47 protein-coding genes (2 of these 47 cut by a window edge) are annotated in these 57,671 nt (G+C 40.2%); 16 read left to right on the plus strand and 31 right to left on the minus strand.

The window, feature by feature from the left end:
• Positions 1-1,448, plus strand: partial view of a PAS-domain containing protein gene (locus H5154_RS01660; RefSeq protein ID WP_182717180.1) — the 3' portion only. Its footprint begins 1,993 nt before the window's first position; the window shows 1,448 of its 3,441 coding nt (coding positions 1,994-3,441); its start codon lies beyond the left edge, outside the window; it ends in the stop codon at positions 1,446-1,448.
• 97 nt (positions 1,449-1,545) lie between these two features.
• On the opposite strand, the gene H5154_RS01665 is transcribed toward H5154_RS01660, so the two are convergent.
• The 4 genes from H5154_RS01665 to H5154_RS01680 form a co-directional block, all read right to left on the minus strand.
• Entirely contained in the window at positions 1,546-4,197 is a 2,652-nt protein-coding gene (locus tag H5154_RS01665) for a DUF2339 domain-containing protein (RefSeq protein ID WP_182717181.1), read from the minus strand.
• Between the two features lie 106 nt (positions 4,198-4,303).
• Positions 4,304-5,668: a hypothetical protein gene (locus H5154_RS01670; RefSeq protein WP_182717182.1), complete on the minus strand. Its 1,365-nt coding sequence runs from the start codon at positions 5,666-5,668 to the stop codon at positions 4,304-4,306.
• Positions 5,669-5,871: 203 nt separating this feature from the next.
• Positions 5,872-7,194, minus strand: coding sequence for a metallophosphoesterase (locus tag H5154_RS01675; RefSeq protein ID WP_182717232.1), 1,323 nt, complete (start codon positions 7,192-7,194; stop codon positions 5,872-5,874).
• A gap of 48 nt (positions 7,195-7,242) precedes the next feature.
• Complete coding sequence (locus H5154_RS01680) at positions 7,243-10,014, minus strand: TonB-dependent receptor (RefSeq protein ID WP_182717183.1); 2,772 nt, start codon at positions 10,012-10,014, stop codon at positions 7,243-7,245.
• 335 nt (positions 10,015-10,349) lie between these two features.
• Between H5154_RS01680 and H5154_RS01685 the strand changes: the two genes are divergently transcribed.
• From H5154_RS01685 to H5154_RS01700, 4 genes are all read left to right on the plus strand, one after another.
• On the plus strand, positions 10,350-11,270 hold the full coding sequence (locus H5154_RS01685) for a GGDEF domain-containing protein (protein WP_145235311.1): 921 nt from the start codon (positions 10,350-10,352) through the stop codon (positions 11,268-11,270).
• Positions 11,267-12,292 (plus strand): AraC family transcriptional regulator, encoded by a 1,026-nt coding sequence (locus tag H5154_RS24015; RefSeq protein ID WP_182717184.1) that lies wholly within the window; start codon positions 11,267-11,269, stop codon positions 12,290-12,292. Before H5154_RS01685 ends, H5154_RS24015 begins: the two co-directional genes overlap by 4 nt.
• A gap of 68 nt (positions 12,293-12,360) precedes the next feature.
• Positions 12,361-12,930, plus strand: coding sequence for a sigma-70 family RNA polymerase sigma factor (locus tag H5154_RS01695; protein ID WP_145235307.1), 570 nt, complete (start codon positions 12,361-12,363; stop codon positions 12,928-12,930).
• An 8-nt stretch (positions 12,931-12,938) separates the two neighbouring features.
• Positions 12,939-16,163, plus strand: a complete 3,225-nt coding sequence (locus tag H5154_RS01700; RefSeq protein WP_145235305.1) for a serine/threonine-protein kinase — start codon at positions 12,939-12,941, stop codon at positions 16,161-16,163.
• Between the two features lie 47 nt (positions 16,164-16,210).
• On the opposite strand, the gene H5154_RS23540 is transcribed toward H5154_RS01700, so the two are convergent.
• The 3 genes from H5154_RS23540 to H5154_RS01715 form a co-directional block, all read right to left on the minus strand.
• Positions 16,211-17,563, minus strand: coding sequence for a PQQ-binding-like beta-propeller repeat protein (locus H5154_RS23540; RefSeq protein ID WP_145235303.1), 1,353 nt, complete (start codon positions 17,561-17,563; stop codon positions 16,211-16,213).
• Between the two features lie 148 nt (positions 17,564-17,711).
• Positions 17,712-17,981, minus strand: coding sequence for a hypothetical protein (locus H5154_RS01710; protein ID WP_145235301.1), 270 nt, complete (start codon positions 17,979-17,981; stop codon positions 17,712-17,714).
• Between the two features lie 207 nt (positions 17,982-18,188).
• On the minus strand, positions 18,189-21,086 hold the full coding sequence (locus H5154_RS01715; RefSeq protein ID WP_182717185.1) for a PKD domain-containing protein: 2,898 nt from the start codon (positions 21,084-21,086) through the stop codon (positions 18,189-18,191).
• A 229-nt stretch (positions 21,087-21,315) separates the two neighbouring features.
• Between H5154_RS01715 and purU the strand changes: the two genes are divergently transcribed.
• Positions 21,316-22,146 carry a formyltetrahydrofolate deformylase gene (gene purU, locus H5154_RS01720; protein WP_182717186.1) on the plus strand — a complete coding sequence of 277 codons (831 nt, stop codon included), beginning with the start codon at positions 21,316-21,318 and terminating at the stop codon, positions 22,144-22,146.
• 76 nt (positions 22,147-22,222) lie between these two features.
• Here purU and H5154_RS01725 read toward each other — a convergent pair whose 3' ends face one another.
• Together H5154_RS01725 and acs are read right to left on the minus strand one after the other, a co-directional pair.
• Positions 22,223-22,876, minus strand: coding sequence for a response regulator transcription factor (locus H5154_RS01725; RefSeq protein WP_145235295.1), 654 nt, complete (start codon positions 22,874-22,876; stop codon positions 22,223-22,225).
• A gap of 97 nt (positions 22,877-22,973) precedes the next feature.
• Entirely contained in the window at positions 22,974-24,914 is a 1,941-nt protein-coding gene (gene acs / locus H5154_RS01730) for an acetate--CoA ligase (protein WP_182717187.1), read from the minus strand.
• Positions 24,915-25,221: 307 nt separating this feature from the next.
• Between acs and H5154_RS01735 the strand changes: the two genes are divergently transcribed.
• Complete coding sequence (locus H5154_RS01735; protein WP_145235291.1) at positions 25,222-26,385, plus strand: DcaP family trimeric outer membrane transporter; 1,164 nt, start codon at positions 25,222-25,224, stop codon at positions 26,383-26,385.
• Positions 26,386-26,583: 198 nt separating this feature from the next.
• Here H5154_RS01735 and recA read toward each other — a convergent pair whose 3' ends face one another.
• Complete coding sequence (gene recA / locus H5154_RS01740; protein ID WP_145235287.1) at positions 26,584-27,630, minus strand: recombinase RecA; 1,047 nt, start codon at positions 27,628-27,630, stop codon at positions 26,584-26,586.
• Positions 27,631-27,698: 68 nt separating this feature from the next.
• Complete coding sequence (locus tag H5154_RS01745; protein WP_145235284.1) at positions 27,699-28,187, minus strand: CinA family protein; 489 nt, start codon at positions 28,185-28,187, stop codon at positions 27,699-27,701.
• Positions 28,188-28,208: 21 nt separating this feature from the next.
• Here H5154_RS01745 and mutS point away from each other — a divergent pair, with 21 nt between their 5' ends.
• On the plus strand, positions 28,209-30,779 hold the full coding sequence (gene mutS, locus H5154_RS01750; RefSeq protein WP_182717188.1) for a DNA mismatch repair protein MutS: 2,571 nt from the start codon (positions 28,209-28,211) through the stop codon (positions 30,777-30,779).
• Positions 30,780-30,883: 104 nt separating this feature from the next.
• On the opposite strand, the gene rpoS is transcribed toward mutS, so the two are convergent.
• From rpoS to H5154_RS01805, 11 genes are all read right to left on the minus strand, one after another.
• Positions 30,884-31,879 carry an RNA polymerase sigma factor RpoS gene (gene rpoS, locus H5154_RS01755; protein ID WP_145235280.1) on the minus strand — a complete coding sequence of 332 codons (996 nt, stop codon included), beginning with the start codon at positions 31,877-31,879 and terminating at the stop codon, positions 30,884-30,886.
• 60 nt (positions 31,880-31,939) lie between these two features.
• Complete coding sequence (locus H5154_RS01760) at positions 31,940-32,764, minus strand: peptidoglycan DD-metalloendopeptidase family protein (RefSeq protein ID WP_145235278.1); 825 nt, start codon at positions 32,762-32,764, stop codon at positions 31,940-31,942.
• Positions 32,765-32,804: 40 nt separating this feature from the next.
• Entirely contained in the window at positions 32,805-33,383 is a 579-nt protein-coding gene (locus H5154_RS01765; RefSeq protein ID WP_145235276.1) for a YqaA family protein, read from the minus strand.
• A gap of 9 nt (positions 33,384-33,392) precedes the next feature.
• Positions 33,393-34,031, minus strand: a complete 639-nt coding sequence (locus H5154_RS01770) for a protein-L-isoaspartate(D-aspartate) O-methyltransferase (RefSeq protein ID WP_145235274.1) — start codon at positions 34,029-34,031, stop codon at positions 33,393-33,395.
• A complete protein-coding gene (surE, locus tag H5154_RS01775) occupies positions 34,021-34,785 on the minus strand; it encodes a 5'/3'-nucleotidase SurE (RefSeq protein ID WP_145235272.1) in 765 nt (254 codons plus the stop codon). The genes H5154_RS01770 and surE overlap by 11 nt, the downstream gene beginning before the upstream one ends.
• Positions 34,766-35,815, minus strand: a complete 1,050-nt coding sequence (gene truD / locus H5154_RS01780) for a tRNA pseudouridine(13) synthase TruD (RefSeq protein WP_145235270.1) — start codon at positions 35,813-35,815, stop codon at positions 34,766-34,768. The genes surE and truD overlap by 20 nt, the downstream gene beginning before the upstream one ends.
• Positions 35,812-36,294, minus strand: coding sequence for a 2-C-methyl-D-erythritol 2,4-cyclodiphosphate synthase (gene ispF / locus H5154_RS01785; RefSeq protein WP_145235268.1), 483 nt, complete (start codon positions 36,292-36,294; stop codon positions 35,812-35,814). Before ispF ends, truD begins: the two co-directional genes overlap by 4 nt.
• On the minus strand, positions 36,291-36,992 hold the full coding sequence (gene ispD / locus H5154_RS01790; protein ID WP_145235266.1) for a 2-C-methyl-D-erythritol 4-phosphate cytidylyltransferase: 702 nt from the start codon (positions 36,990-36,992) through the stop codon (positions 36,291-36,293). Before ispD ends, ispF begins: the two co-directional genes overlap by 4 nt.
• Positions 36,982-37,272 carry a cell division protein FtsB gene (gene ftsB, locus H5154_RS01795; RefSeq protein WP_145235264.1) on the minus strand — a complete coding sequence of 97 codons (291 nt, stop codon included), beginning with the start codon at positions 37,270-37,272 and terminating at the stop codon, positions 36,982-36,984. The genes ispD and ftsB overlap by 11 nt, the downstream gene beginning before the upstream one ends.
• A gap of 61 nt (positions 37,273-37,333) precedes the next feature.
• Entirely contained in the window at positions 37,334-37,963 is a 630-nt protein-coding gene (locus H5154_RS01800) for a hypothetical protein (protein WP_145235262.1), read from the minus strand.
• Between the two features lie 90 nt (positions 37,964-38,053).
• A complete protein-coding gene (locus H5154_RS01805; RefSeq protein ID WP_145235259.1) occupies positions 38,054-38,536 on the minus strand; it encodes a DUF2947 domain-containing protein in 483 nt (160 codons plus the stop codon).
• Positions 38,537-38,596: 60 nt separating this feature from the next.
• Here H5154_RS01805 and H5154_RS01810 point away from each other — a divergent pair, with 60 nt between their 5' ends.
• Genes H5154_RS01810 through H5154_RS01820 form a run of 3 tightly spaced genes read left to right on the plus strand, consistent with a single transcriptional unit; the run spans position 38,597 to position 40,925 of the window.
• Positions 38,597-38,836 (plus strand): DUF1653 domain-containing protein, encoded by a 240-nt coding sequence (locus H5154_RS01810; protein WP_145235257.1) that lies wholly within the window; start codon positions 38,597-38,599, stop codon positions 38,834-38,836.
• 51 nt (positions 38,837-38,887) lie between these two features.
• The gene (locus H5154_RS01815) at positions 38,888-39,736 is read left to right on the plus strand and encodes a MoxR family ATPase (protein WP_145235255.1); all 849 of its coding nucleotides are present in this window, start codon (positions 38,888-38,890) and stop codon (positions 39,734-39,736) included.
• Position 39,737: 1 nt separating this feature from the next.
• Positions 39,738-40,925, plus strand: a complete 1,188-nt coding sequence (locus H5154_RS01820; protein ID WP_182717189.1) for a VWA domain-containing protein — start codon at positions 39,738-39,740, stop codon at positions 40,923-40,925.
• A 91-nt stretch (positions 40,926-41,016) separates the two neighbouring features.
• Here the strand turns inward: H5154_RS01820 and H5154_RS01825 are convergent, their stop codons facing one another.
• The 4 genes from H5154_RS01825 to H5154_RS01845 form a co-directional block, all read right to left on the minus strand.
• Positions 41,017-43,806: an NACHT domain-containing protein gene (locus H5154_RS01825; RefSeq protein WP_182717190.1), complete on the minus strand. Its 2,790-nt coding sequence runs from the start codon at positions 43,804-43,806 to the stop codon at positions 41,017-41,019.
• Positions 43,806-45,254, minus strand: a complete 1,449-nt coding sequence (locus tag H5154_RS01830) for a P-loop NTPase fold protein (RefSeq protein ID WP_182717191.1) — start codon at positions 45,252-45,254, stop codon at positions 43,806-43,808. The genes H5154_RS01825 and H5154_RS01830 overlap by 1 nt, the downstream gene beginning before the upstream one ends.
• Before the next feature lie 192 nt (positions 45,255-45,446).
• Positions 45,447-45,761: a DNA-binding transcriptional regulator gene (locus H5154_RS01835; RefSeq protein WP_182717192.1), complete on the minus strand. Its 315-nt coding sequence runs from the start codon at positions 45,759-45,761 to the stop codon at positions 45,447-45,449.
• Between the two features lie 506 nt (positions 45,762-46,267).
• Complete coding sequence (locus H5154_RS01845; protein WP_182717194.1) at positions 46,268-46,792, minus strand: Spy/CpxP family protein refolding chaperone; 525 nt, start codon at positions 46,790-46,792, stop codon at positions 46,268-46,270.
• A gap of 172 nt (positions 46,793-46,964) precedes the next feature.
• Between H5154_RS01845 and H5154_RS01850 the strand changes: the two genes are divergently transcribed.
• Genes H5154_RS01850 through H5154_RS01860 form a run of 3 tightly spaced genes read left to right on the plus strand, consistent with a single transcriptional unit; the run spans position 46,965 to position 50,003 of the window.
• Entirely contained in the window at positions 46,965-47,654 is a 690-nt protein-coding gene (locus tag H5154_RS01850) for a response regulator (protein ID WP_149982148.1), read from the plus strand.
• Complete coding sequence (locus H5154_RS01855) at positions 47,632-49,047, plus strand: ATP-binding protein (RefSeq protein WP_182717195.1); 1,416 nt, start codon at positions 47,632-47,634, stop codon at positions 49,045-49,047. The genes H5154_RS01850 and H5154_RS01855 overlap by 23 nt, the downstream gene beginning before the upstream one ends.
• Positions 49,048-49,058: 11 nt before the next feature.
• Positions 49,059-50,003, plus strand: coding sequence for an alpha/beta fold hydrolase (locus H5154_RS01860; protein ID WP_182717233.1), 945 nt, complete (start codon positions 49,059-49,061; stop codon positions 50,001-50,003).
• Here the strand turns inward: H5154_RS01860 and H5154_RS01865 are convergent.
• A complete protein-coding gene (locus H5154_RS01865; protein WP_145235244.1) occupies positions 49,979-50,890 on the minus strand; it encodes a cation diffusion facilitator family transporter in 912 nt (303 codons plus the stop codon). The two genes, H5154_RS01860 and H5154_RS01865, sit on opposite strands and share 25 nt — an antisense overlap.
• A gap of 108 nt (positions 50,891-50,998) precedes the next feature.
• On the opposite strand from H5154_RS01865, the gene trmL reads away from it, so the two are divergent.
• The gene (gene trmL / locus H5154_RS01870; protein WP_149982151.1) at positions 50,999-51,463 is read left to right on the plus strand and encodes a tRNA (uridine(34)/cytosine(34)/5-carboxymethylaminomethyluridine(34)-2'-O)-methyltransferase TrmL; all 465 of its coding nucleotides are present in this window, start codon (positions 50,999-51,001) and stop codon (positions 51,461-51,463) included.
• A 162-nt stretch (positions 51,464-51,625) separates the two neighbouring features.
• Positions 51,626-55,471 carry an EAL domain-containing protein gene (locus tag H5154_RS01875; RefSeq protein ID WP_220493353.1) on the plus strand — a complete coding sequence of 1,282 codons (3,846 nt, stop codon included), beginning with the start codon at positions 51,626-51,628 and terminating at the stop codon, positions 55,469-55,471.
• 73 nt (positions 55,472-55,544) lie between these two features.
• On the opposite strand, the gene gpsA is transcribed toward H5154_RS01875, so the two are convergent.
• The 4 genes in view from gpsA to H5154_RS01895 are tightly spaced (at most 38 nt apart) and all read right to left on the minus strand, a layout consistent with a single transcriptional unit that may run on beyond the window.
• Complete coding sequence (gene gpsA, locus H5154_RS01880) at positions 55,545-56,552, minus strand: NAD(P)H-dependent glycerol-3-phosphate dehydrogenase (RefSeq protein ID WP_145235238.1); 1,008 nt, start codon at positions 56,550-56,552, stop codon at positions 55,545-55,547.
• Between the two features lie 3 nt (positions 56,553-56,555).
• Positions 56,556-57,044 carry a protein-export chaperone SecB gene (gene secB / locus H5154_RS01885; RefSeq protein ID WP_145235236.1) on the minus strand — a complete coding sequence of 163 codons (489 nt, stop codon included), beginning with the start codon at positions 57,042-57,044 and terminating at the stop codon, positions 56,556-56,558.
• 38 nt (positions 57,045-57,082) lie between these two features.
• Entirely contained in the window at positions 57,083-57,340 is a 258-nt protein-coding gene (grxC, locus tag H5154_RS01890) for a glutaredoxin 3 (RefSeq protein WP_145235234.1), read from the minus strand.
• 31 nt (positions 57,341-57,371) lie between these two features.
• On the minus strand, positions 57,372-57,671 hold the 3' portion of the coding sequence (locus H5154_RS01895) for a rhodanese-like domain-containing protein (protein ID WP_149982153.1). It continues 132 nt past the right edge of the window; only the last 300 of its 432 coding nucleotides appear in the window; the start codon falls outside the window, past its right edge — the gene reads right to left on this strand; the stop codon is at positions 57,372-57,374.

Genomic DNA, 57,671 nt, shown 5'->3' on the forward strand with positions numbered 1-57,671 from the left:
AGCAAATTATTCGTTACAATGCCGAGCGCGGTGAATGTGGCCCTGGTGAAATAGAGCGCCAAGTAGAAAAGCGCGTGCAACATTTAAAAAATGGTAGTTCGCATCACTTTATCCGTCACCGTCGTAACGGCCTAGTGTACGAAATGATCGGTAACCCACTGCCTGATGGCGGCTTTGTTACTAGCTTTTCAGATATTACCACTCACATTGCCACACAAAATGCACTTGAAGAAGTGAATATGGATTTGGAAAATCGTATTGAAGCGCGTACCCAAGAAATTCGAACTATCAATAAAGATCTCGAAGCACAAATAGAAAGCCGCGTACAAACAGAGCAAGCACTCACTTTAGCAAAACGAGAAGCAGAGCAAGCCAATGACAGTAAAACCCGCTTTTTAGCTTTAGCAAGTCACGATATTTTGCAACCGCTCAACGCCGCCCGTTTATACCTTGCTGCGATAGATGAAAAATCCCTCGCTGATAATAATATCAATAACTTCGAAAAGCTCGGTGCCAGCCTCGATTCAACAGTGCATTTAATGTCAGCCCTATTAGAAATTGCCAAACTTGAACAAGGTGCGATGACCCCGACCCCACGCCACTTTAGTATTGATGATATTCTCGCGCCACTGCGCAACGAGTACGCCATTTTATCAAGTGAAAAAGGCCTCAAGCTCACAGTGCGCAGCGGGCAACATATTGTCCACAGCGATATCACCTATCTGCGACGAATTGTGCAGAACTTAGTATCAAATGCGGTTAAATACACCAATACGGGCAAAGTATTAGTAGCGTGTCGTAAACGCAAGCATCACCTGCGCATAGAAGTATGGGACACCGGCCCTGGCATTAGCGAGGTAGAGCAAGCAAAAATATTTAACGACTTCTACCGCGTAGAGGCCTCTGACAATAAAGGCGTTGGCCTTGGTCTTAGCGTAGTAAAGCGTATGGTAGATTTACTGTCGATTCGCTTAGATGTGCGCTCAACCCCGCAAAGAGGTAGCTGCTTTAGTATTGAAGTCCCTTATGGCGAAAGCCAATTTGTTCAGCAAAAACACGTTACCAATAGCTTGTTTAAAGAGCGCTCTGCAATGAATATCGTTGCCGTTGATGATGACCCTGAAAACCTAAACGCCATGGCCAGTTTATTACAAAAGTGGCAAGCTAATTATCAGTTGTTTGATCAAGTTGAAGGCGTACTCGCATACGCAAATGAACACAGCGCACCGGATGTGATATTAATGGATTATCAGTTAGGCCATGAACACGATGGTATTACATTAATTAAAGCCCTGCGGGAAATTTGGCAAACCAATGTGCCGGCAATTTTAATCACCGCAGTACGCGACGTAGAGCTAAAACAAGCGACTAAAGCCGCTGATATTCATTATTTGTCTAAACCAATCAAGCCAGGGAAATTAAAAGCACTGCTGAATCATAGTGCGTGAAGTTAAAGGGGCTAGGCAAAAGGTTAGAACAGATTGGCGTTAAACAACATAACTAAGTACACCCAACAATCTTATTGGGTGTACTGCTTGAGTTAAATTACCCCGCTGGTGCTTTACTCCTGAGCTTTTGAAACAGCCAGCTTAGGCCAACGAGCGACAGGCCTAAACCAATAAATGATACAGCTTTGAGCAAGCCGGTCAGGCTTGCCATATCAATTAAGAATACCTTCACGATAACCGCGCCGAGAATGCCTAAGCCGACTTTTTGTAGTAGCAACTGTTGTTTTAAATGCCCGGTAATGACCACCAACGCGCCAAGTAATAACCAAATGATCGAATAGCTGTATAGCTCGGCGTCACTGGTCGCTTTATCAAGATAAATGAACCCGCCTTGCCAATATTGGCGGATCAATGTGTTGATAGCTAACACTGCTAATAAGCCTGATGCACCTAGTACTATTTGACTAAACTTAGCATTAAGTGGTTTAACTAATTTAGCCAACCACAGTGTAAGAATACTTGGTACGAGCCAGGTTAATAACAGCCAATTAAATAATGGCATTTCACCAACGTAAAGGCGTATAAATAGTGGATTTTCATATAATGCTGTACTTATCAACAACAAGCCAGCGAGTCCCGCAAGTGCAAGCCCTGCAATGCGATAAAGTTTACCCAGTTGCCCTGCGCTGTGTGACCGATGCAAATAAACGCAGCCAAGTACTAACCAATTACAACTGAGTAATACCTGCTCATAAAAGCTTAAAGAAGTAAGCTGTGGATAATGCCCGACTAATTGATAGCTGGTCTCGGTAGTGATAAATAATGCTAAGCAATGTAATGCAGCCCCTTCGAGCCAAATTTTCATATCTGTTTGTTGCCACTGTTTTGCGGCAAACCAAAATAACCCAACCGCTGATGGATACACAATTGCGCTCCAATGTATTGAAAATATGGTTAGATCAAAATAATGTGCCGTCCACGGTGCAAAGGTTAGCCTTGCCAGCACCACAGCCACCAGCACTTTAATAGGCCAATACGGCATAGGCACATCATGGCGTTTCACCAGATAGCTAATAACCAACACTTGAGCAGCCAGTGCGAGGGTTAACCCGCTATCGGCTAATAACATAGTTAAACAAAGAGTTATATTAGCATTAGCGCCAACCCAATAACTAAACTGCTGCCATTGAGTGTGAGCTGTTTGTGCGCGTTTAATTAATACACCACTCGTAACTAGCAAAAATACAGTCCATAGCGGATACGCAACGCCTAAGCCTTGCTCGGGTATTATGGTATAGAGCGTTGCAATCAAGGTAAACACACTAAACGCAGCCACTAAATGAAACGTTAAACGTTTATAGTAACGCGCGCCAAAATAAAGCCCGTATAGACAAAGCCCAACCGCAAGTAATAACCCTACGCCATACATTTCCCTAAATACAAACAAATGATCATTGCTATCGACACTATAACGTTGTTGGCTAAAGACTAATAACATCGCAACCACTAACGCCACACCTTGCCAAAGATCCCAACGACTATTTTGCAGCACTAAAAATAACAGCATGACGATTAAACACACCATCACTATTTGCCATTGTAAGCTCACCGCCTCTGCCATTATCGTCAGCAATAAAGGAATTACTATCGCTAACAATAACGGATGATCCGGCTGTAATTTTAATAATCGCTGTAAACTATGTGGGCGATATTCTAATAAACGCAAAGTTAAACCTAATCGAGCTATGGCAATTAAACCAATAATAGAGAGCAGTGCAAAACCACCAACAATCCAATATTGCTGCGTATTGATTACACTCAGTGCCACCCAATACCAGCCAATATGCCCAGCCCATAGTAAATACCACAGCCAATTACGTTTTACCTTTTGCGCCACTAATACCGCAGCAAAAGTGATAAAGCCAATGTACATCAGTAAAGCAGCTAAATTACCACTGCCAGTATTAACCCAAATCGGCACGCTGTAAGCGCCAACTATGCCAAGCACGGCCAATAAAGGCCCTAAACGCAGCGCCATAGAGCTTGCGGCCAGTGCAATTAATGCCAGCATCACAAACGCCACGGTTGGGCTTAACATGGCATAGCTTGAATAAGCTAATAACGTTAATGCAAAGCAGCTAATAAACCCGCCACCTGCAAGTGCTGCAGGCACGTAATTATTAAAGCCTTCGAAGACAATACCTTTTCTATGTAAATACTCGGCACCGGCAATTAATGCGACACCAAATAAGCCCCCTAAGGTGAGTCGTAAGCTTGGTGATAATAAGCCGGCATCAAGACTGTATTTTGCTAAAAATATACCACCAAAGGCCAGCGCGACGCCGCCAATCCAGGTCATCCAATTTTCTTGGAACTGTGTTTTTAATTTACTAAAGAAAATATCAATAACTGAGGGAGAAGCTTGTTTCGGGCGAGAAGTTGTTATTATAGTCGGTGCGGTGTTTACGTATTTTTTTACCGATGGTTGCTGATGTAAAGTTGCCTCAGCTTGGGATGATTGTTCTAGCGTAAACGGATGATCTACTTGCGGCTCAGTTATATTAGCAGCAATGTCTAGCGACACTTGATGCTGCCCGGTATTGTCTACCATGACTCCACGCAGTTGTTTTTTTAACATCGCAATATCTTGCTTTAACGTACTTATTTGCGTTAAAGCAATAAAACCGGCAATAGAGCCTGCGACTACAACTAACGATAAAATGACTATGAGCCCTAAAACATCGTCCATTTTTCAATCCTTGACTGCTTTTAATATTCCCTTATAACGTAAAGTGTATTGAAAATATACCCAAAAATCTCAGCCTCGCTATTACGAGGCTGAAATTAAAGTAAGATTACTCTACCGAATCAGTAACCGTTCGCTCTAGCGTCATTTTATAGCCAGTGCTGGTTGTTTCATCATGCTCAAGAATTAATATGTAGTTACCTTCTTGGCTAAAGTCCATATCGCCTTGTTGCATGAGTACAATTTGCTGGCCATTATCTTCATAAAGCACATAAGTGGTGTAAATTTCATTATCGACAACCTGATCTTCTTGGTCATACTGATCGATGCCATCAATAATATTTTTAGCATCATCTACGGTTTCACCATTGAGGGTAAATACCACATCAACGTCAGTAATATTTTGCCCCGCGTAACTATCAATTAAGTTAACGACTGTCACCTTATGACTGTAGCTACTTGGCGTTAAGGTTTCTTTTACTGTCATCATTCGCGGGCCGTAATCTTTATCTTTATAAAAAACACCAACATTACTTTGCTCGCGCTCAAGGGTTAGTAAAAAGTTATCAACAATTGCATTTCCTTGCTCATCTAACATAGCAATACTGTAACTGTTTGGAGCAAGCTCAATGTAGTTTGAGTAGCTGTCATTAGCGGTTACTTGCGAAGTGCTGCTTGCGCTCCCCCGCGTTGCACTAAAGCTAGTTTGCGGGTAATCATCAATAGTATTGATAAAACGCAATTGCCCTTGGGCATTTTGATGTTTGAGCGTGGTTACGGTATTGCTTGAAGTAACGAGATCTAGCGTAATACCATGTTCTTCAGTGGCGTAACTTGATCTGATCATCGCAACATAACTGGCATCATCATTTAGGTAAATCGAAGCAGACTCAAATAGCACATCAGTACTGCCGCTTTGAGTTAAATACAGTGTGTAATATCCTTCATCAAAGCTTTGCAGTGCCAGTTCGTTTAAATACCGTGGTGATGCAATTAACTCAGCGGTTTCAAATAAGCCATCATCATTTGCTAAATACACATCAAAACTAATGTCTTCTCCGGCAATATTAAAGAAGCCTAAATTAATAGCCCCTTCATCACTGCCGGTTGGTACACTTAACTCACTGAATGTTGGCTCTGAAAAATCGCCATTCATCACCCATAATTGGGTCATGTCGTCTTTTACCGAAACTGCTTTTTCACTGATCGTTATATAACTGTCGTTTGCATCAAGGTACTTAAAGCTCACATCATAGTTATTAGCACTGTAATTATGACGAGTGGTAACGCCACCAAAATCAGTGCCTGAGCGTTCAGCATCTTCGATAAATAAACGGGTGTACGGGCTATTATAAGAGCCATTGTATAATTGGATATAACCACTTTTACTCGAGCTTGAGTCATCGCCAGAGCACGCAGTTAGGGTTGCAAGTAAAGAGGTTGTTAGTGCAGTTTTAAATAACGGGCCACGCATGTAATCAATTCCTTATTGTTAATAGTTTGAATTTGACCATTAACAAAAGCAATAATTCCATGATTTACAAAGCATTACCTCCACTTACAAATATTTACGCAACCGTAAATAAATGTACAAACATGCAAAAAAATGCACAATTTAACACATTAAAACAACAAAAAACCAGCGTAGTTACACTGGCTTTTATGCAAAATATAAGTTTATCGAGTGCGTTTAGAAAAACTAAAACTACCTTCATCAATAATACTGCCCGTTAAATCTCGTGGCGTGGTATAAAAGCTCACATCAAGCTTATTGGCTTGATTATCCAGACTGATGTGGCTAAACCCCCATACAAAGCTTTTTGACCAAAGCAAATCATATTCAGGATATTGGCGTTCTTGAAACTGTGCAAACGGGGTATGTTTACCACGCATTTTAGACGCAGCGCCAGAAATGATCAGCGGCAATTTGCCAACGCTATTACCGGTATCAAACTTTGAGCAATCATCGGTTAGTAACTCTAAGTCATGCTCGTGGCCGGCAATATAACCATCTGCATATTTGCAAAGAGTTGGCATTAGTAATTTACGCAGTACGTGGCCTTCACTATATTTAGTGCCCCCAATTGACCATAAAATATGATGCCCATAAACCAGTTTCCATTTAGCAGTCGAGTTTGCAATGCCTTGTTCAAGCCATATAAGCTGAGCTAGGTCTTCATCATTTTGTGGCCCTTCATGGGGGTCGTGTACTTCAAGATCTGCGCGGCCATCACGTATTGCTTGTTGCTCATCTGCTTCGCTGCCATCTGGGTTTAGCGGCACATCATAATAACTTTGCCCTGCCAGTAACATATTGGTATCGAGTACAAAAAACTCTACATCGTTACCCGGCTCACCCATTTTGTAGCTATAGTAGCCTTTTTCGTCTAGGTGAAAGTTCGCTTGCTCTGCCATCCATTGCGTTTGTACCGCTACGCCTTTGCGCGAGCTTTTCCAATCATGATTACCTAATGCGGAATACACCACTAAATTAGGCTCAGCTTTAAATAATGGCTCAAGCGGCGCATACACTAAGTCTTGTAAACGTTTTTGGTCGTCTTTACCATCATTAGCATCGGCACCATCAGGGTATACGTTATCACCGAGCTGAATAGCAAATTGGCACGCTTTTGTTTCACACAATTTTGCCATTGCGATCCCCACAGCCTGAGCGCCCCCTTGCTCTGTAGCAATCTCAGTGCCTGGATAAATATATATTGGTGCATGGTCAAATTCATCGCGAGGGCGATAATCTTCTAACCAATCAGCAAGCTCTGCGGCTATAAACTGTTGCTTGTTTTTAGGGTTGGTTATGTGTTTAGTTTTTGGATAGTCAACATGATAACCACCATCACCAAAAGCTAAAAACTCAATCTTGTCGGAGGCTTTTTTACTGGTACTTGCGACGTCAGTACTGCTTTGTTTGTTACTTTGAGCTGTGCAACCAACCGTTGCTAAACATGCGGTTAGTGCAATATACAAAATAGTTTTATTAATCATAATACCCTCAACAATGAGCCTACTGTTAAGCAGGCTCATATGTTCACCTTACAAAGAAGAAAACGTAAAACCTAGCTCAAATGTACGACCGTAAGATTCGTACTGGTAGTTGTAACGTTTTTCGCCGTGGTACAAGTACATTGGCTCATCTGTTAGGTTGGTGGCATTGAAATACACGTTCATATTATCGTTTAAGTAATATTTACTGCTGAAATCCAATTGCATGTGGCTATCTTCATAAACCGCCATATCAGCATCATCAAACTGGAAACTCTCACTCTTATATGATGCGCTTAAACGAGTGCTAATAGCATGATTTTCAAAGCCCACAATGATATTTGCCACTGTGTCTGCTTGATTTGGTAATTTTTCATCCGCATCAATAAAGGTTCCGTTTGCACCAAGCACAAATCCTGATTTAAAGGTTTTGTTCCAGTTTAGCTCGATCCCCGTTAATGACGCTTTACCGCCATTAACCATTTGCACTACTTCGTCAAAACCATCCCAATCACCGTTATCTTGTACTTCTTGTTGAATAATAAAGTTGTCGATGTCTTTATAGAAAACACCAGCAGATAACACCCCAATGGAACCTGGGTAATATTCGATTGATGCGTCTAAGTTCATTGATTCATAAGGGTCAAGAGCTGGATTACCGACTTCAGCTTTACGCTCTGTAACCATTACGCCTTCATCTTCAACTGTTTCAGTTTCAATTAATTGGTAAGCGGCCGAATCGCTAAAGGTTGGCCGCGCGATAGTATTGGTATAAGCAAAACGGGTCACTAGTTTATCGCTGATGTTATAGCGTAAATTTAAGCTTGGTAAAAAGTAGTCATAATCTTTACTTACTTGCCAAGGCGTTGTGGTAACCGTTTCTGTATCACTGACTTTATCGACTACTAAGTCAACTTGGTTACCTTGCGTTTCAAACTTAGTACCTTCATAACGCACGCCCGCGACAACATGTAACTTATCAATATCCATACTAACCATCGCATAAGCGGCGGTAATATCTTCATTACTTACATAACTTTGACCATCAGATTCAACTTGTGACTCATTAATATTGAAAGCAAACGCCTCTTTATTTTTTCTCACAAAGGCTTGAATCGCGCCGCGATCAAGGCCCGGTCCAAAACTTCCCAAATCAAAGTCAGGTGCAGGCGCGACAAAGTCGCTACCAAGAGCATCTAAAAAGTCGCCATCATAAATAGCAACCTTTACATCATTACGCTTTTCGCGATTTTGATGTTTAAAACCAAACTTAAATTCACCATTATTATTTTGCCACACAAAATCACGGCTGAAGTCGAGTTTAAAGCTAAGCTCTTCGTCTTCACTAAGGTTATTGGCCGCTTCAATTTTATCCATCTCAAACAGGCTTAAATCGTGGGCATTAGTCGATTGGCTTAATAATGGAGTATCAACGCGCGCAATGTAGCCCATATCAATATCTTTACCAGCAAAGGTCACATCTAAGCGGTTTGGCTCTTTTTCTTCTGATTTAGAATAACCAACATTATATTCAACAAACCAATTATCTAATTGATTTTCACCACCAAGTACCAGTGAAAGAATACTTTGTTCTTCATAACGGTCTTTGGTATCGCGGTCCATTTCTGCACCACTAAAGTTTGCACCGCTCTCGTTGCTATCTAATAGTTTGCCATCGCTAAACTTATACTCATTACGTTGGCGATACTCATCATCAGAAAAGTCACTATATAGTGTGCGTAAATAATATTTATCAGTGGCGCCGCTGTGTAAATCTAAATTAAGTGCTGCACCTAAACGCTCACGGGTAATTTGATACTGGCGTTGCTCAATTTCTTCAGCGCCAAATAATGAGACCTTGTCGCCAGTTGCTGCATCTTCAACATCAAATTCACTCCAACCACCGTCGGTCTCCATATTACGTGAACCAAAATCACGCTTAAACCACGAAATAGCTGTTGCTACACCTAGATCAAGACCACCATCAAGCTCATAAACATTAGTGTAACTACCTGAAAGCTTCGGGCTAGTTTTTGACTCTAATTCGTTATATGAGCCCTGTGCAGTAAAACTATAGCTTTCACCTGCTTTATCAAAGGCACTTAAGCTTTTTACTTCGATAGAGCCACCAATAGCACTGGCATCCATGTCTGGGGTAACAGTTTTACTTACTTCTAAACTTTGAATTAGTTCACTTGGCAATACATCCATCGCCACAGAGCGAACACCGGCCTCAGGCGACGGCACATTTAAGCCATTAACCGTAACGTTGTTTAAATTTGGATCAATACCGCGAATACCAACAAATCGCCCTTCACCTTGGTCGCGAGCGATAAAAATACCCGGTAAACGCTGTAATGCTTCTGCTGCGTTTTGATCAGGGAACTGGCCAATCGAGTCTGCACTGACTACCGATTTTAAATTAGTTGCGTTTTTTTGGCGGTTAATTGCGCCTGCTTGGCCAGCACTTTGGCCATAAACAATGATATTGTCGATGGCTTCTTGTTGCTCACCAATTATAATTTGTTGTGTAAAAACTTGTGAATCAACCACCGTAATTTTTTGTTCTACCGAGGGGGCACCAATGTAATCAACCACTAGGGTGTAATCACCCGCTGGCAACTTATTAAATGAAAAAGAACCATCGCGGTTACTTACCGTATTTAAGTTTAACTCTTTAACCGATACTTTCGCGCCGCCAAAATACACACTTTGGCTGGCATCAGTGATGCGACCTTGCACACGACCATCCGCTAAGGCTGGGGTCGCATATAAAATACCACAACACGCTAATGCAATACTCGATTTGATAAAAGGGTTCATAATTGTTCTCTTGGTTGCTGCTAATGATTTTGATTGTTTACTTGGCCATGCTTGGCTCGCAGCAACACCCTAAGGGGCAATCATGAAAGAAATATGTCAGTACCCGTTACGTCCTTGATAATTAGCCATTGTAAGGGCATTTTAAGTAGTTAAATACGGCAAAATGAGCTGATTTGACCCCCTGTTTTTATGGTTTTTTAATTCAAAAATCAACAATAATCCGTTTGAAAAGTTGCCAACGTAAAAAATATGTCATCACTGTGAGCTAATCTGACCCTAGTGGTGTTTAAGCTGTTTGCTTATTCTGGCTATCAAATATACCTATTGAGCTGACAATGAATTTATCGTTTTTAAAATTACATCGCTCATTACTGCTTATCTTAGTGGTGATGTTAACCAGCGTATTAACCCTGACACTTAGCTACGGCCACTACAAAGGCCATAGCCAGATCGACTGGTTTGATGTCGGTGGCGAAGGCGGTATTACTGCCATGACCCTGCTGTGGATCTTTTTTATTCTATTAAGTAGGCCAAAGGGACGAGTAACTAACTTATTATTCTCAGGCCTTGCGATTATGAACTTATCGATGACCCTCGATTTTATTGATGAATTTGTATATTACAGCGATGAACAAGCATGGCTCAGTACCATTGAATCTATTCCCGCACCATTTGGGATGATTTTAATGACCATGGCTTTGTATCATTGGCACCAAGAGCAAATGACCATTAATCAACAATTACGTAATCGCGAGCGCTTTTATCGAGAGCATCAACTCAGTGATGCTATCAGCGGCCTAGCTAGCGCCGATTATATGAAAAGCCAGATCAACCGCGAGCTAAATTTGCTCCATCATAGCCTGCATGGGTTTTCATTACTGATGTTAGATATTGCTCAATTTGATCGGTTTAATCGTCAATTCGGTGATGCAGAAGGCGATAAGCTGTTACAAGAGTTTGCTCAAGTGATCACCTTGAATGTACGTGAACAAGATTTAGTCTGCCGTTACGCCAGTGATTGCTTTATTGTCATGTTACCCAATACCGAACTCGCTGTTGCAGAGCGGCTAAGCGTATCGTTAGTCAGTGCTTTAGAAGCGTTTTCGTTTAATAGCAGCGACAAAGCTGTGAGCTACAAACAAAAAGTACACACCAGTTTAGTAGCTGCAACGCACCGTGATTCGACCTCTGGTTTACTCAGTCAATTGCATCAAAAATTACTAACGAACAAAAACTTACATGGACATACTGCGTGAGTGCAAACCTTAGCAACAGCAGTTATATCGACTCTCCTTATCAAGGTTTACAGTCATGGGCGGCGCAATTAGTGGATTTAGCCAAGCACCGAGGGGTACACCCTGATAAGTTACTCAAAGGGACTCGATTATTTTATCAAGATTTTGCAGCTGGAACGGCTTCGATCAGTGTTGAGCAATTTTATCGATTACAAGAAAACTGTCGTCAATTTGATAATCAACACCAACTCAGTTTTTTACTAGGGCGAAAACTACTTAATCACAATCCGTTATATAGCGCATTTTCTCAAGCAGAAAGTTTACGCACACTGCAAAAACTACTCACACGCACTCCTTTACATGGCTTTAACTTATTTAATGCCGAACATAAATACCATCAAGGCCGACATTACTTCATTATCAACCTCAGCTTCGGGGCAATAAATGCAGCCGTAGAACAATTTTGCTGCGAATTATTTGCCAGTTTTATCGCTGCAACATGTAAATGGCGAATAGGTAATAACAGTGATTTATGTTTTTCGTTTCCCTATGCGCAGCCCTCACACATAGAGCAATATCAAACTAACCTACAAGCCAACTGCAAGTTTTCACAACAATTATTTATGGTCAGTATTAGTGATGAACTTTATAACAAACACTTAATAGATAGCTGTCCGAGCCTGCTGCAGCAATCATTAGCAACCATAAAGCAGCACCCTTTACCTGCGGCATCTTGGCTGCAATTAGTGCGCAATCATATTGGCGCTCAACCACAACAAAACCTCGAAACAGTTGCCCAGCATTTCGCTATGAGCCCCGCCACTTTTAAGCGAAAACTAAAACAACATCATACTCGTTTTAGCGCCTTGCAAGATTGTATCAATCGCCAAACCGCGGTGTTTAATATCGCCACTTTAGCGCAAAGTAACGAAACCCTAGCAGGCGAACTTAACTTTAGCGACTTAACTAACTTTCGCCGCGCATTTAAACGCTGGACTGGGACGACTCCCTCACAGCTGAGAGAATTGATTAACGAACATTAAGTTAACACTTGTAATTAAAGTCCCGCAAATGTACCTTATTAATTGAAATATCGAAATAAGGAAGATCGATGCAGGCATCATTAGAAGATCTAATCAATGGCTGGCAAAATGGTTGCCCGCAAAGTGCTGATGAACTTAAAGCTCGGCTTTACTACCACCTGAAACAAGTTTGTCATGTACATTTAGAAGGTTACCGTAATGAAATCGATTCAACCTATGTATTGCAGCACTTACCGCATACTGGATCGCTACTACATCAGTCACTTATTGAATTAATCCCGCCACAACAAAGCATTAATCACCAAACACAATTTAATACTTATTTAAGTGTATTTATCCGTAATATTTTACGCGATGAAATTCGCAAGTTTCAAACTCTCAAACGCACTCCTAACGCAGAAAAAATCCAGCAACAAAACGATCAACTAAAACACCAAGAGGATTTTTTAGCATTAGATAGCGCCCTAAATCATCTAGAAAAAAATCATCCGCAAAAAGCTCAAATATTCTCTCAACATTACTTTTTGGGCCTAGATACTAAAGTGCTAGCTAAACAATTCAAGGTCTCACTTGCTACTATTTATCGCGAATTAGATGCTGCTAAAGCGTTTATAAAAGTGCGTATTCAAACAAATTAAGATAATTAATGAATCAATTTAAAGACGCGCTTTCGTGTTTTGAACACTTACTTACACACCATGCCAACAACTTAACCTCAGGATTGCTGCAATTACAACTATCTGATGAACAATTCATCATTGAAGTGAAGCAATTAATAAATGCACATACAAGTAATGATCAAAGCTCATTGTTTAATGACTTATTACATGGCCAATTAAATTTACTTACTAATGATCATCAGCTTTTACAACTGCAAGGCGGCGAAATAAGTCACTTTAGGTTAGAGCAATTAATTGGCTATGGGGGAATGGGTGCAGTTTACTTGGCGACTAGAAATGATGGCCAGTTAAATCAAAAGGTAGCGATTAAGTTATTTTATCCATCCATTGTACAATTACATGGACAAAAACATGTTTTACAAGAAGCGCAATATCTTGCCAAATTATCACATCCCAATATAGCTAGCGTATTAGATGTCGGTAAATGCAGTATTGGCACTTACATCATCATTCAATATATAGCCGGTGATACATTAATTAACTACGCAAAAAACCTTTCGCAAAAAGCAAGGTTAGAGGTATTTCAAAAAGTATGTGATGCCGTTGAGTATGCTCACCAAAATAGGGTGATCCATGCAGATTTAAAGCCTTCAAATATCCTAGTAGATAACAATGGTGAACCTAAACTTGTTGATTTTGGGGTTGCGCGTTCCAGTTCCATGAATCATGAAATACCATTACATAACGCATATATAAAAGCGCTTAGTCACGAGTTTGCAAGCCCAGAGCAACTGGCTGGTGAAAGCTTAACAACCCAAGCTGATATCTATAGCCTTGGGCGTATTTTAGAAAAACTACTTATACAACCTATTAGTACAGAGCTTCAAGAAATCATCAATAAATCACTGGCGCCACTACCACAGCAACGCTTTGCATCAGCAGATACATTAAAACAAAATATCGCCGCTTATCTGGCGCATCGTCCATTACTTTGGTTTAAACACTCAAAAACATATATATTAGGTAAGTTTATAAGACGCTCCCCTCTTACTGCTGCTCTAATAACCTCAACTATCGCTTTTTTGGGTGTCGCCTGTATTAGCTTATTTCTTTATCAAGATGAACAAAAGCAAGCCGCAAAGCAACAGTATGAACTGCTCAACTTTTATCAAAACTTACTAATTAGCAGCACACCGCTAGCGCCGCAAGGTGCAAAACTGTCGGTATCGGCCTTGTTACTTGCTGGTGTTGAACAAGTAATGCAGAGTCAATTAAGCCCAAAAAACCAACAAAGCGTACTCTTAACCGTTGCCCAAAGCTTATACTTGCATGGAAATTTTACAGCAGCTTTAGATATATTGGCGTTGTGCGATAGTTCGATTGACATGCAAATATTAAAAATTAAAAGTTTAATTAAATTAAATCAACAACAAAAAGCACGAATTCTTTGGCAAAAACTATCGCAGCAAAACCCTCAAAACAGCAACATTAAATTGCTTGGTTGGCTTACTAAAGATAGCTATTTAGCTGGTGACATAAAGCAGATCAAAATAGCTTTTCAAAATAGCGATGCATCCGAACTAAAACTGGAATTATTAATACATATTTTTACTCATCGTGATAATCACCCTATACTCAGCCGTCAATTAATTCTCGAGAATGAAAATACGACAGCAACGTCTGCCTCGCAAAAAGCATGGCAATCGTTAATGAAAAGCAGCCTACTGATAGAAGATAATCAAATAGACCAAGCAATTAAGTTACTAGACTCAACATTAAAAAATGCTGCGAATAACTACCACCCACTACATTGTGAGCTCGCAAAATTAAACCATTTTGCGGCAAATTTATATGCTCAAGCAGGTGCACAACTTGCGCAAGAACAAGCCCTGAATAAAGCCATGTTTATCTATCAACAGCTACTCCCAAACTTTGAACATGAACTTAGTACTGTACTATATGAGCAATATCAATATTACCTAAAAGAACGTGATTATTTGCAAGCAAATAACTTTTTAAATAAACAGCTACTACATTGTTCGACAAGTGATCAAAAATGCATGAAGGGGCGTTATGAAAGTACCATGCTAGGTTTAAGTTTGCGTAAGTACTCACAAACCTTAAAGAATGCAGAGCTATGGCTTGCCAATGGTACACAACAATCAAGCCAATATTACGATATCACCTTAGCAAAATACACGGCGCAATATGAACAAAATACACTGAATAAAACAGCATTATTTGATATTGACCTAACACAACTAAGCAAGCAACAGCAAGTTCAATGGTTAGAGCTTGTGATAAAAACAAATATGTTTAATACTTTAACTTCACAGCAAATGCAGCAGCTCATTGTTTATGCTAAATCAAACTCTCCCTTGGCATTTGAATTAATAGCGACTATTAATAAGCTAAACAATAATCCACACACACAGTGGTTAGCACAACTCGAAAAGCAAAACCATATATCACACTCCACAAAGAACCAATTTAGCCCTGCCAGAGATATCAACGCGATAAGTGAAACAAAGCGAGTTAGCTCTATCACGGCCCCTAAACATGCAAGCCAACTAAAAATAGGCTCTGAATTTACGATTGAATGGGATAGCAAACGATTAATTGGCAATACGATAAGTGTATTAGTCAATCATACCGTCAACTATAAAGTTAACAGCTTTGATGATTTTAATAATTTGAAGAAAATTGATTGGCACCCAGCGGCAACTAATTTAAAAAACACGGGAACAGCCCAAATTGACCCTTATCATTTTATGGCCAATGGCACAAATCGCTTTAAACTTATGCTCATCAGCGATTTAGGCTATTGGAGCCTATCTGATGGTTTCTTTAGTATTGCTTCAGGTAAAACTGTTGATAACGGTTTAGAGCACTTTTTACTAAAAGACAAATTGGTTACAACTATTATCACACCTAAAGCCCTTGATATTTACCCTGTAGGTCAGCAAAAAACGATAACCTGGAACGCCAATAAACTCTACGGACAAACCGTTGCTATGTATGTTCTGCATGATGACTCTCGCGGAATTGGCGATAAGCAACAAGTGGATTTAAATATCGTGAATAATAGGCGCTGGTACCAGTTCGCTGAAGAACTGCCAAATACAGGAGAGTTTAACTTAGACCCTGCACTCTTTAATGGCCGAGGTAACAATTATAAAATTTTAATCGTCTCTGATCTGGGTTACTGGAGTGTTTCTGATAAACGGTTCTCAGTGGTAAACCCGTTGTAATTTTAGTTAAAGCAATCGCACACTAGTGCGACTGCTTTACTTTAACTTTACTTAACCACGCCACTATTTTGATTATCCCGGTGAATTTTAGACCAAGTATTAGGCATTAAACCTGTGCTGTCGGTTTGAATAGCCACAAGCTTACCTGTTGCACTTGCGGCCGATACATTACTTTCAGATAAAGTACCTATGTATAAAACCCCCTGACTATCGATAGCTGGAGAAGACCAAGTTACATTTGCTTTTAAATCATATTGCCATGCAAGCGTGCCATCTGGTTTATATGTATAAAGTAAATTACTTTCTGAAGAAAAGTACACATTACCATTATCGCCAATGGTAGGAGACACATAAACATCACCGGTAATTGCCACTTGCCATTTTATACTTTTATCATTGATATCGAGTGCGTAAAACTCACTATCATCATTATTTTTTGTACCAAAATAAATCGTACTACGCGACTCATCTATCGCTACCGATGAGCGAATGTATGGCGCCTCGAACACCTGCGGGTTTGGTAACTCAAACTGCCAACGAAGATCCAAATTATCATCAAAGCTGTATAAAACTCCGGCTTCAGACCCAAAGTAAATATTATTGTTAGAATCAATAGCTGGAGTAGAGTAAACCAAGTCACCTTCAAAGGTGTCTATATCTTTGAATTCGCCAACTAACTCATAACTATTTAAATCAAGCTTAAGTACGCGCCCTTCATCATAAAATACCAATTCTCCATTGTGATTTACCGCTCCATTTACAAATCGGTCTTGTCGCTCTGCACAGTTACATAAACGCTCAAACAAGCTCTCACCCGTTTGCGCATTAAAAGCGCGGATATCTAAACCGGTATATATAACTTGGCCTTCAAAAGCCGCAACCTTGGTTAAACCAGAACCTGTTTGAAAGCCATAATCAGATACGCGTTGACGCCACATTTGCTCGCCGCTACTATTTAGAGCTACTAAATCGCGATATGCTTTTTCAAACTCACCTACTCGCTTATCAACAGTGAAATAAATATTTTCATTATGTACAACAGGGCTTGAACGCACTTCTTCACCATTAGGCAAAGTGTAACGCCACTTTTCACTGCCATTGCGGTTATAAGCTACCATCAAATCACTGCCTGCGGGGTCATTGCGTACATTCTTAGCTGTGCCTATATAAATTGTTTGCTCATCAGCACTAAGTGCCGGTGACGAGTAATAAGCAAAGCTTGTTGTTGGTAATAATTTTTCCCACACTAAGCGCGACGCTTCTACTTTATCTGGCTGTTTATCTGCATCAGATTTTGTAGTTTGTGAGTCATCGCTACCACCTCCACAAGCAGATAGAAGAAGACTGAACGTGAATAAAATTGATGTTTTAACTTTAGGTGATTCAAACTGTAACTTCATGTAATTCCTTAGATAGTTATTATTTATAGCTAAATAAATTTTACGAAGAAATCACAACAATGACAGACACGAATAGAAGTTAAATTTTTCTCATAAATTTAAAATATTTTTATCTGTCTTAATGGCGTTACTAAATCGTTGAGACGAATTACTTATTCTTAGCGTCTGGTATTGCCTCTACAGGCACGCAACTATTAGGGTCTAGCTCAAAGCCCTCGTGCAATGCATTTTGCATTTTAGCTAAAAACGCTTTACTTAAAGGCTCACGTGCCGTGATTGAATGATATTCAACCTCTCCTTTATGTGTACATTTATAAGGATATACATACTGATTTTCATCAATCTCTGCAGATGGGTCACTCATCGCGCACCCTGGTAAAACACCAACCATCAAACAACAAAAAATTAAACGAGCCACAATCACCTCCATACAACACCATAACAGCGGGTTTACCCCCGTTCTTTTAAGGGTTTACCCCGCGTCGGCCTTATAACCTAACATTTACACATTTTACGTGATATAAAATCTCTGCGACGGTAATTTTGCAGGCCACTAAAACGAATAAAAGCGCGATAAAAATTATCGCGCTTTATTTTTGTTAAAACTAAAAGATTGTAAGTGGAGTTAACGCTGTGCGCTTTCTCTTAATGCATTTGTGTTGTTAACAAAATCTTTTGCTTTTTGCTGATCAAATAAGAAATAGTTAAAATCTTTACTGCTATTTCCTACATCATTAGTAATAATAATATTAAACTCATCAGTCACTAACGATAAGTACATTGTATTTTGATCATCCGGGAAGCTAATCATGCCTGTGTCATCAACACTGTAATCAAGCTCTGTATTAATGGTTGTGAAACTTTCATCACTATAAATTGTGATTTTATCTTCATCAAACTTCAAATAACTAACCACCCACTGATCATCTCGATCTCGGTCGACCATATATATATCGCGCCCGATTAAATGTTCGACGTTACTTACAGGTTTATTGTCGGCAACAATACTCATGTATTCTTTGGCATCGTTTTCGCTAGTAAAATGCGGCCAAATATGCTCTTCAAAAGTAGCAATTACCACATTACTCGAGCCAATTAATAAACTATAATTAGCCCCATACATTAATGATGAACCATCGCGTAATATTAATTGATTATCAGAAAATATCTGGTAAGTCCCTGTTGATAGGTTGTTATCTTGATAATATTGAAATGAGTTATTGTCATCAAATTGAAAATAACCAAGCTCGCCTTCCACTTTATAATCATGATCTGTAAAATACAAACGCTTACCCAAGTAGTTATTAGGGCTAATTAGGCCAGTCAAAGAAACAGGGGGCTGATAGCCTATCTGTTGTAAAATTTCATCAGGTAGTGGCGACGAAATAGGCCGCTCAGTTGCTCGATTAAACTTGCGATTATCGAACGTTTTCTCTCTTGGTTCCTCACCTTGGCTATAGGTAAATTGATGCATGTTATTTACATAAATAGTATCTTCGATCTGTTCAATTAGCTTCCATTGCCGAGTATTCCACAACCAGCAATTAGGATCTTGCTCAACGTAGTAACAATCATCTCGTCCATTTAGGTTTCGCGTTATTGTAAGAATGTCATCATCAAGATGCCAGTTACCAGCATAAATTCGACTTTCAGCAACTGATAATTGCCCATCCTCATTGCTGTCGTACACACTCATCGAAATAGCTTTGCCATCAGGCCAAAGCTCAAACCAAAACTCATCTAAACTCTTACCATCAAAGTTGTAGCTATATATTCCAGGGATTGTTGCAATATTGAATGTCTCTGATTCGTCGATAATGCTGCCAGTACCTACACTCGCATTTTTAATTCCGTCAAATTCACTAAATGCAGCAAACGTTGCAATATCACCATCACTTGTTAATTGCCTAAATAGTATTGTTTCATTATCGTAATCACTCAGTGTGATATGTAATGACTGTTTGTTATTATCTTCTATCATTCGCCAAGTAATAGGCGTATTTCCAAGCTCTGAAACAGCACCTGTTCCATCGTCATTTAACATTAACGTAATCGCACCAAGAGATACTTGATCAACGAAAATATGCGGTGCAGGCAATGCAATAGGGTTTTGAGTTTGCGCGAAGGTAAAATCAACTTGCTCATTTTGAGTGAATACTTTAAGGATAGACTCGTTAGTGAGTTGATAATTTTCTAACTCACCATCTGGGTACTCTACATTTTTATACTCAGTTTCTTTGACTAAAAAACCATTTTCAGTTGCCGCAATTAACTTTAGCTCTGCTTTATAAGTAGTAACCTCTTGGCGAACCCGCTTTGTTTCACCACCAATTTCAATATCAGCAGTAGTCTGATAAGCATAAAAACCTTCAGGATTATTTAAGGTATACACATCGTTTTGATATATCCAGTCGAAGCGACCATCATAATTTTGAAGAAGGTAACGACCAGTGCCGTCGTTATCTAATTCAATAACTTGATTAATAGATAAATTGCCACGATTATAGTAAAAAGTTTTAATGTTATTAGTCTTTGTAGACTGAACAACCTTCTCATCAGCTAGCATTTCTTCTTGGGCCTGGCTAAACTCGGGCGTTTGCTCCACTTTTTTAATATACTGAGTCATTTTTTCATTATCTAAAGCCAGCTCTAAAACATTATTTACTCCCTCGGGTAAAGCAAATAATTCATTGCTCGTTGATTTGTCCAAAATAACTTTTATAGTCGTAGCAACCTTAACGAGCTCATCAGCACTAATCTCATTCGACAAGCGTTTCAAGTCTTGCTCGCTTTTAATGTCTACGAATAAATTTTCTCGCGCCAAAAGCGCCGACTTTGCTGTGGTTAGATTAGTAATATTTACCGAAAAGTCTTCGTCATTAGTAAGTACAGCGTCATCGCCCGCTTTCGTTTTTAAGCTTGCAAAGCTCATTAGTCGTGACTGCAACAAAGCGGCTTGTTGTTGCTCTTTACCCTGTGCTTCAATTGTCACCAATTGACTCATATCAGCATCATCGTCAAGTGCTAACTCTAAGCTATAATAACCATCGCTATTTGTCGTTGTCGTGAACTCTTGCGATCCTATTTTGGCTTTTATAGCCGCGTCAATTAAGGGGGAATCTGTTGCTATGCCTTCCAGTGATAATTTAACCAGCTGCTGTTGAATATCAACTACAACATTTTTTTCACTCGTTAAACCTTCACTGTCTGTAACAGTTAAATTTAAAGATATTTTTTTATCTTCGCTAACACTTGGCGCAATAAAGCTAACAGTCCCTGTATTGGTGTTCTCTAATGCAACTGACAACCCTGCATTTTGGCTCCAAAGATAAGTAACGGGGCCTTCATCTTGCACTGTGGCACTGATTGAAATAGCTTGTTTTTCAACTACTGCTGTATCGCTTACGCTAATAACTGGTGCGGTATTTATAGGCTCATCAGGGTGATCAACAAAATCAGATTCACAGCCAGACAATAAAGCCAGCGAAATAGATGCCGCAAGCATTGATTTAATTAGATTCATAAAATTATCCCTTTCGTTGTTATATTTTGTCTACCTGACGATAATAAGATAATGAACAATAAATAACCCATAACGAAATCTGTATAATAATTTCTCACAAAATTAAAATATTTTTTTATTTTCCACTTATAGCAATTTAGGTAATACTGAATTTCTCAATAAAGCCCTTGCTATTGTGACAAATTAACAAATAATGGAGCCACTGTTCACGGGATTAGAATGAGGAAAAATGAACACGATACTAACCACGCAATGTGCCGATGATGTCGGCTTAATAGCGAAAATCACCGGGCTTTGTCATCAGCATAATTTAAATATTACCCGCAATAATGAATTTGTAGATAAAGATGCTCAGCGCTTTTTTATGCGCACTGAACTAACGGGCCAACCACATCCAGATTTTTTAAATCAATTACAAGCTTTGTTACCCGATGGCGCGCAATTAGCACTGCACACTGACGAGAAAACTAAAGTGGTGTTACTAGCGACTAAAGAAGCCCACTGCTTAGGGGGCGTATTGCTAAAGCAATTTGAGCAAGCACTGAATATTGAAGTATTGGCTGTGATTGCTAATTACCCTGACTTAGCGCCATTGGCGAAGGGCTTTGATGTGCCGTTTCATGTGGTCAGCCATGAAGGGTTATCACGCGCTGAACACGACCTGCAAGTGGGTGACTTAATTGCCAGCTACAATCCCGATATCATTGGCCTTGCCAAATATATGCGGATTTTAAGCCCTGAATTTGTAGGCCGTTTTGACGGTAAAATTATCAATATTCATCATTCATTTTTACCTGCTTTTATCGGTGCAAAACCGTATCATCAGGCATTTGAACGGGGTGTGAAGATCATTGGTGCGACGGCGCATTTTGTTAATAATGAGCTTGATGAAGGGCCGATTATTATACAAGACGTCACCCATGTAAACCATGCAAACACCGCTGAAATGATGGCTAAAATGGGCAAAGATGTAGAGAAAACAGTGTTTTGTAAAGCACTGCAATTAGCATCAGAACATAAGCTATTTATTAATGGTAATCGAACCGTCGTATTTAGCTAGGCTCTAGAAATAGAGTAGAATGAAGAGGCTCAACGCCTCTTTATTTTTTTTATTATTGACTACTTTTATACTGTACTTAATGTGTTTGCTCGATAGGTTCGAGTTGTAATTTTGCAGCTATCAACACCGCTTGCGTGCGGTTATACACGCCAAGCTTACGGAATATCGCGGTGATGTGCGCTTTGATCGTCGCTTCTGAAATATGTAGTTCATAAGCGATCTGTTTATTCAACAAACCTTCGTGTAAGTACTGCAGCACTTTATATTGCTGTGGGGTAAGGGAGGCTACTTGAGCGGCGATTTCTTTATCTTCATTGGTAACGCTCGCTACTTTGTCTTTAAGCTCAGGTGGTAGCCATACATCGCCATCGAGTATTTGATTAATTGCTCCGGCAATATCATCTGATGATGATGACTTAGGAATGAATCCCATCGCCCCGTAGCTCATAACTTTTGAAACAATATTGATATCTTCACTGCCAGAGACAACAGCAATTGGCAAGCTTGGATAATCTTCACGAATGCGAATTAGGCCATATAAATCGCCACTGCCGGGCATATGTAGGTCTAGTAGTAAGATATCTAAATCTTCTTGTTCACTAAGCACTTGCAATGTAGTTTCAAAATTTTCAGATTCAAAAACCTCTAAACCATCAAACTTTGCCGTTAATGCCCCTTTTAGTGCTTCGCGAAATAACGGGTGGTCATCCGCTATTAAAAACTGACTCATGGTTCACTCCTAATGAATTCGGCTGCCATCTATCAAATAGCTGACAGCCGATATACTACGTTTAGAATCAACTTCTAATCAAGTTTTTAACGCATATTTAACGATTTAATCGGTTCTCGATTAATTCATCAACCACACCAGGGTCTGCAAGTGTTGAGGTATCACCTAATTGCTCGTGCTCATTTGCAGCGATCTTACGTAAAATACGGCGCATGATCTTACCAGAGCGCGTTTTCGGTAAGCCTGGTGACCATTGGATCATATCTGGCGATGCAATTGGGCTAAGCTCTTTACGAACCCAGTTACGAACTTCTTTGGTTAATTCGTCACTGACCGTTATACCTTCGTTTGGCGTTAGGTAAACATAAATACCTTGGCCTTTAATATCGTGCGGGTAACCTACTACAGCAGCTTCGGCAACCGCAGGGTGAGCAACCAGTGCACTTTCAATCTCGGCAGTACCTAAGCGATGTCCTGATACGTTTAATACATCATCAACACGGCCGGTGATCCAGTAGTAACCATCTTCATCACGGCGACAACCGTCTCCAGTAAAGTACACACCCGGATAAGCTGAGAAGTAAGTTTGTTCAAAACGTTCATGATCGCCGTAAACTGTACGAGCTTGTGATGGCCAGCTATCAAGAATAACTAAGTTACCATCAACTGCGCCTTCCAGAGCATTACCTTCAGCATCAAATAATGCTGGCGCAATACCAAAGAATGGACGGGTTGCAGAACCAGGTTTCATATCAATTGCACCTGGTAAAGGTGTGATCATGATGCCACCAGTTTCAGTTTGCCACCAAGTATCAACAATTGGGCAGTTACCTTTACCCATGTTTTCGTAATACCAAGTCCATGCTTCTGGGTTGATTGGCTCCCCCACCGAGCCCAAAATACGTAGGCTATCGCGGTTTGAAGTCGCTGTTGGTTCATCGCCTTTGGCCATCAGTGCACGAATTGCCGTTGGCGCTGTGTATAAAATTGTAACGTTATGCTTATCGACTACTTCACCCATACGTCCTGCGGTTGGGTAAGTGGGTACACCTTCAAATAAGACTTGCGTACAGCCATTAACTAATGGGCCGTAAGCAATGTAACTGTGACCTGTGATCCAGCCCACATCGGCGCTACACCAAAAGATATCATCTTCTTTTAGATCAAATACATATTCGTGAGTCATCGATGCATATACTAAATAACCACCAGTCGTATGAACCACCCCTTTAGGCTGACCTGTTGAACCTGAAGTGTAAAGAATAAAGAGTGGATCTTCTGCATTCATCGGTTCTGGTGCACAGTCTGGGGCTTGATCAGCAACTAAATCATGCCACCATACATCATGTTCATGCCATTGTACCTCGCCACCCGTTAACTGATGTACAACAACGTGTTCGATGGTAGTGACCGACTGTTGTGCAACGGCTTCATCAACATTTGCTTTCAGCGGCACTGTATTGCCTGCACGACGCCCTTCATCAGAAGTAATAACAATTTTAGCACCAGAATCTTTAATACGATCAGCAATTGCTGATGGTGAGAAACCACCAAAGACTACCGAGTGAATTGCACCTAAACGCGCACATGCTTGCATTGCATAAACAGCTTGCGGTGACATAGGCATGTAAATAGCAATACGATCGCCTTTTTTAACACCGAGTTTTTTCAAACCGTTGGCAAATTTTGCCACTTCGTCATGCAGCTGTTGATAAGAAATATGTTCACTTTGCGAAGGATCGTCGCCTTCCCAGATCAATGCCGTTTTATCTGCTTTAGTTGCCAGATGGCGGTCAATACAGTTATACGAAGCATTAAGCTCACCATCTTCATACCATTTAATACTGATATGGCCTTTATCAAACGAGGTGTTTTTTACTTTAGTAAAAGGTGTTGACCAATCGAGACGTTTACCGTGCTCTGCCCAAAAACCTTCGGGATCATCAATAGATTGCTTGTAAAGTGTATTATATTTATCGTTATCAACTAAGGCTGCATTCTTGATATGTGCAGGAACTGGATAGATACTTTGTGACATAGTCGTCTCCATTTTAATTACTTGCCTAAGGCCTATCTTAAGGATCACCCAGCATAGCGGGCGAAAGTATTAGACCTTAGTTGTATTATCTTTGATTTATTTCACTGTACGCTCAAATTGTTTTAAAATTTCATCATTTTACGCTATCAATACAAAATGTTAATGATATGTTTATACTGAGATGGCAAGCTTGCCACCTTAGTCTAATAGACCAATAGGTAATTGAGTAAAAAGCATACTTAATCAAAAGTGGTATCACACCACAAGTATAATAATGCAACAAGCAGCCCCGAATAGGACTTTGACTATGACAACAAAATCAACAGTATTAAAAACACTTACTGCCACAGCCGTATTGTGCGCGCTTTCAGCAACAGCACAAGCCGCAACCATCGGTGGCACTGATGTGACTTATGGCGGTTATATAAAACTCGATGCAATGTGGAGTGATTATTCAGCTGGTGCGCCTGCAGGTACAAATGTAGGGCGTGACTTTTATGTACCAAGTACATTAACAGTCGGTGCCGACAACAACTCTGATGCTGTATTTGATATGCACGCACGTCAGTCTCGTTTTAATTTTGGCACATCAACACTCCTAGACAACGGCAAAACCATAAGTAGTAAAATCGAAATAGACTTTTTAGCATCTGCTGCTGGCGGTAATGAGCGCGTATCAAACTCATACGCGCCACGTATTCGCCACGCATTTATTTCTTACGACGGCTGGTTATTTGGTCAAACATGGTCAAACTTCCAAAATGTTGGTGCACTGCCTGAAACTCTTGATTTTGTAGGTCCAGCTGAAGGCACGGTATTTGTTCGCCAAGCACAAGTTAAATACACAACTGGCGCATGGTCTTTCTCGTTAGAAAACCCTGAAAGTACAATTACAACTTCAAATGGTATGGCTGTAACCGATGATGCATCATTACCGGATTTCACAGCACGTTACACACATACTGCTGATTGGGGTAACTTAGTGGTTGCAGCGCTTGCTCGTCAACTTACTTATAAAGTGGGCGGCCTTGACGCTGATGAAACATCAATTGGTATTAGTGCATCAGGTATGTTTAAAGTTGGCCAAGACAACGTTAAATTTATGCTTACCCAAGGTAAAGGCTTAGGTCGTTACGTTGGCTTAAATGTTGCGCATGGTGCAGTGCTTAATGGTGATGAGCTAGATGCAATTGACTCTACATCAGGGTTTATCGCTTACCAGCACAATTGGAATAACCAATGGCGCTCAACATTCCTTTACTCGTTCTTCTCAGCAGACAATAACACTGATTTGCTTACGATTACCGGTGACCCAACTGAATCTAGCCAAAGCTATAGCGCTAATATTTTATACTCACCAGTTAAACGTTTAACGTTTGGTGCTGAGTTAAAGCATGCAGAACGTGAAACAGAAAGTGGCGTTGATGGTGATTTAGATCGCCTGCAGTTCTCAGTTAAATACGCGTTCTAAGCTAAAACTAAAATTATATTACTTCCTTAAGCGGCTTTGGCCGCTTTTTTATGCCTGTGATATACCTTATCAAAGTTAAATTATCTACACCCAATTGGCTTAAGGTATTGGCTGTTACAAATACAAAAAAGCCGCTAAATATTATTTAGCGGCTTTTTTAATGTTAAGTGCGGGTCAAATCGCGCTTATTAAATACTTTTAAAGCTCAGCATCATCTGCTAACACTGTATCTTCAACATCGTCAGGCTTAATTGTTGCTTTTAATAGCAACATATCACGTAACTTACCTTCAATCTCATTAGAGATCTCAGGGTTCTCTTTCAAGAACTTAATTGAGTTTGATTTACCTTGACCAACTTTACTACCATTGTAGCTATACCAAGCACCTGCTTTTTCAACTAGCTTATGCTTAACACCTAAGTCAATTAGCTCGCCATGCTTAGAGATGCCTTCACCATACATGATGATAAATTCAGCTTGCTTAAACGGAGGAGCAACTTTGTTTTTCACCACTTTAACGCGGGTTTCGTTACCCACCACTTCGTCGCCCTCTTTAACAGAACCGATACGACGAATATCTAAACGTACTGACGCGTAGAATTTAAGTGCGTTACCACCAGTAGTGGTTTCTGGGTTACCAAACATAACACCAATTTTCATACGGATTTGGTTAATGAAAATACATAAAGTGTTTGAACGTTTGATATTACCAGTTAGCTTACGTAATGCTTGTGACATTAAACGTGCTTGTAGGCCCATGTGTGAATCACCCATGTCGCCTTCAATTTCAGCTTTCGGTGTTAATGCCGCAACCGAATCGACAACAACCACATCAACAGCGCTTGAGCGTACTAACATGTCACAAATTTCAAGTGCTTGTTCACCTGTATCAGGTTGTGAAACTAATAACTCATCAATATTTACACCCAATTTTTGGGCATAAATTGGATCAAGTGCATGCTCAGCATCAACGAAAGCACAGGTTTTACCTTCTTTTTGTGCTTCAGCAATAACTTGTAATGTTAGCGTTGTTTTACCTGATGATTCAGGGCCATATATCTCAACAATACGCCCCATAGGTAAACCACCTATGCCTAATGCGATATCAATGCCCAGAGAGCCTGTTGATATAGCATCAATATCTAACGCTTTATTGTCACCCAATTTCATTATTGAGCCTTTACCAAATTGACGTTCAATTTGAGATAAAGCAGCGTCCAACGCTTTTTGTTTGTTATCGTTCATTTTACTCTCCAAATCCGGCTAATGCAGACAAGTATACTGTATGAAATCACAGTATCAAGCTAATTTTATTAATTTATCTTTTCTATAATGGTTTTTAATGAGTAAACAATAGCTTGCAACCTAACTTGCGCTCTATCGCCTGCGAATATCTGTTGGCTCGGATACTGTTTCTCGCCAATTTGAATACAAAACCATACTAAACCTACTGGTTTTTCTGTACTGCCACCACCTGGACCTGCAATACCCGATACTGCAACCGAAATATCTGCCCCTGCGGCCTTACACGCACCCGCGGCCATTTGCAAAACAGTTTGCTCACTCACTGCGCCGTATAAAGTTAAGGTTTGCTCTGTAACCCCTAGTAAATCCTGCTTAGCTTGATTACTGTATGTTACAAATGCACGGTCAATATAAGCCGAGCTGCCAGGGGTATCTGTTAACGCATAACTCACTCCACCACCAGTACATGATTCAGCACTAGTGATCCATAAGCGTTTATCCGTTAAAATAGCACCTAACTGCGCAGCAAGTGTTTTAATCTCTTGATGTAATTCCATATTCAGCCTTTGGGTAAATACATGTCGTTCGATCTTTATGCACCGCACAATATAAGTCAACAAACTCCGATGATGCAGCAGTATCTAAAAATAAAATCTGAGCATCGTGATATTTTACTGTTTTATCGCATGGGCGATTTTTACGAGCTATTTTTTGATGATGCAAAACGTGCAGCACAACTGCTTGATATTTCACAAACTCACCGTGGTAAAGCCGGCGGCGATCCTATTCCTATGGCAGGCGTCCCTTATCATGCGGTAGAGAACTATTTAGCTCGTTTGGTACAAATGGGTGAATCCGTCGCTATTTGTGAGCAAATAGGCGACCCTGCAACCAGCAAAGGGCCTGTTGAGCGCAAAGTTGTACGCATTGTTACCCCTGGCACCATTTCTGATGAAGCACTATTACAAGAGCGCCAAGATAATTTACTGACCAGCGTTTGGCAAAGTAAAAAAGGCGTGTATGGCATTGCTTACTTGGATATTAACTCAGGCCGTTTTAATATTGTTGAAGTAAATACTGAAGAAGCATTTAGTTCAACTTTACAACGCTTAGCACCAGCAGAGTTACTCTATAGTGAAGACTTTGCCAACTTTCATTTGATTGAACATATTAAAGGTATTCGCCGTCGTCCTGAATGGGAGTTTGACTTAGACACTGCACAACATTTGTTATGCGAGCAGTTTGGCACCAAAGATTTAGTCGGTTTTGGGGTTGATAAAGCAACAGCTGCATTAGTTGCCGCCGGTTGCCTTATGCAATATGTGAAAGACACACAACGTATTGCTCTACCCCATATTCGCGCCATCACATTAGAACATAACGAACATGCAGTAATCTTAGATGCTGCCACCCGTAAAAATTTAGAGTTGACCGTTAACCTCTCTGGTGGCTTTGAAAACACCTTAGCACAAGTACTTGATAAAACAGCAACAGCGATGGGCTCACGGCTATTAAAGCGTCGTATTCATACACCAATACGTTCTAAACCTGAGCTTAACGCTCGCCTTAATGCGATTAGTGCCATTATCGATGTACAGCTGTGTGGTGAGCTACATGAGTCGTTAAAACAAATAGGTGATATTGAGCGGGTTATTGCTCGTTTAGCATTGTGGACCGCTCGTCCGCGCGATTTAACCCGTCTGCGTAGCGCACTACAAGCCCTAGCTCCACTGCACCAGCTATTAACCGAAGCCAGCGATCCTCGCATTAGTCAGATCATCGCGCAATCTCCTGAATTACCTGATTTACAGCAATTACTTGAGCAAGCAGTGATTGAAAACCCACCGGTACTTATTCGTGATGGTGGCGTAATTGCACCGGGTTACAACAGTGAACTCGATGAATGGCGTTCACTCAGCCAAGGCGCTACCGACATTCTTGAACAACTCGAACAGCGCGAGCGTGAACGCACCGGTATTAGCACCCTTAAAATCGGTTATAACCGTGTGCATGGCTTTTTTATTGAAGTAAGTCGTGCCAACGCACATTTAGTGCCCGCTGATTATATTCGTCGCCAAACGCTTAAAAATAACGAACGTTATATAATTCCAGAGCTTAAAGAGCATGAAGATAAAGTGTTAGGTAGCCAATCAAAAGCTCTGGCGCTTGAAAAGCAACTTTACGAACAACTGTTTGAATTTATTGCCCCGCACATTGAACAGCTACAAATAATGGCGGCAGCACTGGCAGATTTAGATGTGCTAAATAACCTTGCCGAGCGTGCAATTGCATTGAACTATGCAAAACCGCTACTGTGCGATAACGATGACATTAGTATTAAGCAAGGTCGCCACCCAGTTGTTGAACAAGTAATGAAAGACCCTTTCATTGCCAATCCTGTAGAGCTTAATGCTCAGCGTAAAATGCTGATCATTACGGGACCAAATATGGGCGGTAAATCAACCTATATGCGCCAAACTGCACTGATTGTGTTAATGGCACACATTGGTAGCTTTGTGCCAGCAGACAGCGCTAAGATTGGTAATATCGACCGTATATTTACACGTATTGGCGCCAGTGATGACTTAGCATCAGGTCGCTCAACCTTCATGGTCGAAATGACCGAAACAGCCACCATTTTAAACAATGCAACCGCGCAGTCACTGGTGTTAATGGATGAAATTGGCCGAGGGACGAGTACCTACGATGGTCTATCATTAGCTTATGCAACAGCGGATCATTTAGCATCAAAAATATCCGCTAAAACTTTATTCGCAACCCATTATTTTGAACTTACCGAACTGGCCGAGCAACAAGCGGGACTGGTGAATGTTCACTTAGATGCGATAGAGCACAACGACACAATTGCCTTTATGCATACCGTACTTGATGGTGCCGCAAGTAAAAGTTTTGGCTTGCAAGTAGCGGCCTTAGCTGGGGTGCCAAAAGCAGTTATAAAACAGGCAAAACAAAAGCTTAAAATGCTGGAGAATCATCAGCCAGTTACTGCGGATATCAATGCAGTACAGCCATCATTATTTACAGCTGAACCATCACAGGTAGAAGCACAACTCGCTGAGGTTGATCTAGATAACTTAAGCCCACGCCAAGCTCAAGATTTACTATATAAGCTAAAATCGCTGCTGTAGCATGCTTTAAGCACAAAAAAAGCTGAAGAGTTAGCTCTTCAGCTTTTAATAATTATTTTCTGTGTGTGTTTGTGTTGCTGCGTCTATTGCTGTATCAGTCAGTGTTATGAAAACTGATCAAACAAGCTATCAGTGCTTAATCCTTCATGCTGCAAAATATCTTTTAAGCGGCGCAGTGCTTCTACTTGAATTTGTCTTACTCGTTCACGCGTTAAACCGATTTCACGACCCACATCTTCAAGCGTTGATGGCTCATAACCTAACAAACCAAAACGACGTGCAAGCACTTCACGTTGCTTAGGATTAAGCTCACCTAACCAGTCTACAATGTGCTTATTAATATCATTATTTTGTACTTCGCCTTCCGGGCCAAAGCCTTTTTCATCGGCAATAATATCTAACAATGCTTTATCGTTTTCACCACCAATAGGTGTATCTACAGAGGTGATTTTCTCGTTTAAACGCAGCATTTTAGTTACGTCTTCAACTGGTCGGTCTAAACACGCTGCAATTTCTTCGGCAGTGGGCTCATGGTCCAGCTTTTGCGTTAGTTCACGTGCGGTGCGTAAATAAACGTTAAGCTCTTTCACTACATGGATTGGTAAGCGAATTGTGCGGGTTTGATTCATGATGGCGCGTTCAATTGTTTGACGGATCCACCAAGTCGCATAGGTCGAAAATCTAAAACCACGTTCAGGATCAAATTTTTCAACGGCGCGGATCAAACCAAGATTACCTTCTTCAATTAAATCAAGTAACGCAAGGCCACGATTGTTATAACGGCGGGCGATTTTAACAACTAAACGTAAATTACTTTCAATCATTCGTTTACGAGAAGCGCTACAACCTTTTAATGCTTTGCGAGCAAAAAAGACTTCTTCTTCAGCACTTAATAATGGCGAAAAACCAATTTCACCTAAATACAGCTGAGTCGCATCTAAATTCTTAGTGATTTCCTCTTTGGCAAATATTTCATCTTCTTTGTCATCATCTTTATCGACGTCATCTAATAATTCAGAGTCTGTATCAGCGACAGCTATATCATCAAATTTATCATCAATCGCATCTTTCGTTTTTTCTATTTTTGCTGTGTTACCCATGAGCGTACCCTCAAGCAAACAAGTGATCTTATATCACTATGATCAATACCCGACCGATAGCTAAGGCAAATACTTCTCAGGATTAACAGCTTGTCCTCGGTAACGGATTTCAAAACGCAATGCCGTCACTTCAGAGTCTGAACTGCCAATCTCGGCTATTTTTTGCCCAGCTTTCACATCCTGTTTTTCTTTAACTAGCAACTTAGAGTTATGTGCATAGGCACTAAGATAATCATCATTATGTTTCAAAATAATTAAATTACCGTATCCTCTAAGTGCATTACCCGCATAAACTACAGTCCCTTGTGCTGCGGCAAAAACAGCGACACCTTTTTTATTAGTAATTTGTAACCCTTTATACCCGCTTTCCTTGGTTGAAAAACGCTGAGTTACTGTTCCTTTAGCTGGCCACGACCACTTAACTTGGGTCGAGGACAAACTGTTATTTTTACTAATTTTCCTATTGGCTTGTTTTTGAACATACTCTCGTTGTTTTGGCTGATCAAGCTCTTTCTTTAATTTTTTGTTATTTTTTTGTATGCCACTTGTAGACTTTTTACTCGGTTTCGTATATTTTTTATGCTTTTTTATTTTTTCAGGTACATTTTTAAAAGAAATTGTTTGCCCCGGTTGGATTATGTAAGGGGCTGGTATGCCATTATTTTTTGCCAACGTGCGGAAATCTTGCTGGGCGCTAAAGGCTATCGAGTATAACGTATCACCTTTTTTAACCGTGTAGCGGTCACCATTAATATTTACTTTACTAGTATAAGGTTTAACACTGGTATTTAAACTACTGACCGGAGCGGGGGCATGTCGAGATGAGCAGGCACTGAGCAAAACACTTGTAAATAAAGTAACATAGAAGACGTACTGTTTATTCATGGTGTTTTGCTCCTTGTGCTAAAAGTAGTTATTTAGATGCTTAACGTAATAAAAAGTATGCAACCACCACTAAAATCACTACCCCCCAGCCAAGTACCTCAACATATTGACGTAATTTTTGCTCCATTTTTACTCCGCCCCACTTCATTAGCGCTGAAACTAAAAAGAACCGCGCACCACGCCCGACAGCAGAAGCTAATAAAAAAGGTAAAAACGCCATGTGCAAAAGCCCAGCACCAATAGTAAATACTTTATAGGGTATTGGCGAAAAACCGGCTAAAAACACCACCCATACGCCATAATCTTTAAACCAGCTTAAAGCGGTATTAAACTTTTCTTGCCAACCCATTTGCGCTATTAATGGCTCTACTACAGGTTCAAACAACCAAAATCCGAGCAAATAACCTAAAATACCGCCAAGCACCGAAGCAACTGTAGCAAAAGTAGCATAGCGCCATGCTTTGCTCGGTTGTGCAAGCGACATCGGCGCGAGCATTACATCGGGTGGAATAGGAAAAATAACCGATTCAGCAAAACTCATCCCAGCTAAATAACGCTCTGCGTGGCGATGTTTTGCCCACACTAATGCCATATCGTATAACTTAGTAAACAATTTCAAAGTGACTTCCTATTCAATGTCGCCAGGGACTAAAGGTACAAATCTAACTGGCGCAATAACATGTTGAGTAAATTTTTCGCCTTCGCGCACAACCATAACCAGTTGTTGATCTTCATTACCGATTGGCGCAATCATCACCCCACCATCACTGAGTTGATCAAGTAATGCCTGCGGGACTTGCGATGCAGCGGCGGTTACAATGATGCCATCAAACGGCGCTTGTGACTGCCAGCCTTGCCAACCATCGCCATGTTTCATGGAAACGTTGTATAAGTCTAGGTTATGTAAACGGCGCTTAGCCTGCCATTGTAACGCTTTAATTCGTTCTACCGAAAATACTTTTGAAAAGGTTTTCGCCAGCACCGCTGTTTGATAGCCTGAACCCGTGCCTATCTCAAGTACTTTATCGCGCACGCCAGCCAAACGCAGTAACTCGGTCATACGGGCAACAATATATGGCTGTGAAATTGTTTGTCCTTGACCTATTGGCAACGCCGTATTTTGATACGCTTTATGCTTAAGTACATCATCAACAAATACATGACGTGGAATATCAGCAATAGCGCTGAGTACCAATTTATCTTCAACACCTTCACGCTGTAATAGGTCAGCGAGCGCACGGGCACTTCGAGTATAATTAGCCAGCACCGTTGATCTCCATTGTTTTAAGCCACTCACCAACCGCAGCCAAACTATCTTTCGCAGTCATATCAACACTTAGTGGCGTAACCGATGCATAGCCATTATTGATAGCATAAAAGTCTGTACCTTCTCCGGCATCACTTTCGGCACCTAAAACCCCATACCAATAAATGTCTCGTCCCCATGGATCTTGTTGTTTAGTCATGGTTTCTGCTTTATGACGCGCACCTAAACGCGTTACTTGCACGCCTTTTAGCTCAGATAACGGAATATCTGGCACATTAATGTTGATGATTTGATCTTTTGGCAATGGATGTGACGCCAGCTCTTTAATTATGCTGACAGTCACCGCTGCTGCCGTTTCAAAATGATTGCCTTCTTTTGAGCACAAAGACACCGCCACTGCGGGCAAGCCTAAATGACGTCCTTCGGTTGCTGCTGCAACAGTCCCTGAGTACAAAGTATCGTCACCTAAATTCGCGCCATGATTAATGCCAGCCACAACTAAATCGGGCTTTTCATTAAGTAATTCATTCACGCCCAAATGTACACAATCAGTGGGCGTACCATTGACCGAAATAAACCCGTTATCTAGCGTGGTAGCACGCAGTGGATTAAGTAGCGTCAGTGAGTTACTTGCGCCACTGCAATTGCGATCAGGTGCAACTAACGTTACGTCTGCAATTTGCGTCAATGCCTGATACAACACTGCAATACCTTTTGCATTAACACCATCATCGTTACTTAGAAGAATTTTCATTTTCAGCGTCCTGTTCTTTATGTACTCGTGGGCTTGCATCTGTGTAATCCACCAGCTCACGTAACAATGCCGTGGCAAAGGTGCCTTTGGGTAAACCAAAGCTCAATTTAATGGTAGTTTCATCAATCGTTGCAACGGTTAAATCTTGTGGGATCAAACGCAACATTCTGCGCTCATTTTTCAGCCCTAACTTACCAAGCCCTTCACACCAATCTTGATACGGCTCTAGCCATATTTTTTCTTGTTCGGTGAGGCCTTTTTCGCTAGTGCCGACCAATGGCGCAGACATCATAATATCGCCAGAGGCAAGACGAGCGATATTTTCATCGCTAATGGCATCTTCAAAAAATGCATTGCTACCACTGAGCATAAACACTTCACGGTGCATGGTTTTAGCTAAGCCGTGCTCAGCAACACGCAAATTCACTATTTGATTAAACACATAAGAACGTGCAGCAGAGATAATTAAACCACGTAGTTTTTTGTCACGAATGCGCTCACCGGCAAACATCTTTTTAGCCATCACTAAATTATGACCATCGTGACCAAAGCGTTGTTCGCCAAAATAGTTAGGCACCCCGGCGCGTACCGCGTTGATACGACAAAGAATGTCTAACGGCTGAGTTACATTACGTAGAATAATGCTGAATTTATTACCTTTGTGGCAGCCAGTCCGCAGCTTACGATTATGCCGTTGCTGAGCAATGATAAACAGTGATTCACTGTTTAGCTCAGTAAAATCAATGTCTTTTTTAATGGGTACTGGCACACTAAACCACTGACTACATACTCCGTGGCGATCTTTCATACCAGCGAAGCTGACATCACGTGGCGAAATCCCCGCTTTTTGGGCAAGTAATTTAGCAACGTATTGGGTATTTTCGCCTTTTTTAACGACCTGTAAACAGACGTGTTCACCACTGCCGGTAAACTCTATGCCTAAATCCTCATCAACCATAAAATCTTCAGCAGTGGTTTTAAAATCAGCTTTAGATAGTGGTGCACCGTATAAATAATTTAACTCGCTCATAGTGGTTGCTTGCTCATGATAACCACTGCATGACTTGAAATACCTTCTTTTCGCCCTTCAAAACCGAGCTTTTCAGTGGTTGTTGCTTTGACATTTACCTGGTCCAGTTCAGCATTTAAATCAGCGGCTAAATTCTTACGCATGGCTTGAATATGCGGCAGCATTTTTGGCGCTTGCGCTACTATCGTTACATCCGCATTACCCAGTACATAGCCTTGCTGCTTAGCTAAATCAACAACATGGCGTAATAAAATACGGCTATCTATATTCTCATATTCAATGGCGGTATCAGGAAAGTGCTTGCCAATATCGCCCATTGCTAATGAGCCTAAAATAGCATCGCATAGTGCATGGATCGCAACATCACCATCAGAGTGCGCTAAAAAGCCTTGTGGGTAAGCAATCTTTTCACCACAAATAGTTAACGGGCCTTCGCCACCAAATTTATGGACATCGAAGCCATGGCCTATACGAATCATGATGCATTCTCACTGTGTTGTTTTTGGAGTAAAAAGTTGGCTAAATCTAAATCTTCTGGAGTGGTTATTTTAATATTATCGCTACGCCCAGCCACTAGCTTTACGGGCTTATTCGCCCATTCTATTGCCGATGCTTCGTCGGTGATCGTAACCTGCTGAGCAAGCGCAGTTTGCAATGCCTGCGTTAAATCGTGGTACTTAAATAATTGCGGGGTCAACGCCTGCCATAAGTCATCCCGTGGCACTGTTTGTTGGCTATGAGTTGCACCGCGCTTAATGGTATCTTTCACTTTGCTTGCTAATATACCGCCTTCGTCAGCGTTAATACACTCACTAAGTAAGCGCTCAATATCAGCCAAGGTAACCAGCGGCCTTGCCGCATCATGCACTAACACCCAATCAGGCGGGTTATCTGCAAGCGCTAATAAGCCATTAAGTACCGAGTCGGCTCGCTCTTTGCCGCCACTTGCACGGACAATGCGCTGATCAATAAACTCCAGTGTAGCAAAATAAGGATCATCATCGCTGACGGCCACCACAATAGTCGTTAATTGTTTGAGTTGCGCTAGTTTAGCAAGTGTATGTTCAAGAATTGTTTTACCAGCCAAGCGAATGTATTGCTTCGGTGCGCTATGTTGCATACGGCTTCCCACGCCAGCGGCTGGGACTATGGCTGCAAGGGTATAATTAGTTGTCATTTTGTTGCTGCCCAGGTAAAACACGAATAAATGTTTCGCCGGGTTTGATCATCCCTAATTCATTTCGAGCGCGCTCTTCCACACCTTCTTGACCAAGCTTTAAATCTTCAATATCGGCTTTAAGCACTTTATTACGTTTGATCAATTGAGCATTAGTATCGTGATGTGAAGTAACAGCAGCTTTTAAACGACTATAATCTTGTACACCGTTGTGGCCAAACCATAATCGATATTGTACAAATAACGCTAAGCACAGCAGCGTGAATTGAAACAGTCGCATTAAACACTCCTTGATTTTACTCTACCAGTACAAATTTATAATGCGATTAAGGCTACTGGTATTATATTTTTTTAACTCGAACATGGGGACGTTTTAAATTACGCCAATTGATATTGCCTGCTAGCAGCATTTCTCTCAGTGATAAAATACGCGGTGTTGTGCGTTTATCAAAAGACCACTGATGGCCACAACAAGCAGCGGCCATTGTTGCCTTTGTGGGCTTTAATAACACCACCGACTGCCCTTCAAGCGGCTGACCTTGGCAGTCAAACCAACCATGCTCATTACAATGAAGTTTATTGTCGCTTACTTGGTCGATGCTGTCTATTGCAACACGGGTTTGATTTGCGCTATTGAGTAAAAGCGGAACAATTAAACCTACATTTTTATGTGTTTGATAAAAATCATCATTATTTTTTGCGTTGGGAGGCTGAGCTTTTTGCTTATCAAGCCAACAGCCATTGTGCGGATCTAACTGAAAAGGAACTTGACCATTTACCACGGCCGTTGCTGCGCGTTCTATATAATAAGGAAGACTTTTTAATCGCTTGCGTAAACGCTGCTCATTCACTTCAACAACTAATTGACCTATTTCCCGCGCATAAAAAGCATTGCACAACTGTGCATATAGCACACGTTGTGTATCTGATTGCCAAATATCGACTTGTTGAAAGGGGTCGCTTGCAGCCAACGATCATACTCTAAAACATCTAGTTGCTTGTTTTATAGCACAGTATTGACTGCTTTTTAAGCTCTGCTATTTACAAAAGCAAAGCTCAGGTTACTTAACTTGTGACTTTATACCTAATTTAGCATCGCCAGTTTCTAAAAACTGCACTACTTCATCACGTTTCTTACCTAATAACAGACTACCATCAGCTAAAAACATAAAATTTTGCCAATTGCGTTTAAACACATCAAAGCTGGTTTCGATAATATTATCGCGGGCGATACAAAAATACACGGTGGTATTAGCTTGCCAACCTAAGTGCGCAAGTATCTCAGCTGGCAGTTGCTCAGCGCCGGCTTCCCATGCAGCTTCCCAGTGAATAGTTTGCGAGAAATTGTCTTCGTTACCACACCAGTCTGTTTTTTCAAAAAAATCAGGATGGTCATGTTCACGACTCACCATGGTGCTCCATAAAACAGCGGCACGCTCATGGCTCATAGGTTTAATTAAGGCAAGGTCTTGTTCTGTTACTGGCGCATCTTTATGACGAAAAACCCACGCTTTTTTGTAATCATCTAACGAAATATAGTTCATAGTATTGGCAAATTAGTTAGCATTAAAAGTGCAAAGACAAATTATACAAGAGATCAAAACATGACTACAGCAATAAAACCACATACCCTCAAATCAGGCATATACCAACACTACAAAGGCCCAAAGTACAAAGTTCTATACGTCGCCACTCACAGTGAAACAGACGAACAATTAGTTATCTACCAAGCCTTGTATGGTGAGTTTGGCATGTGGGCACGACCACTGAGTATGTTTAGCGAAACCGTCGAGAAAGATGGCCAAATTATTCCACGCTTTAGCTACCTTGGTGAAGCCGATTAACTATGGCATGATAGGCATATTGTTTACTGCTCAGACCAGATAGGTATTTACGTGCAATTTAATTCTACTAATAACTACATCGCAAGTTCAGCGTTAAAACAAGCGGTTAATGCGGCTATTTTGCTGGAAAAGCCACTTTTGATCAAAGGCGAGCCCGGCACTGGTAAAACCATGCTGGCTGAGGAGTTGGCTAAAAGCTTAGACACCACACTTATCCAATGGCATATCAAATCGACCACTAAAGCGCAGCAAGGCTTATATGAATACGATGCAGTATCACGCCTTCGCGACAGCCAATTAGGTGATGCCCGGGTAAACGACATTGGCAACTATATTATTAAAGGCAAGTTGTGGCAGGCATTTACCTATGGTGAAGAACATAACAAACGCCCGGTATTATTAATTGATGAAATAGACAAAGCCGACATCGAATTCCCGAACGACTTACTATTAGAACTCGATAAAATGGAATTTCATGTTTATGAAACCGGTGAGCGTGTAATCGCAAAACAACGCCCTATTGTGATCATCACCTCAAACAACGAAAAAGAACTGCCCGATGCCTTTTTACGCCGTTGTTTTTTCCATTACATTGATTTTCCATCTAGTGATGAAATGCAGCAAATTATCGATGTTCACCACCCACACGTAAAACAAGATTTAGTTCGCCAAGCGCTAGAAGTATTTTTTAATCTACGTGAAGTCAACGGCATTAAGAAAAAGCCTTCCACCAGCGAGTTACTTGATTGGTTAAAACTGCTTATGGCTGAAGACATCGATGCAAAAACTCTGCATGACAAAACTCAAAAAGGCGGTTTAATGCCAATGTTTGGCGCACTACTTAAAAATGAGCAAGATATCAGCTTAATTGAAAAACTTGCCTTTATGAGTCGCCGTTAAGATGTTGGTTGCGTTTTTCTTCAAACTGCGTGAATACCGTTTACCTGTTAGTTTGCGCGAGCTGCTTGATTTGATCAACGCGCTAAAAAAAGGCGCGGTATTTGCCGATATTGACGGATTTTATTATTTAGCCCGTACCATAATGGTTAAAGACGAAACCCACTTTGACAGGTTTGATAAAGCGTTTGCTGATTACTTTAGCGGCATTGCCGATATCGACTTACTCGAAAGCTTAAAACAGCAGCACAACTTACCTGAAGATTGGCTGCGCAAAGAGTTTGAAAAACACTTAAGTGATGAAGAAAAAGCCCAGCTTAAAGCCATGGGCGGCCTTGATGAGCTAATGAAAACCCTCAAAGAGCGCCTAGAAGAACAACAAAAACGCCACGCCGGCGGCAATAAATGGGTGGGCACCGGTGGTACATCGCCATTTGGCGCGTATGGCTATAACCCTGAGGGCGTAAGGATTGGTCAAGACGGCAACCGCAATCGCCAAGCGGTAAAAGTATGGGATAAACGCGAATACCGTAATCTGGATTCTGACCGTGAAATTGGCTCACGCACTATTAAGCTCGCCCTTAAAAAACTGCGCAAGTTTGCTCGCACTGGCGCCAGTGACACCCTCGACTTAAACGAGACCATTCGCGCGACCGCCAAGCAAGGCGGCATGCTGGATGTAAAAATGGCACCAGAGCGCCACAATGCGGTAAAAGTATTGATGCTGTTTGATATTGGCGGCTCAATGGATGATTACATTCACACCTGTGAAGAATTATTTAGCGCCGCGCATAGCGAGTTTAAACACTTAGAATTTTACTACTTCCATAACTGCTTATACGAACATGTTTGGCAAGACAACCAACGCCGCCATTCCAACGTCATCGACACCATGACGCTGATCAACAAGTTCACCAGTGACTATAAAGTGATCTTTGTTGGCGACGCCACTATGGGCCCATATGAAATTGCCTACCCTGGCGGTTCAGTGGAACACTACAACGAAGAGCCCGGCAGTGTTTGGCTTGCCCGTATCACTAATCACTTTGATAAAGTCGCCTGGCTCAACCCACAACCGGTTGAACACTGGCCATACTACCAATCAATTGATTTTATAAAGCAGCTAATGAACAACCGCATGTACCCGCTGAGCTTGGATGGGATAAGTAGCGCTATAAAAGAGCTGAGTTGATTGAGTAAAACCCCCATTACCTTATAAATGATATTACGACTCATGCAATTCAAGCTGACAATTGCATGAGTCGTAAAGGCAGCCGACATTTTTAACTTTTTTCACTTAAAAAAATATTTAGTCCTCGAAGCTCTAACTCCTTTAGAACAATTTTATTTTTTTCACTTAAAGCAGTATTAAATGTAACATCTAAATATTTCAAACTATTGATTTCAATAAGAAAAGAAATATCAATCTCATTATCAACTTCAAATGTTAACTCTTCTAACTGTTTGAGCTGATTTAATAGCCTCCAATTAGCATCGCTTGGTATATTGGAAGCAGTTAGATCTAACCTTTTAAGTGATTTTAAAGTCTCTATTCCTGATAGACACTTTATGTTTGAATTCATTACCTGACATGAGTTTAAATTTACCAATCCTTTTACGAATTCAAAGTTCTCAATACCTGTCCCAATAAAAACAAATATGTCTTTTAAATTAATAATATTTTCCGCAAACTTGATCTCTTTTAAATCAGGAGCTATTAAACTCAAAGAGGTTAATGAGCGGCTCTTAATACTCTCTAAAAAGTGTCCTTTATGATGACAACTTAAATCAAGAGTTATTAACTTTTCCATACTCTCGATATTCGGTAAAGCATTCAAATTTTCAGAACTTATTGATAAATGCTGTATAAAATCAAAAAAATTAAATTTAGGTAAAAACTTGAATTGACCTTTAAATTCAACCTTTTCCAAATTTTTAATTTCAATGTCCTTCACACTTTTAAAGTCGTTAAAGCCACTCAAAGCAAGAGTTTTAATCTTATTGAGCTCTCCTAGCCATTCAAAATTCTTTAACCTATGATTGTGAATAGATATAACATGTTCATCTTTCAAAAGTTCAATTAGTGCTTTGTCATTTTCAATTTTTTCATTAATTGGAAACACAACTTCAAGTCTGCGAATACCATTATTTGTATAAATAGCTTTTAGTATACTAAGCTCTAATTCGTTCTCTATTTTTATAGGTAACTTAACCGCTGTGTTATCAATAAGCTCTTTCTTTAAAAAGAGAAGTTTTTCTTCAAAGTATTTTTTTTTCAGCTGGGAAAAGTCAACTTTATTGAACACTTTATTGTAAAAAATTCCTATTTCTTTTCGGTTCTTCCCTTGTGTGGATAATTCTTCAAAAACCAAAACCCAAATTTCTTTCCAAGCTGCTTCATAAGTACTATTCACTAGATACTGAAAGCCAGTCTTATTATCCTGTAACGTATCTAAATTTAAACTTATAAAGTAGGCGCAAAAATATTCTTGAAATGATAAATGACTAAAGCCAAATACATTTTCTCCATCTTCTACCCCTTTAGGTATTAAGAAACCCGTTCTATTTTGTAAATAATCAACTAAGTTATTACTATGTTCCGATAATGAATCAACATCTATTATTTCAGATAACTGTAACTCTAAAAACAGCTTTAGTTGCGATTCTTTTACTGTAAAAAAACTGCTATTGCGGTTTGGCTTTGGCAGGCGCTCTCTTGCTTCTTCTAATTCAGCTTCGTCGAATGAGACTATGCTTTTTTCCGGTAAACATAAATCTCCAGCATGCATAAAATAGGCAAGCTTTGAGAGCCAATTCTTAATATCCTGATAGTCATATTCACGACCTAATTTATGTTCTAATCTTCTGGCTTTGTCCATTGACTCAAGATATGTCCCAACAATTCTCTGATATAACTCAGCTCTACCGTGGGGTAACCGACCTCTACGCCATTGAATAAAACAAATTAAATTAAGCAGTACGGGTATTCTTGACAAAGCATTTATCTGAATTAATTGAGCACTAATATTAGTAATATTTTCAATAAACTCTTTTCTTAACTCCATTTTAGGGGGTAAATATTTTTTCACCCAGTTTTCTGAAAATGCCCTTCTCTGCTCTGGAGAAAAAGGTGCCAGATATAAAATAGTGGGTAAATTTAGAGCTCTATCCAAAGAGACTTCCATATCATTACTTAACTCATTATCGGCGCTGATATTAACTTTCATTCCTTTGCTGAATTGTTCAATACTGTATTTTAAAGGAGTAGCTGCCTTTATAGATTTACTCCTTTTATCTTTTTCATACCAAAAATTCTGATTATTAAAACCAACAATACGGCTGGTCATCAAAAGTCTTGTTTTAGGATACTCACGCAATAATTGCTTAATTTGCTTAGCAAGCCAACTTGTTAACTCAGGTGAAATTTCATCCAAACCATCAATTAGAAAGAAAACTTGTCCAGTAGTTAATATATCAAAAAAGCTGTTTTTAGTGCTCTGCTCATTTAATATCAAATTAAAAAGAGCACCACCTTGCTGCATAAATATTAAATTTATAAATTCTTCGTTCGAAAGCTCAGATAAGCTTTCTTGTGATAACTTGCGAACAGTCAGTAAGAGTGGGAAAAGCGGGCCTAAGCGTTTTTTTGCATAATTGTCACTCCAATGACACAGTGAACAAACCAGCCATTTTATTAATGTACTTTTACCAACTCCCGGATCACCCAACAAGACTGTTCTTGGGTTTTCAACAATTAAATCAGCAACTCCATCTAATGGTAGAGATCTAGTAGCTTCTACATCACCATCAACTTTTGCTAAATGCTCAGCCGTAATACGGGTTTTACTTAATTTAGGAATAACGTAAAGCTCATCAATATGAACTAACTTTTTATCACCATCACTATCGTCTAAAGCTAAGCCCTGGTTATCTAAATGGCGCTCTTCTTTTAAAAATTGATCTAAATAGCGATACAATGGTGATTTTGCCAAATTCTTAAAATCACTAACTGATGGCTCAATGAACTTAGGCAAAACATCAGAAAAAAGACCTATAGATTGTTGTGTCCACATTAGTTCACCTGATTATGATTAAAATAGTTAATAAATTGATGCATGATTTCACTAATAGTTGCAGGAGGTGTCTCTGCATATAAATGCAAACCTACTTCATCATCAAATAAAGGTTTTAATTTAAAGACACTTAAATCACTTGGATGTTCATACTTAGCTTGAATCCCTGTCGTACGGTGATCTTTATTTAATTCATAGAAAGCAGAGCTTGGAGTTGTATAACGACTATCCTCTTCAGGTTTGACAAACTCAAAAATATCTAATGCCGCATCAGCTCTTAATTCAATACTTTCGTATATTCGTCTGTAACTAACAGAAAGGCTCGAAACAATTAAAATTATTGCAGCAAATGATTTAGAACGTTTCTCTTCATCAATAGCTGTAAACTCTTTAAAAAGACTACATTGTTCATCAAGCTCACCTTTAACATTAGAGCCATCAACTTTTCTTAGATATCCAGCTAGTTTGTTAGAAATCATTTTTAAGCGCCTAGGATTAGCAGGCAAAACATCATACTCTTCCAGTATTTCATCTAAATCAGCAATTACCGTAGAGCCATTTTCATCTCTAAACAGTCGCCTTAAATGAGATATAAAAAAGTCTGACTTTTGTTTTTGGTTAGGAATGGGTAAGCGATAAGCTTCCTGACATAACTTTTCTAAATACTCTACACCTAAGTAACTATACTGATTATCAATCTCAGTTTTTCTTTCGGGCATTAAATTAATAAACTGTTTTTGTAAAAATCTCTCAATTTGCTGCTGGTCAATAGCAAGAACAACTGTGCAATTAGGTATACTCAAATATAGCTTCAATCCCTCAAGCAATTTATAAGCATTTTCTGGTTCACAACGATCTAAATCATCAATAAAAATTACAAGCTTCTCTTTATTATTACCTAATAAAGCACTAACAGCCTGGGTAAGGGCATCATTGATTTGATCTGCTGCTAAACGACTCAGTAAATTATCTTTTTCGTATTTTTCACCGATTTCGCTTATTTTGCTAAAACCCGATAAACCAGTAGCCTGCTTTATCACACCATCTAAAACAGTTAATGCACCAAGTACACTTACACTAGCTAACTTGCCTGCTCCATCAATAAACTTTTTACTCGATGAAAAGTGATTTTTAATACAATGTAGTAATGCAATAATTGGTGATACTTCATTTTGATAACGCCAAGCTTCAAACCAGATACCGGTATACTTACCTGTTTGTTCTTGCTTATTATTAGTAATTTCGGCTGGAGAAGTTCCGGTTACTTTTTTATATACACCAGCCAAACAGGAAGTTTTTCCGCTACCCCAATACCCAGTAATAGCTATAGTGCGAGGGCTTTCTGACTTCTCAATATCTTCAGCTATAGTTGTGGCAAAAGACTCTGTACCTAAAAATTGACAAGTGTCAGCAGTTGCCTGATCATTGTGGCTATGTTTTAACGTCATCCAAGCTATCCCTTTCTTTTATAATTCAATCAAACTTATATAGTAAATATCAACTATATCAAAATTAGGAATTCTAAGTGAATAATAAGGTTAATAATATTAACCTCCTCTTCCAATGAACTAGCTTGTTTACTCGTTACTATGAAATATATAAGTAAAGCAACAACCTTAGCCTGTGAATTCAACTAACATTTACAACTCAGCTATATAATTCAATGTCTCAGGATGGCGCTGTACCAGCTTTAATAAAGTAACAGCTTGACCATTCGGTGCGCTGCGGCCTTGCTCCCAGTTTTCAAGGGTTCGTGCTGAGGTATGTAATAAGTTTGCAAATACCCCGCGCGACATATTAAATGCTTCGCGAATATTGATTATTTCATCGGGTGAAATGGCGAGTTCACTCGCGTCACTTACAGTATGAGTGCGTAAGGTTAACTTGCCTTGCGAATGTGCTTTAGCATCAACAAGTGCTGTACTTAACTCTGAAAATAAATCACGTTTGCTCATTGCGCCACGCCTCCATAAAGTCTTTTAACTGTTTCTTTTGATCTGCTGTTAAATACTGTTGTCGGTATTTTTCAAAAATAACCGATGCTACAAAGATAGATTTCATGTCATTAAATATACGCAACTAACGTATACTTATCAAGCAACCTTGCTATCTATCGTCACTATGACGCGATATAAAACCTGCGACCAATTCGTAGGCGCGGGTTTACCCCGCGCAAATATAAATTATTCACAAAGAGGTTATGATGCGCTGCGCTTTTAGAGAAGTAATTGTAAAAACAGGGCCTAGGTAGTGGCTAGGTGCTGGGGTGTATTCGGAGCTCGTTGCTCGAAGCCCGCGGCATTTTTCTTCTCATTTACGCTCATTCACTTCTCCTTGTGCAAAAAGTCTTTAAGTGACGAAAGCCAGCCACGAGGTAAACTCGCTACATGGGTCGTTAAAAAAGAAAAGCGCGGGATCTCTCCCGCGCTTCATTTTTCGCTTTAGTAATTTTGGTAATTACTTAGCTTGCCGTTTGTTCGTCACGGCTGCGTTTTTTGTCACCTTTTTTACGCATGTGCTTTTTAATTTCTTGGTACTTTTCACGTTGTTCAGCATTTAATACTTGCCATACTTGATGCTGCGTTTTTAGGTTAATTAAGCCAAATTGCTCGCCTTTGCTTTGGCGCTGCGCTAATAACTCTTTCGCTGCGGCTTCATCAAAGGTTGGCATATCTAACAATGCTTGCATTTGTGCCTTATGGGCAGCACGCTCTTGCTTCATGGCCTGTTTATCGTTGCCACGTAGCGCTTTAAACTGTGCTTTTTGCGCATCAAAAATGCTTTTTAACTGAGTTTGTTGTTGCTCAGTTAAATCAAGCTTTTTAACGCCACGCTCAGAGAGTAAAAAGCGCGCTTGTTTATGCTGTTGAGAATGGCCTGGTTTATGATCCATGCCCTCTTTTGCTATTACGGCGCCAGTGCCTAATGTTGCTGTCGCTAATCCACAAATTAATACTAATTTAGAAACTTTACTTGAAATAGTCATAATCATTACCTTTGAGTTGCTTGTAACTTAGTGTCTGTTCAGTTGTTATGTTCACTATAACTAACCAAGTGCAAAGCAACGCAAAGCAATGTAAAGGTTGTGTAAAGGTTCACTTTTAAGTGCGTTAAGGCGTAAAATGAAGTTATTCCAGCGTGGTTAAGGTGAGCAAATAATGAAGCTATTAATGATTGATGATGATACCGGTTTATGTGAATTACTCTCAGAGTACTTAACTGCGCAAGGTTTTCAAATAGAATGTGCCCATGATGGCGAACAAGGCTTAAAACAAGCGCTTGAGCAAGAGTATGCATTAATTTTACTCGATGTTATGTTACCGAAACTAGATGGCTTTGAAGTATTAAAACAGCTTAGGCAAACAAAATTAACGCCGGTGATCATGCTAACCGCCAAAGGTGAAGACTTTGACCGTATTTTTGGTCTTGAACTAGGCGCTGATGATTACATTCCTAAACCATTTAATCATCGTGAATTACTCGCGCGGGTTAAAGCGATTACTCGTCGTATAGAACATATTACTAGCCTAGCAAATACCAGCAGTAATAAGTTAACCGTTAATAATATTGTTATAAATTTAGCTGCCCGCGAAGCGTATGTAGATGAACACCCGCTAAGCCTAACCGGTACTGAATATGAAGTACTTGCCTTACTGGTTAAACATGCAGGTGAAGTGGTCAGTAAAGAGCAAATAAGTGAAGAGGTGCTCGGTAGACGCCTAGCCTCTTTTGATCGCTCAATTGATATGCATGTGAGTAATATTCGTAAAAAAATTGCCGAGTTCAACAATGCAGAACGAATAAAAACCATGCGAGGGACTGGTTATGTCTTTATCCAAGGGGAGTAATAAAACTCGGTTTTCTTGGCTAAAACATCCTCAGCACTTTTTATTTTTCAAAATTTTTGTGTGGTTTTGGCTAACAGTAATAGGCACCATAACTGCATTGGTGTTTTTAAGTAACATTGCGACCAATCAAGTCAGTTATGAGAACTTACATGGGCCCATGCAGAAAAACTTGCAATACACGGCCAAAGGCATCGAACGTATGGTAGTCAAACATAATAAATCGATTGCCGAAATTTTAACTCATCCGCGGCTTGCAAAACAAAAGTTACTATATTTAAATTCAGATCAGCCAGATCACTCGCTCAGTAGCAGAGTACCATCAAGTGAGATTGATTTAAGTTTACTTAATTTCACTAAAAACATGCCGCCACAAATTATTTTTACCGAGTATTATCAAGCATTCGGACCGATAAAAATAAACCTTCCTGAGGGGCAATTTTACCTATACGAAATTGATGAGAATCATCAACCACCTTTTTTTATACGGTTAAAGCTGATGCCGATTTGGCTAAAAGTGATCATTGCTTTACTGGCTTCATTAACTTTAAGTTTTATATTTAGTCGTAACCTAATTGCACCTATTAATCACTTAAAGCAAGCTGCAATTAAGCTCTCTGACGGCGATTTAACCGCGCGCGCTGAAATTGATCCAAACAGGCAAGATGAACTGGGCGTACTTGGCCGCGACTTTAATAGTATGGCAAGTCAGTTAGAGCAACTGATTTCTGCACAAAAGCGCTTATTGGCTGATATATCTCACGAGTTGCGTTCCCCCCTAACTCGCCTTAAAATGGCTACGGGTCTTGCGCAAATGCAGACCCCAGAAGAAAACCAAACCTATTTATTACGCATTGAAAAAGAAGCAAATCAGCTCGATAAAATGATCGCTGATGTGCTGCAAGTATCGCGCTTAGAGGCGAAAAGTCAGGCGCTATCGCTGCATCAACAATCCTTACAGATCATTATTGATCATGTTTTGAATGATGCACAATTTGAAGCTAAACAGACTAATAAGCAATTAATTATTAATGGCCAACTCAATGTTGATATTTATTGTGACGAGAGCCTCATTGCCAGTGCGCTAGAGAATGTTTTACGCAACGCAATAAAATATGCAGAGCAAACAATCACCCTAACATTGAGTTTAAGTGATGCTATTTATATAGAGATCAGTGATGATGGCCCGGGCGTCGAACCGCAAAATTTAGGCAAATTATGTGAGCCTTTTTTCCGCCAATCTGATGCACGAGACAGAACTAGCGGCGGCACAGGACTTGGCTTAGCGATTGCTAAAAATGCAATTGTCGCCCATTCTGGCAGTTTAACGCTGCATAATAAACAACCAAGCGGGTTATGTGTGCGTATCGCCTTACCTCTGGATAAACAAAAATAATCATGGCCATTATGTTTTACAGCACAGAGCAAAACTTACTTACCCAACAACCTGAGATCACAGAGTTTTTTCAGCAGCAGTTGCACAAAGCGCAGCTGACTACCGATAATGGCGATTTATATTATGGCTATGTGATACCTGAGCATGCCAAGGCCGCTATTGTTATTTGCTCTGGACGCATTGAAGGATTAGATAAATACCAAGAGCTAATCTGGGAGTTATATAAAAATAACTATGCGGTGTTTATTATTGATCATCAAGGACAAGGCCGTTCTTATCGCGCTTTAGCCAACCCTCATAAAGGTTTTGTTAATAAATTTAGTGATTATGCTGATGATTTAGCACTGTTTGACCGTTTAATTGTCAGTAAACTCTACCAAGGCAAAAAGGTCATCCTCGGGCATTCAATGGGCGGCGCGATTGCTTTTGATTTCCTAACCCGGTTTGAACATAACTACAGTGGTGTATTTTTGTCTTCGCCCATGTTTGATATTTTCACTAAAGGTATTCCCAAACCACTGGCTAAACTTGCCGCCCGTGCTGCCTGTTTGTTTGGTTTTAATAAACACTATGCGTTTGGCCAAGCAGATTACCTGCCTGATGAATTCGCACAGAATGACCTTACCAGTAGCGAAACTCGCTATGATTTATTTAGACAAACCTACCAAACGGATAGCGCGCTACAATTAGGCGGGGTGACTTACGGCTGGTTGAATGAAGCTTTTGGCTTTATGGCAACTCTTGAAAAACAACAGCTATCGATTCCACTTTTTGTAGCCAGTGCTGAGAATGATACTGTGGTTGATAACCAAGCCCAATTAGCCTTAGTTCACCGTCAAAGTAATGCTATTTTACAAACATTTGCGAATGCTAAGCACGAGTTACTATTTGAACAAGACACCATTCGCAAAGCTGTGCTTAGCCGTTTTTATCAGTTTTGTGATTCATTAACTTGAGCGCGGCTATTACTCAATGACATTGGATCTTGATGAATCAAAATATCCATTTCACAATTAAATTCTTGTTGGATCATCGCCACTACTTCATCCGCTACATAATGAGCACGGATCAAGGGGAGTTGATCTTCAAGCTCTAAATGCATTTGAATAAACTTAACTTTACCACCTTGTCGCGTGCGTACGTCATGTACGCCAAATACATCGTTATGACTGTTAGCGATTGATATGATACTGGCTTTTTCGTCCTCAGGTAGCTCTTTATCCATTAAATGGTCAGCGCTTTGCCTAGCAATATCCCAACTGTTATAAAGCAAATAACCTGCAACACCAATGGCAAAAATAGGATCCGCGTACAGCATGTCATTTTGCGCAAGCAATATTGCCAGCAGTACTGCTGCATTTAAAATTATATCGCCTTTGTAATGCACAGAGTCTGCTTTAACTGCAATGGACTCGGTATGCTTAATGACTTGAGTTTGTACATAAACCACCACTAAGGTGCAAGCAATCGCAAATAGACTAACCCATACCCCGAGCATTGAATGACTTAGTACCACAGGATTAAATAATCGCTCTATACCATGAAACGCCAATAAACAACCAGAGCCTGCAATAAATGCCGCTTGCCCTAAACCCGCCAAGGCTTCGGCTTTACCATGGCCAAAACGATGATCGTCATCAGCTGGGCGCAGTGCATAAAAGAGCACCATAAAACTCATTGCTGAAGCGGTAATATCCATCAAAGAATCGGTGAGTGATCCGAGCATAGAGGCAGAGCCAGACGCAAGCCATGCCCAACATTTAGCAGCAATCATTAAACTCACCATCACCATAGTGACCACACTTGCTGTTTTTACCCAAAACTCATAACTGCGCTGATGCACGTTTTTGCCTATGCTTAAAGTGTTTACTTAAAATGAGTATATCATTTTTTTTATCTGTTTCGTGTATACTCTCGAACGTCAAAATGTAGATCACCAATAAGGCTCGTTATGCTTGATATCGTTTTATACCAACCTGAAATTCCACCTAACACAGGGAATATTATTCGCCTGTGTGCAAATACGGGCTATGCTTTGCATTTAATCGAGCCTTTGGGCTTTGAGTGGGACGATAAGCGCGTGAAAAGAGCTGGCCTTGATTACCATGAATTTAGCCATGTGCAACGCCATCCGTCATTTGCAGCTTACTTAGAAAAATGCCAACCTAAAAAAGTATATGCATGTACCACTAAAGGCAGTCAATTTCACCATCAAGCGAGTTATGAAGCAGGTGATTGTTTAGTGTTTGGCCCAGAAACCCGTGGCTTACCAGATGATATAATTCAATCACTACCTAATGAACAACGTGTGCGTATTCCTATGCAAGCTAACAGTAGAAGCATGAACTTATCTAACGCAGTGGCTGTTTTTGTTTATGAATCATGGCGTCAGTTAGGCTTTCCTAACGCGCAGTAAATTATATTAAAATGCGCCTATATCGTTGGGCGCCTTGTTTTATAATCACCATTATAATTTAGCACTACATATAGCAATAAATTTGCTTCGAGTGGATTCGCATTATTTCTATTCCTACACTATTCTAAATAAGTTCTTTTTAAACTGATTCAATGGATTGTAATGCGTTTTTTCCTTCAAATATGCTGTTTTATTAGCATGTTATCTATTGTAAATGCAAACGCGAGTGTAGCTGAATTAAATGCGAATGAACTTTCGCTACCCGCCATTAATGACTTTACTCAAGACCCGAGTAATGCGTTTTGGCTCGCTACCAATAAAGGGCTGTTTAATTACGACTCGGTGCATCTTTTTAGTGGCCAAGCACCACCTTTTTCATCATTTGCGAATCAAGCCATTTTACAAGTAGCTACTTATAAATCCTGGTTATTAATTAACACTGAGCAAGGGCTGAGTTTAATAAACTTAATTAACAACCAGTTAATTCAACTAACAGCAACACCGCTAAAACAGCCGATATTAACCACCGAGCTCGGCTTTTACTTTCTGTACCAAGGTCAGATCCACACTATAAAAGACGAAAAAATCTATTCTCCATTCGCCTTTTCAGAGCAGATCGTCGAACTCGCATTGGGATTTAACAACAGCCTATGGCTACATTCAGGTAGTAATTTAGTTAGTCACTTTGATTTAGCAAGTAATGCAATTACAGCTCAGCTTATCGTCCCCGCGCCTATCGCGCAATTGAGTCCAAGTCAAACCTCAGCAGCGATCCTTATCAATACCAATAACGACCAACATTACCTGTTTAACAACGCGCACTCTATGCAAGAAATAAAACTCCAGCATGCGCATGTTCAACAACTAAATTACTTTGATGATCAGCTTTATTATTTGCATAAAAATCGCGCTTATAAACATGATTTAACGAGCAAAAACACTAATCCTTTATTTTATAGTGCTCCTGCACGCTTTTTATCAATTAAACAAAACAACCAACAACTGTGGCTGCAAACTGCCACTAAAAGCTGGCTAAAGCTCCCTGTAATGCAAATTATCACAACTCCTATCACCGATAATCCTGCTCCGCGTATGCAGCAATACTTTGACATGTTGGAACAGTTAGGTAATTTTACACAACATAAAAAAATTATTACCATCGCTTATCTGCGCGAAGACAAATGGGCTGTTGCAACCGACACTGGTTTATATTTATACAGTGCCCGCAACCTCACTTTTGATTTATTAATAAAGGATCAAGTTGCTGCGCTGCATTCAACTGCCCCAACAACACTGTGGGTAGCAACCAAAAAGCAATTAATAAAATATGATTTTGCGACGCAGCAACAAAGCCAAACACTACCAATTAGTAACATTAATGCTTTAACATCCCTTAATGACGAGCAATATCTCGCAAGTGATGGTGAGCAATTATTTTATATTGCTAAACAACAGCTCACCGCCCTTGAGCTTGAAACTGAAGCCCTCGGGCAGATCAATGCTATGTATTATCAACGCAACTCTTCAAGGCTTTGGCTTGCGACAAGTAACGGCTTATGGCAGAGCCAATGGCAAGCACCTGAAAATTCTCAGCAAATAACACTTGAGATAAATTTTGATAAAGTAAGTACATTTAACACCACAGCCATTTACGAAGCACCACAAAATGCTTTGTGGATAGTTGATTCTCAAGCGATAAAACTCTACAAACCCAGCACTAACCTATGGGTTGAAAATGCCACTCATAGTATTGCCGCTTATATTGATGATTCTATTAGTTATGAGCAACTTCCAAAATCACTCTTTAGCGTTAGCTACCGTGATAAAATAATGTTGTTTGCGCCAACGGGTAATACTTTATTAGAAGTGCATTCAACACAAGTACCACCTCAAAACAGCTCTTTTTTAATCAGTCATCTGACTTTACACTATCAAGAGCAAGACCAAGACTATTACCACTTAGCAACCAACGCAGTAAATACCAGCCAACCGCTAAAAGGCATCTCTGTTTGGTTTAGCAGTAATGGCCTCTTACCTATGCAGCTCAATTACCGACTCGATCCCAATGGCGATTGGCTAGCACTGCCGAATGCTCAGACCATGCTGTCTCTGGCTAGTAATGCAAAGAATATTTATCTTGAAGTTAAAAACCTTAATCAAGTAAATAACGAGCCGTTAGTGTTAATGATTAAACAAACGGCTTTTGCCTTCCCTCACTGGATCAACCACCTCGTTTTAGCGGCTATTTTTGCTATTTTACTGCTGTTAATTGTTTATAGATTAAAAAGTGGTGCTAAGCATAATTTGGTCAACGCGTTAATGACGCAATCAAAAGATGCCATTTGGATCGCCAATGAGCAGTTTCAAATCACGAACATAAACCAAGCATTTACAACTATTTGTGGCTTTACTCTTGCTGATGTAGTGGGTAAAAAACCAAAAGCATTTACTGTAAACGGTCGCGATAAAAAATTAGAAAGCCTCATTTATAATGATCTAGAGGTTGATGGTTATTGGTCTGGTGAAATTTGGAATGTGCGTAAAGACGGGCAACCCTATGCCTTAGATTTATCGATAACCAAAGTAAAAACCCCTAACCTACGTACTAGTAGCGCGCATTATATTGGGTTATTTTCAGATGTAACTGCACGTAAGAATAATGAACGTGCGATGCTTAAATTAACCACTCGAGATTCTGTCACTGGGCTTTCCAATCGCACTATTTTTATTGAATCTGTAAATAAGGCAATTGCCAGCTGTAATAACAACTTCCCTAATTTACTGATTATTTTTATAGATTTAGACAATTTTAATAAAATTAACGAATCCCTTGGTCACGCAATCGGTGATGAACTATTAAAAGAAGTTGCGGGCAGACTCACTCGTAATCTTGATTCTGGTTATACCTTGGCCCGCTTAGGGGGAGATGAATTTGCTATACTCGTACCGCCCTATTTATATTCAGGCATGTCCGTCTTTTTCGCCAAAAAACTGGCCGATAATATCCTTAAACAATTCCAAACACCGTTTATGCTTGAGGGTATAGAGAGCTTTATTTCTGCCTGTTGTGGTATCGCCGGGTACCCAGAAAACGGTTATAACAGCGAAGCACTGATGCGCAGCGCCAATAGTGCGCTCAATCACGCTAAAAAGATAGGTCATAATAATTATCAATTTTTTGATAAATCTAAACACACAATTGATATGAATGAACTTAGTAAAGAAAGCGCACTTTTTCGGGCAATCGAACATCAGGACTTTCAATTATTTTACCAAGTAAAATATAACGCAGATAAAGATCAAATACATGGTTTTGAAGCCTTAGTGCGTTGGCCGCAAGTTGATGGCAGCATCATTAGCCCGGCTGAATTTATCCCCCTTGCAGAACAAAATGGCGCAATTATTCCACTCACTTTATTGCTAATGAAGCAGCTATTTAAACAACTAGAGTTATGGCGTAATGAAGGAGTAAGTTTTGGTAAAGTGGCAATTAATATTTCGGCTCTGCACTTTCAGCAAAGTAGTTTAGTCGAAACCCTCACTGAGTGTTTAACAAACTATGATGTGCCTGCACGCTGTGTTGAGTTAGAAATAACCGAAAGTGCCATGATGGATAACCCTGAATTTGCCCAACAGCAAATGAACCGCTTAAAAGCATTTGGCTTTACCATTGCGCTGGATGACTTTGGTACTGGTCATTCATCATTGGGTTATTTAAAACGTTTTCCAATCGATACTTTAAAAATTGATCGCTCTTTTATTAAAGATATTGTCGATAGTGAGCAGGATCGTAATATTACCGCGACAATTATTCGCCTCGCTAAATACTTACATATCGATGTTGTTGCCGAAGGAGTTGAAACTAAAGAGCAGGCTTATATGCTGCATGTTATGGGCTGTAATACGATGCAAGGCTATTATTATAGTCGTCCGCTTTGTGCTGAAAAGGTAGCTACTTATCTCGAAAAAAACAACCTGAGAAAACAATCTAATTTGATGAATGACTAAGTACCTTGTTAGTTATAAGATTAACTACCAGCGTTTATACAAACCCATAAACGCTGGCAGCTACAAGGCACTGTTACTCTGATTTTTGCTCGCGACCTAATAAAGCCATCGCGGCTTCTTTCACGTCTTTATTTTCATAAAGTACCTGATAGATTTGCTCAGTGATCGGCATTTCGATACCAGTACGTTGTGCAAGTAAATAGACTTCTTTGGTGTTGCGATAACCTTCGACCACTTGACCAATTGATGCTATCGCCTGCTCTACCTTTTCACCTTTACCCAGTGCTAAACCAAAACGACGGTTACGAGACTGATTATCGGTGCACGTTAGGATCAAATCTCCCAGCCCAGCCATGCCCATAAAGGTTTCTGACTTAGCACCAAGCGCGCAGCCTAACCGGCATAACTCAGCTAAACCACGGGTGATCAATGCTGTCCGCGCATTAGCACCAAAACCAAAGCCGTCAGACATACCAGCGCCAATCGCAATCACATTTTTAACCGCGCCACCGAGCTGAATACCAATAAAATCATTATTGTTATAGACCCTAAATGAGCGACCACAATGCAATAGTTCAGCTAACTGTTTTGCAAAGGCTGTTGATGTTGACGACACTGAAATTGCAGTAGGTAAACCCATCGCCATTTCTTTAGCAAATGTAGGGCCTGATACGACCGCAAGTGGCACATCATCACCTAATTCTTGCTGTGCAACCTCTTGCAAAAGTCGGCCTGTATCTGGTTCAAGCCCTTTGGTGGCCCATGCAACTTGTGCCCCTTCAAGTAATGAAGGCTTAATTTGCTGTAGCGTATCGCCAAATGCATGACTTGGCACAACAACCAAGATCACTTGGCTTGCAGTTACTGCGGTGTGTAAGTCGGCTTCAAGGTGTAAAGTGTCAGGAAAAGTGACATCAGGTAGGTAACGTTGATTTTTCCGCTCAGCTGCAAGCGTGGCAACGTCATCGCTATTGCGACCCCAAAGTGTCACTTGGTGACCGTTTCGGGCTAAACAAATAGCAAGGGCGGTGCCATAAGACCCCGCCCCTAATACAGTAACAGCTGAATTGGCTGTACTCATAAGTTATGCGTCTGCAGTTGCCTGTTCAGCTTGCGCTGCACGTTGCTGCATGTATTGAGCAAATAACGCATCAAAGTTCACAGGTGCAAGGTTAAGCTGTGGGAATGTACCACGGTTAACTAAGTTAGATACCGCTTCACGTGCGTACGGGAACAATACGTTCGGGCAGAATGCGCCAAGCATGTGTGCAAGTTGTACTTCTTCAACTTCAGCGATAGTGAAAATACCCGCTTGTTGAATTTCACATAAAAAAGCCGTTTCTTCACCGATAGAAGCTGTAACAGTCAGTGCTAATACTACTTCAAACACGCCTTCGTCTAATTTATTAGAACGTGTATCAAGGTCAAGCTTAACTTCTGGTGTCCATTCTTTTTGGAAAATAGCAGGTGAATTAGGCGTTTCAAAAGACACGTCTTTTGTGTAAATACGTTGGATCGTAAATTGTGCGCCAGTTTCTTCTTGTGCTGCTACGTTCTGATTTTCTTCGTTCATGATAATTCCTAACTTTTAATCGTTTTTATAATAAATGCTTAAGCGTTTAACTTAGCGTCAAGTTTGCCTTGGGCTTCAATCGCCATCATGTCGTCACAACCGCCGATATGCTCATCATTAATAAAAATTTGCGGTACTGTGCTCGCGCCACCTGCTTTGGCGATCATTTCGTCACGTAATTCAGGCTGTACACCAATGTCGATATTTGTAAATTGCACACCTTTATTTGTTAGCAACGCTAAAGCACGCTGACAAAAAGGGCAATACGCTTTGGTATAAAGAACAACATTACTCATAACAATTCCTCTATCGGCCTAACTAACTTAATTAGCGACCTGTTGTCGTTGGTAGACCAGCACTTTGCCATGCACCCATACCACCAGATAAAACATAAACTGATTCAAAACCAGCTTTATGCATAGCAGTTGCGATACCTGAGGCTGTCATGCCTGTGGTACATACCAATATAATGGGTTTACTCTTAGACTTTTCAAGGCTTGAGAAGTCAGATTGTTTCGCTTTTTCAGGGCTAATATGCTCAGCGCCTGCAATACGGCCATTATTAAATTCTTTTTGTGCGCGTATATCTACAACGACACCGTCTTCACGGTTAATTAATAACGTTAA

Origin of the sequence: Pseudoalteromonas sp. SR44-5 (assembly GCF_014163675.1) — a bacterium.
Classification (GTDB): domain Bacteria; phylum Pseudomonadota; class Gammaproteobacteria; order Enterobacterales; family Alteromonadaceae; genus Pseudoalteromonas; species Pseudoalteromonas rhizosphaerae.

Bases quoted from the DNA above. Each gene is read 5' to 3' on its own strand.
- H5154_RS01665 (WP_182717181.1), bottom strand. From the start codon at position 4,197: ATGGACGATGTTTTAGGGCTCATAGTCATTTTATCGTTAGTTGTAGTC.
- H5154_RS01670 (WP_182717182.1), bottom strand. From the start codon at position 5,668: ATGCGTGGCCCGTTATTTAAAACTGCACTAACAACCTCTTTACTTGCA.
- H5154_RS01675 (WP_182717232.1), bottom strand. From the start codon at position 7,194: ATGATTAATAAAACTATTTTGTATATTGCACTAACCGCATGTTTAGCA.
- H5154_RS01680 (WP_182717183.1), bottom strand. From the start codon at position 10,014: ATGAACCCTTTTATCAAATCGAGTATTGCATTAGCGTGTTGTGGTATT.
- H5154_RS01685 (WP_145235311.1), top strand. From the start codon at position 10,350: ATGAATTTATCGTTTTTAAAATTACATCGCTCATTACTGCTTATCTTA.
- H5154_RS01695 (WP_145235307.1), top strand. From the start codon at position 12,361: ATGCAGGCATCATTAGAAGATCTAATCAATGGCTGGCAAAATGGTTGC.
- H5154_RS01700 (WP_145235305.1), top strand. From the start codon at position 12,939: ATGAATCAATTTAAAGACGCGCTTTCGTGTTTTGAACACTTACTTACA.
- H5154_RS23540 (WP_145235303.1), bottom strand. From the start codon at position 17,563: ATGAAGTTACAGTTTGAATCACCTAAAGTTAAAACATCAATTTTATTC.
- H5154_RS01715 (WP_182717185.1), bottom strand. From the start codon at position 21,086: ATGAATCTAATTAAATCAATGCTTGCGGCATCTATTTCGCTGGCTTTA.
- purU (WP_182717186.1), top strand. From the start codon at position 21,316: ATGAACACGATACTAACCACGCAATGTGCCGATGATGTCGGCTTAATA.
- H5154_RS01725 (WP_145235295.1), bottom strand. From the start codon at position 22,876: ATGAGTCAGTTTTTAATAGCGGATGACCACCCGTTATTTCGCGAAGCA.
- acs (WP_182717187.1), bottom strand. From the start codon at position 24,914: ATGTCACAAAGTATCTATCCAGTTCCTGCACATATCAAGAATGCAGCC.
- H5154_RS01735 (WP_145235291.1), top strand. From the start codon at position 25,222: ATGACAACAAAATCAACAGTATTAAAAACACTTACTGCCACAGCCGTA.
- recA (WP_145235287.1), bottom strand. From the start codon at position 27,630: ATGAACGATAACAAACAAAAAGCGTTGGACGCTGCTTTATCTCAAATT.
- H5154_RS01745 (WP_145235284.1), bottom strand. From the start codon at position 28,187: ATGGAATTACATCAAGAGATTAAAACACTTGCTGCGCAGTTAGGTGCT.
- mutS (WP_182717188.1), top strand. From the start codon at position 28,209: ATGTCGTTCGATCTTTATGCACCGCACAATATAAGTCAACAAACTCCG.
- rpoS (WP_145235280.1), bottom strand. From the start codon at position 31,879: ATGGGTAACACAGCAAAAATAGAAAAAACGAAAGATGCGATTGATGAT.
- H5154_RS01760 (WP_145235278.1), bottom strand. From the start codon at position 32,764: ATGAATAAACAGTACGTCTTCTATGTTACTTTATTTACAAGTGTTTTG.
- surE (WP_145235272.1), bottom strand. From the start codon at position 34,785: ATGAAAATTCTTCTAAGTAACGATGATGGTGTTAATGCAAAAGGTATT.
- truD (WP_145235270.1), bottom strand. From the start codon at position 35,815: ATGAGCGAGTTAAATTATTTATACGGTGCACCACTATCTAAAGCTGAT.
- ispF (WP_145235268.1), bottom strand. From the start codon at position 36,294: ATGATTCGTATAGGCCATGGCTTCGATGTCCATAAATTTGGTGGCGAA.
- ispD (WP_145235266.1), bottom strand. From the start codon at position 36,992: ATGACAACTAATTATACCCTTGCAGCCATAGTCCCAGCCGCTGGCGTG.
- ftsB (WP_145235264.1), bottom strand. From the start codon at position 37,272: ATGCGACTGTTTCAATTCACGCTGCTGTGCTTAGCGTTATTTGTACAA.
- H5154_RS01805 (WP_145235259.1), bottom strand. From the start codon at position 38,536: ATGAACTATATTTCGTTAGATGATTACAAAAAAGCGTGGGTTTTTCGT.
- H5154_RS01810 (WP_145235257.1), top strand. From the start codon at position 38,597: ATGACTACAGCAATAAAACCACATACCCTCAAATCAGGCATATACCAA.
- H5154_RS01820 (WP_182717189.1), top strand. From the start codon at position 39,738: ATGTTGGTTGCGTTTTTCTTCAAACTGCGTGAATACCGTTTACCTGTT.
- H5154_RS01825 (WP_182717190.1), bottom strand. From the start codon at position 43,806: ATGTGGACACAACAATCTATAGGTCTTTTTTCTGATGTTTTGCCTAAG.
- H5154_RS01830 (WP_182717191.1), bottom strand. From the start codon at position 45,254: ATGACGTTAAAACATAGCCACAATGATCAGGCAACTGCTGACACTTGT.
- H5154_RS01835 (WP_182717192.1), bottom strand. From the start codon at position 45,761: ATGAGCAAACGTGATTTATTTTCAGAGTTAAGTACAGCACTTGTTGAT.
- H5154_RS01845 (WP_182717194.1), bottom strand. From the start codon at position 46,792: ATGACTATTTCAAGTAAAGTTTCTAAATTAGTATTAATTTGTGGATTA.
- H5154_RS01850 (WP_149982148.1), top strand. From the start codon at position 46,965: ATGAAGCTATTAATGATTGATGATGATACCGGTTTATGTGAATTACTC.
- H5154_RS01855 (WP_182717195.1), top strand. From the start codon at position 47,632: ATGTCTTTATCCAAGGGGAGTAATAAAACTCGGTTTTCTTGGCTAAAA.
- H5154_RS01860 (WP_182717233.1), top strand. From the start codon at position 49,059: ATGTTTTACAGCACAGAGCAAAACTTACTTACCCAACAACCTGAGATC.
- trmL (WP_149982151.1), top strand. From the start codon at position 50,999: ATGCTTGATATCGTTTTATACCAACCTGAAATTCCACCTAACACAGGG.
- H5154_RS01875 (WP_220493353.1), top strand. From the start codon at position 51,626: ATGCGTTTTTTCCTTCAAATATGCTGTTTTATTAGCATGTTATCTATT.
- gpsA (WP_145235238.1), bottom strand. From the start codon at position 56,552: ATGAGTACAGCCAATTCAGCTGTTACTGTATTAGGGGCGGGGTCTTAT.
- secB (WP_145235236.1), bottom strand. From the start codon at position 57,044: ATGAACGAAGAAAATCAGAACGTAGCAGCACAAGAAGAAACTGGCGCA.
- grxC (WP_145235234.1), bottom strand. From the start codon at position 57,340: ATGAGTAATGTTGTTCTTTATACCAAAGCGTATTGCCCTTTTTGTCAG.